Raw genomic sequence first — 46,140 nt, forward strand, 5'->3', positions numbered from 1 at the left:
GGCGGGCACCGGCTGGTGGTCGGCCTCCGGCTCCCAGGGAACGCGGGGGTCGGCGTCGATGAGGGCGGAGGTGTTGTAGAGGGCGGCGATCTGGGCCAGCAGGGCCTCCTGGCGGCCCTGGTCCACGGCCAGCCCGGTGTGCTCGACGGCCTGGTCCATGGCCTTGTCGAGCTTGCTCAGCGCGACGCGCATCTTCCGCTCGGACGCCCCTCCCTCGCGCAGCGCCTTGGCCCGCTTGGCGGCCAGCGCGACGCGGGTCAGCCTGCGGTGGGCGTCGACCTCGCTGGCCGTACGGTCGCTGACCTCGGCCAGGCCCATCCTGACCAGCAGCCGCTCGGGCGTCAGCCGCCAGTTGATGCGGCCGGTGCCGCGGATGCGATGGCGTTCGATGGCCATGCCGCGCTCCCACAACCAGGCAGCCACCAGCGGGGCGGCCAGCCTGAACAGCGCCTCGGGCATGCTGCGCGCGTCCATGCTGGACAGGACGGCGGTCAGGCAGGTCAGCGCCCACACGGCGATGCCGTCGATCCCGGCGGAGAAGTTCTCGCGCATGTTGCGGCGGGCGCGCACGGCAGAGGTGATGATCGCGACCTCGATGAACGCGAACAGCAGCAGCCGCAGCGGCCCGTCGAGCCCCAGCACGTCGCCGGAGAAGCGCCACATGCCCTGCGCCGACACACCTGTGGCGATGGACGCGGCCACGATGGTCAGCACGTCCTCGACGGGACGCGGGGCCACGTATCGGGCGAACAACCAGGCGACCGTGCGCCAGACGACCCTGATGACCAGGAACGCCAGCGCGAGCCCGGCCAGGCTGAGCAGCGCGATGACAGCGGTGGCGAGCGGCTTCTCTGTGACGAAGGCTGTTATTTCCTCGAATGTCGGCATCAGTCACTATCCGTGGGGGCTCTGGCTCCGGCTCTATGCGACGAGATCATCGCAGAATGTCGCCATCTTGTACGCCAAACGGCATCTGCCGCCCCATTTTGCCCAGCTTTCACCCCAGTCCCGACGCTTGATCGACTCAGGAAGACCGGCCGGAGGCGGCCGGCGCCACCCCTCGGCAGGCTCTCCCTGCCATCGTCCGGACGATCCGTCCAGCCCACAATCGGGTGACCCCGCGGTTACATAAGGTGAGCGCCGGGAGCAGCGGGCCCGTCCGCGGGCGGAACCGTAGGGTGGGGACGACCTCCGCCGGGCCGAGAATAAATTCCTCCTTTCGGAGGGCAACAGCCGCCCTTCCGGATGGGACCATCTATGGAGGGGTTTATCCCGACATGGTGTGATGTATCCCAGCAGGACGGATATCGATGGCAGACAACGAGTTCCCTCTCGTCCAGTTCATGCGTGACGGGTTCGATCCCGTGGGAGAGCTCGGCCGCATCCGCGCCGAGCACCCCGTCTTCCCGATGGAGATCCCCGGCGGTCAGACCGTCTACCTGGTCACCCGCTGGGATGACGTGCGCAGCGTCCTCGGCGACCACGAACGCTTCAGCAACGACTTCGCCGGCGTGATCGGGCTCGGCTCCAACCAGGAGGACCCGGGCGGCCTGGGCTTCCGCGACCCGCCCGAGCACACCCGGCTGCGCAAGTTCCTGACCCCCGAGTTCACCGTGCGGCGGCTGCGCAGGCTGGAGCCGCGGATCGAGGCCATGGTCGAGGAGTCCCTCGACCGCATCGAGGCCAAGGGCGCCGAGAGCATGCCGGTCGACCTGGTCGAGGAGTTCGCGCTGCCGGTCCCGTCCCTCGTCGTGTGCGAGCTGCTCGGCGTCCCGTACGACGAGCGCGCCGACTTCGTGAAGCTCAGCAAGGACCGCTTCGACTTCACCGCCGGCCCCGAGGCGTCCCTGCAGGCGATCAACGACGCGATGGCGTACCTCACGGACCTCGTGGCCAGGGAGCGCCAGGACCCGGGCGAGGGGCTGCTCGGGCAGCTGCTGCGCGACCACGGCGACGAGCTCGACGACCGCACTCTCGCCAGCATGGCCGACGGCCTGCTGACCGGCGGCCACGACACCAGCACGAGCATGCTCGCGCTCGGCACCCTCTGGCTGCTGCGCAACCCCGAGCAGGCCGCCAAGGTGCGCGAGGTCGACGGCTACATCAATGACGTCGTCGAGGAGCTGCTGCGCTACATGACGGTCGTGCAGGTCGCCTTCCCGCGTTTCGCCCGCGACGACATGGAGTTGCACGGGGTGCCGATCAAGAAGGGCGAGATGGTGCTCTGCTCGCTGACCGGCGCCAACCGCGACCCCGGCCTGGGCGACGACATGGACGCCGTCCGTCCCGGCCGCGACATCGCGGGCTCGCACATGGCGTTCGGCCACGGCATCCACCGCTGCATCGGCGCGCCGCTGGCGCAGATGGAGATGCGCATCGCCTTCCCCGCGCTGCTGCGCCGCTTCCCCGGCCTGCGCGTGGCGGGCGAGGTGCCGTTCAGGGAACTCGCCATCGTCTACGGCGTGAAAGAACTACCCGTCGCCTGGTAGAGGGGTTACGTTCGCATTGTGAACGAGCGCAGCGCGAACGAGCCCGTCATCGACCTGGGCGTGATCAGCGCCGTCGTGTTCGACACCGACGGCGTGGTGACCGACACCGCCCAGGGGCACGCGGCCGCCTGGAAACACGTCTTCGACGCCTTCCTGCGCGGCCGCTCCACGCCGTTCGACATCCGCGACGACTACCTCCGCCACGTCGACGGGCGTCCGCGGCTCGACGGCATCCGCACCTTCCTGGCCGCGCGCGGCATCACGGTGCCCGAGGGCGCGCCCGACGACGAGCCCGGCGCGCCGACCGTACACGGGCTCGGCCTGGCCAAGGACCAGGTCTTCATGGCGCAGGTGGACAAATACGGCGTGGCCGCCTTCCCGTCCACGGTCGCGCTGCTGCACGAGCTGCGGCAGCGGGGAGCGCGTACGGCGGCCGTGTCGGCCAGCCTGCACGGCCGCAGGCTGGTGACCGCGGCGGGCGTCACGCACCTGTTCGACCTGCTGGTCGACGGCAACGACGCGGCCCTGATGAACCTGCCGGGCAAGCCCGACCCCGCCCTGTCCCTTGAGGCCGTGCGCCGCCTCGACCTGCCAGCCGCCAAGGCCGCGGTGGTCGAGTCCGCGCTGCCCGGCATCGAGGCGGGCAGGAAGGGCGGATTCGGGCTGGTGATCGCGGTCGCCAGGGACGGCGGCGGCGCGGCCGCGCTGCACGTGCACGGCGCCGAGATCGTGCTGCCCGACCTGGGCGAGCTGGCCGTGCGCGGCAGAGTCCTGCCCATCAGGCGCTGACCCGCCAGACCTGACCTGGCCGGCCCGCAGTGGCCCACTGCGGGGCACTGCGGCCCACTGCGGCGCACTGCGGGGCACTGCGGGGCATGCGGCGCGGGCCTCGCCGTCCTCGGCGGCGCCGGCCCGGCCGGAGGACTGGCCGCGGCGTCCTTCTATTCTTGAGGGTCGTGACCGTCCTCATCGACCCTCCCAACTGGCCGGGACCGCGCGGCCTCATGTGGTCGCACCTGGTCAGCGACAGCTCGCCGCGGGAGCTGCACGACTTCGCGCTGCGGCTCGGGGTGCCGGAGCGGGCGTTCGACCGTGATCACTACGACGTGCCGGAGACCGTGCACGCCCGCGCGGTGTCGCTGGGCGCCCAGGCGGTCAGCTCCCGCGAGCTGTTACAGCGGCTCGTCGCCGCCGGCCTGCGCCGCCGCGAGCGCCGATAGCTCGGCGGCCAGGTTGGCGCGGGCGGCCTCCTCCCACCACCCGCGCGCCCGTGCCGTGCGGTAGAGGGACGGCCCGGCCAGCAGTCGGCGCAGCACCTCGGAGCGCCCCTTGGCGTACAGGTCATCGGGCACATGGGCGTACTCCTCGCGGACGGCCGCGGCGTAGCCGGCGTAATCCGGGCCGCCGAGGACGGCGAGGTCGGCGTCGCACAGGACGGCGCCGTCGCGGTCGCCGTCGGCCAGCGTGTCGTGGGCGGCCGTCAGGCGCACCAGCCTGGCCACCTCGGCGACGCGGCCGGCGGGCGCGCCGCACCTGGGCAGCCTCGACTGCGCGAGCTGGGCGCTGCGCTCCTCGTCCCAGCCCGGCCTGCCGTCGTAGACGGCGTCGTGGAACCATGCGGCCAGCAGCACCGCCGCGGGATCGTCCGCGCCGCCGGCCAGCCGGCCGGCGGCCGCGAGCACGGCCGCCAGGTGGCCGAGGGTGTGGTAGCGGCGGTGCGGCTCCGACCAGCGGGCGACCAGCTCCGCCCCGGTGGCGAGGCTCGCGGGCGAGCCGCCCGCGAGCGCGGTCCAGTGGTCGATCACCATCCCACCGTACGCGGTTCGTCCTGGATAGTTTGGTAACGTCCTGCTCATCGACACCACACCGAAGCAGCCGCGGCGCCTGCCCCGCTGGCGGGAGCTGCGCGCCGTCATGCCCGGGCGGCCCCGCTGGTCCGCGGCCCAGCGCATCGCGGGCGCCGCCGACGTGGCCGACCTGCGGCTGCTGGCCAGGCGGCGGGCTCCGCGGATGGTGTTCGACTACGTCGACGGCGCGGCCGAGGGCGAGCGGTCCATGGCCAGGGCGGTGGAGGCATTCGAGCGGGTGGAGTTCAGCCCTCGCGTGCTGCGCGACGTCGCCGAGGCCCCGACCGCGGTCGAGATCCTGGGGCGGCGGATCGCGATGCCGGTCGTGCTCGGCCCCACCGGTTTCACCCGCATGATGCACCGCGAGGGCGAGCCGGCGGTGGCGCGGGCCGCCGAACGCGCAGGCGTCCCGTACACGCTGTCCACGATGGGCACCACCGCCGCCGGCGACGTGGCCGCCGCGGCTCCCGGCGGGTGGAACTGGTTCCAGCTGTACGTCGTCCGCGACCGCGCCCGCAACCTGGACGTCCTGTCCCTGGCGCGCGAAGCAGGCATGGACGTGCTGGTGGTGACCGTGGACGTGCCCGTGGCGGGGGCCCGGCTGCGCGACGTGCGGCATGGCCTGACCGTCCCGCCGTCCCTGCGCTGGCGGAGCGTGCTCCAGGCGGTGCGGCACCCGGCGTGGTGGTTCGACTTCCTGACCAGCGAGCCGCTCAGGTTCGCCACCGTGGACGGCGCGCCCGACGACCTGGCGGGGATCACGAACATGATGTTCGACCCCTCGGTGACGATCAGGGACCTCGGCTGGATCCGGTCGGCGTGGCGGGGCAAGCTGCTGGTCAAGGGTGTGCAGCGGGTCGATGACGCCAAGGAGCTGGCCGCGGTGGGGGTGGACGGCCTCGTCGTGTCCAACCACGGCGGGCGGCAGCTCGACCGCGCCCCCACGCCGCTGGAACTGCTGCCCGAGGTGGTGGCCGCCGTCGGCGACCGCACCGAGGTCTTCCTCGACGGAGGTGTGCGCACGGGCGCCGACGTGGCCGCCGCGGTCGGGCTGGGCGCGAAGGCCTGCTTCATCGGCCGCGCCTACCTCTACGGGCTGATGGCGGGCGGCGAACCGGGCGTGCGCCGGGTGCTCGACCTGCTGCACGCCGAGCTCGTACGCACCCTGCAACTGCTGGGCGTCGGCGACGTCACCGAGCTGGGCCCCGACGCGATCCGGCTGCGCTAGGCGCACGGCCAGAAGTCCGTCATTCGTCACCAGAAGGGTGCGTATTTCCCCGCCACCGCCATCGCTCTGCACCTTCGCACGGGGCACCGCCCCGCGGAGAGGAGAACGACATGGCGAGCGGGGAATTCCACGTGATGAAGGTGCCGGCCGAGCAGCTGACCGGGACTCTGCACGGTCAGGTGGTCGATCCGGGTGCTCAACCCACGAAGGTCGTGCGGCGGGGTGAGGGCTGGACCGTGGACGTGAGCTGGGAGGTCACCGGTGAGCTCGTCGACTGGCTGACGGGGTGCTGGAAGTTGGAGATCATCACCGACCGCCCGGGAGGTGTCGAGTCACGGCATCCCTCTCCTCCCATGGAGTTGACCTTCACCCCTGGCTCGGGCCGGTACACCGCTTCCGTCCCGATGCGCGGCCGGCTCAGCCCTGGAACCTATGACCTCGTGGTCAACCTCACCACGGCGACCGCCGCCGGCACCGCGGGGGCGCTCGGCGGGTACGTGGTGCTCAGCAAGATCGTGGTGCTGGACTGAGGGCGCCGCTCCGGGAGTGCCGCCCGGGGCGGCGGATCGACGATTCGTCTGCAAGCCCGTCGCAAGCGGGGGCTCCTACGCTCCTGGCTGGCGGCCACGGGGCAGAGCCGGCCGCCGACCGTATCTGACGCCGCTGGAGCCGCTCTCCTCACGAGGCACTCCTCGAGGCGACGGGACCAGCAACACGGGAGACCCCATGTCCGACACTCCGATGACCGCGGACGACGTGCTGCGCATCGCGGCCTACAAGGACCGGAGCCCGGCGCTCGAAGCGATGGTCATCGCCTACAGCTACCACCGCGTCGCCGGTGACCTGGCCGCGCACCTCGGCAAGGACGCCACCAACTGGTACTGCTACGCCACCTGGACGTCCAAGGCGGTCGGGGAGAGCCTCGACCTCAGCCCTGACTCGCCGTTCATCGAGGACGTCGGCCGCCGGCTCGGAGTGCCGCAGCGGTTCATGCGGGTGTTCAGGGCCGCGCTGCTCACCCTGCTCGGCCCCAGCTACCAGCTCGGGCTGGCGCTGGCCAACCGGGCCATCTTCCTGGAGACGGCCAGCCTCGCGGTCAACCTGTGGAACGAGACGCCCGACCGCTACCTCAAGGTGAGCCCCGGGTCCGGCCTGACGCCGACGCCGCCGCGGTTCCTGACCGACCTGCTGGCCGACGCCGACGAGCGTTACCTGAAGGACGCCGCGCAGTTGCTGGCCGAGGCCCGGGAGGCCACCGACCCGGCGGCCCGAGCGGAGCTGATGCTGGGCGCCAACATCGCGCTGTCCGCCTACGAGCAGGCACGCGCGCAGAAGGCCCTGGAGCTCGTGCTCTACCGGCCCGTCAGGTGGCTGACCCGGGTGTCGTGGCGGTCGTTGCGCTCGCTGGTGACCCGGCGACCCTTCCCCAGGTTCCGGCTCTACAGCGCGCGGCACGAGGACCAGCCGTGGCTGACGCGCCTGCTGGAGTCGGCGTGGTCCTCCCTCTACACGCGCCACATGTTCGCGGTGCGCACGCCGCTCAGCGACGTCAGGGTCGGCAGGCCGCTCACCGCGCCCGCCGGCGTCGACCTGGCCGAGGTGTGGGCGCCGATCCAGAACGAGAAGGTGCGCAAGCTGGCCGAGGAGTTCATCACCGAGGACCAGGAGGCGTCCATGGCGGGCGTCACCGACTGGGTGTCCTACCCCGACCGCATGCGCTTCATCGTCAGCTATTTCCGCGTCTACCAGAACGTCTCCGCACTCTACGACGCCCCGTTCGCCAAGGAGGTCGCCAAGGGCCTGGCGGAGGAGATGAAGCGCGGCCTGCTCCCCCAGGCGATCAGCGACATGTTCGCCGGCAACCCGGGGCTCGGCCGTCCGCACAAGGTCTACCGCTATCCGTCGGAGACCGATCCCGACGCGTACGAGATGGAGCACTTCGACTTCGAGCCGTTCCTGGAGGCGATCCCGCTCGGCCCGGAAGAGAAGTGAGTCAGTCAAGGAAGTCGCGAGTGATCTCCCGGGCCTGGAGAAGCCCGCGCAGCTTCGCGAAACAGCGGGCTCGGGTGGGCCCGATGCTCCCGACCGGCCTGCCCAGCCTGCGCGCCACGTCCACGTAGTGGGGCTCGGAGGTTTCCGTGAGCGCTCTGAACAGGACCCGCTGCGCCGCCGGCAGCTCCTCGACCAGCTCGGCCAGCGTGCCCGCCAGCCAGATCCTGGCCAGTTCCCTGTCGACGTCGTCCGTGCTGCCCAGCGAATCGAGGTCGGGCGTGCAGATCTCCTTCGTCCGCCTGGTGAGCTTGAGGCACTCGCGGAAGGCGATGGTGGCCAGCCAGCCCGCCATCCGCTGGCCGTCGGTCACGCTCTTCAAATTCTGCCAGGCCAGCAGCCAGGTGGTCTGGAGCACGTCCTGGGCGTCCTCGTGGCTGAGCCTGAACCTGCGGATGCGCGCCCTCAGCATGGGGCTGAACTCCTCGATCAGCCGCTCCCACGCCGCCGCGTCGCCGTCCTGCGCGGCCGACACCAGCGCGGCCGTGGCCGTGCCGGGACGCTCGATGGTCTCCACCTGCATGTCTCTCTTCTCCCTGCCGGTCCGGGTACTCGGGGGGCCACTCCCGTCCGGCAGGTCCACCGTGCGTCGAGCGATCTGTCCGGTCTGTTCCGGACGGCACACTACGGCTGTGTTCCTCGTCACATTCCAGGGAACGGCGGCGGCTCCCTGTCCACGCGCGGAATGCGGCCTAAAGTTCTTGCATGAACGGGCATCTCCCTCACGACGTCGGGGCGATCGCCGCCGTGTTGTCGGGGATCCCCTTGTTCCGCGTGCTCGGGGAGAGCGGCATCCGGAGCACGGCCCAGGCCGGGCTGGCGCGGAGATACCGCTCGGGGCAGATCATCTTCCACCAGGGAGACCCGGGAGAGTCCCTCTACGTCCTGCTGGACGGCCTGGTGAAGGTGGTGTTCACCACCGAGCACGGCGACGAGATCGTGCTCAACATGCTGGGCAGGGGCGACACCTTCGGCGAGATGGCGCTGCTGGACGGGTCGCCGCGCTCGGCGTCGATCGTGACGGCGCGGGCGGCGTGGGTGTTCGCGCTGCCCAGGGCGCGGCTGCTGGAGCTCATGCGGGAGCACCCGGGGCTGGCCGACGAGTTCCTGCGCATGCTCGGCCACATGGTGCGCAGGCTCACCGACCAGGCGGCCGACCTGGCCTTCCTCGATCTCGGCGGGCGGCTGGCGAAGCTGCTGCTGCAACTGGCCGACAAGCACGGCCACGCCGACGGCGTGGTGGAGATGCCGGGGCTGACCCAGTCCGACCTGGCAGCGCTGATCGGCGCGTCGCGGCCGGCGGTCAACCGGGCGCTGCAGTCGCTCGTGTCGCGGAATCTCATCGCCGTCAAAGGCCGGACCATCACGCTGCTGGATGTCGCCGCCCTGCGCAAACGGGGCGGCCTCTGACCGAATCTGGAGTACGGGGCATATGACGGAGCACGACGAGCGCTGGCCGGAGGAACGGTTCCGGCAGCTGAGGCAGCAGGCGGATCCCGACATCGACAAGGTGGTCGCCGACTATCTCGAGGCCCAGCCCGAGGGGAGCGGCCCGCTGGAGCTGCTCAAGGCCGTGGTCGCCGAGCTGGGACAGGCCAAGCGGGAGGCGAGAGCGCCCTCGGGCGAGCCGCCCGCCTCCGAGATCTTCGACGCCATCGACTTCGCCAAGGACCTGCCCGGCTGGGGTGACGACGCCGAACTGCTGGCCAGGGGGCAGGCCGTGTTCGCCGACTACGGGCTCTACCAGTCGGCCGCGCTCTTCTGCAAGTGCCTGCCGATGGCGTACGTGGAGGTGTCCAGCGCCAAGGTGCTGGCCGGCGTCTCCAACCTGGCCACGCACAGCCTCACCCGGCGGGTGGCGGAGACGGGGCAGATGCTGATCGACGTCATGGGGCTGAGAGCCACCGGCAGCCTGCGTCCTGGCGGTCCCGGGCACACCACGGCGATCGGGCTGCGCATCCTGCACTCGTTCGTGCGCGCCGTGGTCAACGAGCGCTACGCCGATCGCTGGGACACCGCGAACTACGGGCCCCCGGTCAACCAGGAACTGCTGCTGGCCACCATCTTCGACTTCTCCGTGGTGACGTGGGAGGCTCTGGAGCGCATGGGCGTCGTGCTGACCGAGGAGGAGCGCGCCGCCCACCTCTACACGTGGAGCGTCTTCGGCCATCTCATGGGCGTCGACGCCTGCCGTGAAAGGCCTCTCACGCTCGCCGACGTCGAGCCGGTCAGCGAGCGTCTCGGCCGCCTCTACGCATCCAGCGAGGAGGGCCGCCGGCTGATGGCCACGCTGCTGGCGGAGATGGAGGAGTTCATGCCCCTGGGGTGGCGCAAGCTGCCGCGCAGCCTGGTGCACTGGGTCTTCCGCGACGCCGCCCACCGCGCCGACCAGGTGCCCGAGCTGCTGCAGGTGCCGAAGCCCGCATGGTGGTTCACCGCCCTGTTCGCGGCCGCGCGATCGGCGCACCGGCACTCCTGGCTGGCCGGGCCCGTCGACGGTGTGGCGCGCCGCCTGACGCGCAAGGCCGGGCGGCACATCGTGATCGCCCTGATCGACCGCCACTCCGCCGGGCCGGCGGCGTTCCGGATCCCCGAAGAGCTGGCCCGCGCCTGGCGGATCGGGCAGTCACGCCCCGCGGTGGCGACCCGCGCGGTCCGCCGTGACATCCGCGGCAGGCTACGCGCGCCCGTGCGGGCCCTGAACGAGCGGGCCCAGGAAAAGCGGGCCCAGGAAAAGCGGGCGCTGAAAGAGGAGACCCTGAAAGAGGGAACGCTGCAAAGGCCGCGCACGTGACTCCCCCGCACGAGCCGGGCGCGCTCACCACCGCGACCATCCTGTTCACCGACGTGGTGAGCTCCACCGCCCTGCGTGTCAGGCTGGGCGAGGAGCGGGCCAACGTCGTCTTCCGCCGGCTCTACCAGTTGCTGCAGTCCGTCGTGACCGCGAACGGCTCGACGTTCACCAAGAGCCTGGGCGACGGGCTGATGGCGGTGTTCGACTCGGCCACGGCCGGGCTCGACGCGATCATCGCGGTCGAGCAGGCGGTCGCCGACGAGAACGAGCGCGCCCCGGAGAAGATCTCCATCCGGGCCGCGCTCGCCGCCGGCGACGTGTGCTGGGGGCGCGACGACGTCAGCGGGCTGCCCACGGTGGAGGCGGCACGCCTGGTCGCGGTGGCCGAGGGCGGCCAGGTGCTCTGCACCGACCTGGTGCGCAGGCTGGCGCAGGGGCGGGGCAGGCACGAGTTCAAGGACCTGGGCCGGCTGCCCGGCAAGGGGCTGCGGGAGCCGCTGCACACGTACGAGCTGCACTGGCAGAGCGCCGAGCACCACCAGGGCGGCGGGCTGGCTCCGTGGCTGGACGAGAGCCACGTGCTGCCCTTCGTCGGCAGGGGCGCGGAGCTGCGGGCGCTGGACGGCGAACTGGCGGCGGCCGAGTTCGGCAGCGGGCTGGTGATTCTGCAGGGCGAGCCGGGGGTGGGCAAGACCCGGCTGGCGTCCGAGGTCGCCAGGCGGGCGCTCAAACGGCAGTTCACGGTGCTCGCGGGGCGGTGCACGGATCCGGCGCGGCAGGCGTACGAACCGATCGCGGGCGCGGTCGAACGGCTGGCCCGCACCTCACCCGCGCTGCTGCTGCGGGCCGGGATCGACCAGCAGTGCGGTCAGCTCGTCCGGCTCGCGCCCTCGCTGGCCGCGCCGCCGCTGTCGCTGGAGGTGCCGCCCGCCACCGAGCCCGTGTCGGAGCGCTATCACCTGATGGCCGCGGCCCGCACGCTGATCGAACGCCTGGCCACCGTACGGCCGGTGCTGCTGGTGATCGACGATCTGCAGTGGGCGACGCTGGAGTCGCTGCAGATGCTCAACGCCCTCATGTGGGACGCCGACGCCCCGCCCATGCTCATCCTCGCCATGTCGCGGCCGTTGCCGGTCGAGTCGGCCATGCCGGAGCTGCACAAGCTGACCGCGCAAAGCCGCGTCATCCCGGTGCCCGCCTTCGGTCTCGACGAGGTCGGCCACGCGCTGGCGCAGCTGCGCACCCGCGGCGACGCCGAGCGGCTGCACCGGATCACGGGCGGCAACGCGTTCCTGGTCAGCGAGGTGGTGAGAGAGCTGGCCACGGGCAAGGACCTCGACGCGCTGGCCGTGCCCGACTCGGTGTCCAGGATGGTCGTGGCGCGCATGGCGCAGCTCCCTCCCGACGCGCGTGACCTGGTCAACCTGCTGGCCGTCGGCGAGCGTATGGAGCCGGCCGAGCTGCGGGCCGGGCTAGACCTCGACGAGGCGCGGTTCGTGGCCGCCGTCGAGGAGGCGATGGGCGCGGGCCTGGTGAGCATGTCCGAGGGCGGCTCCTGCCACTTCTCGCACGAGCTGACCAGGAACGCCCTCTACGGCAACCTGTCCGCGCCGCGCGCCGGGCTGCTGCACGGCCGGGTGGCCGACGCGCTGTCGCGAACCGACCCGAACGCCATGGAGTCCCGGCCGTACGTCGTGGCCGCCCATCTGCTGGCCGCCGCCGAGCACGGCCGCGATCCCGCCCGGATGCGCGCGGCGGCGGAGGCGGCGGTGCGCGCGGCGCAGCACGCGCTGGCCGGGCTGGCCCACCGCGAGGCCGTCACCTGGTACCAGCGGGTGCTCGACCTGCTCGGCGACTTCCCCGGCACCACGCAAGAGCGGCGCGCTGAGCTGCTCATGGAATGTGGCAGGGCGATGTGGCTGGCGGGCCATCCGGAGGCCAGGCAGACCCTGGTGCGGGCGGCCGACCTGGCCAGGGAGTGCGAGCGCCACGACCTGATCGTCATGGCCGCGCTCGGCGGCGACCGCGGCTTCTCCACCATCTCGGCGGCGCCCGACACGCAGCGCATCGCCCTGCTGACCGAGGCGCGGCGGCTGGTCGACTCCACCGACATCAGCACCAGGGCGCTCCTGGCCGCCCAGCTCGCCTCGGAGCTGATCTGGGCGCCCGACGGGGAGCGGCGCTTCGCGCTGAGCGACGAGGCGGTGGCGCTGGCCCGCAAGTCCGGTGACCCGCGCACGCTGGCCGGCGTGCTGGGGCTGCGCAGCCTGACGATCATCCCCGCCGACCCGCTGCACCAGCGGCACCGTGACGGCGACGAGATGCTGGAGGCCGCCCGCAGGACGGGCGACGACCTCGCGCTGTTCCACGCGTACGTGCAGCGCACGCCCCCGGTGCTCGACAGCGGCGACGCGGCCAGGGCGGCGACGCTGCTCGACCAGGCCGACGAGCTGGCGCGCCGGCTGGCGCAACCCCAGCTCAACTGGATCATCGGCTACTCCAGGGCCGGGCTGACCCTCATGCAGGGCGACCTGGCGCAGGCCGAGGCCGAGGCGGAGTCCGCCATGCGGCTCGGCTCGGAGATCGGCCGCCGCCTGGAGGCCGTGGCCATCTACGCCGAGCAGATCGGCGAGATCCGGCGGCTGCAGGGGCGGCTGTGGGAGCTGGGCGACCGGCTGCGGCGAGCCGCCCAGGCGCCGCGCGTCGACCCGGTGCACGCGGTGCTGCGCTTCCTGTGCGAGCTGGGCGACGAGGAGGCCGCTCCCCTGCTCGACCGCATCCTGGCCGGCCTGGGGCCCGAGCCGCCACGGAACATGGCCTACCGGCCCGCTCTCGACAACCTGGCGGTGGCCGCGTCCCGGCTGGAGCGGGCCGAGCTGGCCGGGCGGCTGTACGACGCGCTGGCGGCCGACGGCGAGACGTTCGGGCACGGTACGGTGGCGCACCACTGCGGGCACCACTACCTGGCGCACCTGCGCGTCACCATGGGGGATCCGCGGCGGGCCTCCGAGCATTTCGAGGCGGCGGCCGAGGTGCACGAGCGGCGTGGGGTGCCGCTCATGCTGGCCGAGTCCCTGCTCGACTGGGCCGACCTGCTGGGCGAGGGCGAGGTGCGCGGGCCCAACCCGGCGGATCTGCGCGAGTGGTGCGGCTCGCTGCTGGCGGACCGGGGAGCGCTCCTGCTGGAACGCCGGCTCACGTGACCGTGGTCGCCGGCTCAGGCGGGCGGGCCTGGTTCGAGGGTCTGGCCCGCTTCGATGGCGTCACGGACGCTCCTGGTCAGGGTCTCCTGCACTGTGTCCCCCTGGGCTTCGAGCTCGCGCAGCCCGTCGGTGTCATCGGTGTGGGCCAGCAGCGCCCGGTACTTGTGGTTGTTGCCCAGGGCGTCTATGGCCCGCAGGGCGGCGTCGGCCTCCTGGACCCGCCCGGCGTAGCGCTCCAGGCTCTCCACCCTGGCCGTCACCGACGCGACGGAGCGGCGCAGTGCCTCCTGCTGGGGTTCGAGCACGGCCAGCAGTTCGGGGGTGACGCGTCCCTGGCGGGCCTGGTCCTGCTCCTCCTGCAGGTGCGTCTGCACCCGCAGGAGCATGGCGATCTCCCAGAGCTGCCTCGGTAACAGCGTCTCGTTGGCCAGATCGTCCAGCAGCCGCCGCTGCATGACCTGGGAGGTGTAGACGGACATGACGGCTGCTCTGGCGCGTTCCAGGAGGGCGCGTGACGGCGGGGACAGGTCGTCCACCGCCACGAACCTGTCACGGTACGGCGACCGCGCCGGGTTCCGTCCCAGCCTGGGGATGAAGCAGTCGATCACGGCCAGGCGCTCGACCTCGGTGAGGGAGGGGTCGGTGACGAGGTCGACGGTACGCCGGACCCGGTCACGCTCACGGGCGAGCCGCAGCCGCTCGTTGGCGTTGACGGCCCGGTGGTTCATGACGTCGTGCGCGACGACCAGTCCGCACAGGCCGATGGGTGCCATCAGCAGGGCGAGGAGCAGGACGCCTGATCCGAGGTTGACGTAGAGAACGAAGCCGAGCACGAAAAGCGTCGCGCATCCCGCGACGGATGTCAGCGCGTACAAGCACCCCTTGGCCACACCGTCCCCTTCGAAGCGAGTTTCCGAAGTGTCCCGAGAAATTCACAATAACCGCCTGATTCACGGAGATCATGAAATTTGGGGTGGCTTGTCAGCGAAGGTATGAGGCGCCGTTCACATCGAGCACCGTGCCACTGGCCCACTCGGCCGACGGCGACGCCAGGTACAACACGGCCCCCGCGATCTCCTCCGGCCGCGCCACCCGTCCGAACGGGCTCTGCGACCTGATCGCGTCGCCGCGCGGCGCCTTGAGGTGCTCGTTCGTCATGTCCGTCTCGACGAACCCGGGCGCCACCGAGGCCACCGCGATGCCCCGCGGGGCGAGCGCGATGGCCAGTGACTGGCCGAAGGCGTTCAGCCCCGCCTTGCTCGCGCCGTAGGCGGGGCTGTCGGGCTCGCCGCGGAAGGCGCCGCGCGAGGAGACGTTGACGATCCGGCCTCCGGCGGGCATGTGCTGGATCGCGCACCAGGTGGCGTTGGCCGCGCCCGTCAGGTTGACGTCGAGCGTCCGCCGCCAGGCGTCCTGCCACTGCTCGTAGGTCATCTCGGCGATGGGGTGGTGGAGGAAGAGCCCGGCGTTGTTGACCAGGACGTCGATGCCGCCCAGAGCCCGCGCCGCCTCGTCGACCATGCGCCGCACGCCGTCGGGGTCGGCCAGGTCGGCCTGGACGACCACATGATCCTGGCCCGGCAGCTCGCCGAGCAGGCTCTGGGCCTCCTTCGCGGAGTCGCGGTGGTGAATCGCGACCCGATCTCCCTGGGCGGCGAAGGCCGCCGCGATCGCGCGTCCGATGCCTCGCGACGCGCCGGTGACAAGAACTCCACGTCCGCTCATCCGCCGCACCCTACACCGGGTCCGACCGGCTGCGGCCGTGGGGGTTCTCCCCCGCCCGCTCGATCCGTGCCGCTGGCCCCCACCAGGATCGACGCCCTCCTCACCGCCCTCTGATCCCGCCGAGCGGCCTCACGAGGGCCACCACGGGCTGCGCTCCCGTACGGCGGCCTGCGCGCGAGAGACCACGCCCGAGTAGCTCTTGCCCGGGTACCACGGCATCGTCGCCACCTGGTCGAACCCCGGGATCGTCTCCATGTGCCGCACCATACGCTCGCGCATGGCGGCGTCGGGGAGCGGGCCGCGCATGGCGGCGACGTTCTCGGCGACGTGAGCGGGGTCGGAGGTGGCGGGAAGGGCGCAGGTGACCGCCGGGTTGGCGATCACCCATTTCAGGAAATATTGCGACCAGGTGCTGATCCCGAGCTCCTTGGCGAAGTCGGGCAGGGGCCGCCCCTGGACGATGTGGTGCAGCCGCGCCTTCTCCAGCGGCATGTTCACCAGCACGGCGGTGCCGTTGTCGGCCGCCGCCGGGATGAGCCGTTCCTCCGCCACTCGGGTGTGGATCGAGTAGTGCACCTGGACGACGTCCAGCCGGGCGCGCTCAACCCAGCTCTGCACCAGGGGGTAGTAGGCGGGGTCGTGGTGGGTCACGCCGAGGTGCCTGATACGGCCTTCCTTCTTCCAGGCGTGCAGCAGGGGGACGATCACGTCGACATTGACGAGGCTGTGACACTGCATGAGGTCGACCGGCCGGTCGAGCGACATACGCCTCACCGTCTGCCGCAGGCCGGCGGCGGCGTGGCCGTCGTCCCAGAGGTGGTCGCCGGTCGACCAGACCTTGCCCGCCAGGAACATCCGGTCGTTGATCCGCAGGTCCTCGGCGACGTCGCCGAGGGTGACCTCCGATCTGCCGTACAGCGGCGAGCAGTCGAACACCCTGCCGCCCGCCCGCCAGTGCCGCCTGGCCACCTCCCGGATCCGCTCTCGCCGCCGTTCAGAAAGGGTGTCGAAGGTCATGAACGTGCCGAGGCCGATGGCGGGCAGCCGCTCGCTCGTTCCTGGCACCGTACGCCTGATCAGATCGTCCGGCGCCGCGGCGGCGCCGGACGTGGTGGCGGCGGCCGCTCCCAGGGGGAGGACGCCGAGCCCGCCGGTCATCATCAGCTGGCGCCGCGTGGGCGCCCACGACTTCTCGCTCATACAGGGATGCTCGCGTGGATACGTGGCGTAAGGCCAAGTCCGGTCTGGACCGGCGAGATACCTTTCAGGTATGCCGGTTGATCTGCGCATGATGCGCTACGTGATTGCGGTCGCGGAGGCGGGCAGCTTCGAGGGCGCCGCGGAACGGCTGCACATGACCCAGCCGCCGCTCAGCAGACAGGTTCGCGAGCTGGAACGGAAGCTGGGCGTCACGCTCTTCCACCGGCGGCCGACCCGGCTCACCGAGGCGGGCCACGTGTTCGTCGAGTCGGCCCGCCAGGTGCTGGCCGGTGCCGAGGAGGCCGTCGAGCGCACCCGCAGGGCCGCCGGAATCGATCACGGCGCGGTGCGGGTCGGCTACGCGGTGACGACAGCGTTCGACGAGATGCCGAAATTGTTCGCCGCGATGCGCGCCCGCCACCCCGGCATCCGGGTCGAGGCCCGCGAGGCGTGGGACGCCGAGCTGGCGGCGGCCGTCGCCGGCGGGGAGCTGGACGTGCTGCTGGGCAGGCACCTGCCGGCGCCGGCGACGTGGTCGTCGCTGGTGCTGCGGTCGGAGGACTTCCTCGCGGTCGTGGGGGCCGGTCACCGGCTGGCCGGCCGGGCGGAGGTGAGCCTGCGCGACCTGCGCGGCGAGACGCTGCGCTTCTTCCCCCGGCGCTTCGCCCCCCGCTACCACGACGCGGTCCTGGCGGCGCTCGGCGGCACGGGCGAGGAGTTCGACGTCTGGGAGAACCCGCTGCCCAGCCTGCGCAACCTCAACGTCAGCCTGAGCGACAACGGCTTCATGCTGCTGCCCCGGTCCCTGGGTCGCCAGCTGCCCGGCGGGATCGCCTGCCTGCCGCTCACCGACGACCTGGCGCCGATCGAGCTACGGCTCTCCTGGGAGCGCGACCCGTCGCCCGCGGTGACCGCCCTGATCAGGACGGCGCGCAGACTGGCGAGGAGGGAGGGCTGGGCGTCCTCAGCGCCCGCCCAGGATCAGCCGTGACCACCGGCGCGGGCGCTTGCGGCAGACCGCCGCCGGCTCGTTGACCTGCGGGTACGGCACCTCGGGCACCGGCACGCCGAGGGACACAGTGGTTCCTGTCCGCGTAGACCACCAGGCGCCCGGCCCGGGATCGTCTTCTCGACCTCGGCGATGGTTCGAAGACCCCGATGACGTGGTCGCGGCCGTCGATGACGCGCTGTCGTACCAGCGGGCGGGGTCGCCGACGTCGAGCCACTGCCCGACCTGGTACGGCTCCGCGATGACCGCCGGCATGTGGTAGCCGGGGCCGTACCCCAGCAGTTCGAGCGCCGCCTTCAGGGACCTCGTCCCCGTACGGCCGAAACGCCGGCCGAAGGCGTGCGCGATCACCTACCGCGCGCTCAACGCGCACTGGGCCTGGCAGCCGCGCGTGTGGTCGCCCCTGGCGAGGGCCTTCGCCAGGGGCTTCGCGCGCTACCTGCTGTCCGGCACGCTGGCGAGCCTGGTGGTGATGGAGTTCCTGGCGCCGTGCCTGCTGGGCGGCGGCACCGCGGTGATCCCGGAGGACGACGGGCGGCCGCTGTTCCCGTACGCGATCGAGCGCGCTATCTCGAGGACTTCGCCCATGCGTGCGGGCTGCGGATCGCCTACGACTCCCGGGTGGTCCGCGTCGGCCGCCAGGACGGCGGCTTCCGGGTGAGCGACGCGTCGGGCCGCACGTACGCGGCCAGGCGAGTGATCGTCGCGACCGGCGTGTCCCTGCCCAACATCCCGCCCGTTCCGGGCATCGAGGCGGCCGAGACGTACGGCGCCGCCCCCACCGACCCGTCCGGCTACCTGAACCAGCGGGTGCTCATCATCGGCAAGGGCAACTCGGCGTTCGAGACGGCCGACAACCTGATGGAGACGGCCGCGGTGATCCACGTCGCGGGGCCGCATCCCGTACGCATGGCCTGGCGCACCCACTTCGTCGGCCGCCTGCGCGCGGTCAACAACAACTTCCTCGACACCTACCAGCTCAAGTCCCAGAACGCCGTGCTCGACGGCGACGTCAAGCGGATCGAGCGGCAGGCGGACGGCACCTACCTGGTGACCGTGTCCTTCGCCCGGGTCAACGAGGTCACCAAGGACATCCCGTACGACCGGGTGATCGTCTGCACCGGGTTCCGCTTCGACGCCTCGATCTTCGCCGACGAGTGCCGCCCCCAACTGGTGATCGACGACAGGTTCCCGGCGCTGACGCCCGCGTACGAGTCGGTCAACGTGCCGGGCCTGTACGTCGCCGGCACGCTGTCCCAGTCGCGCGACTTCAAGCGGGGCACCAGCGGCTTCATCCACGGCTTCCGGTACGGCGTGCGCGCGCTGCACCGCGTCATGGAGTCTCGTCACCACGCCGTGCCGTGGCCCGCCAGGGAACTGCCCGCCGACCCGGCGGCGCTCGCGGCGGCGGTGATCGAGCGGGTCAACCGCACGTCGGCGCTGTGGCAGCAGTTCGCGACGCTGGCCGACGTCATCGTGCTCGACGGCGACGGTATCCGCTCCAGTGGCGCCCGCTACCTGGAGGAGGTGCCGTACGACCTGCAGGGCCCGCCGATCGGCGACCGCGGCCACTTCTCGATCACCCTCGAGTACGGCCCCGACCACGACAGGATCGACCCCTTCGACATCGAGGTCGGCCGCATCGGCCAGAACGACTCGGCCCGCGCCCACGAGGGCCACTACCTGCACCCCGTCGTGCGGCACCACGTTCCCGGGGAGCCGCCCGTCGCCCATCACATCACGGAGAACCTGGAGAACGAGTGGACCTCGCCGGAGGTCCACGTCGAGCCGCTCCGGGCCTTCTTCGCCCGCCGGACCGCCTCTCCGGTCACCGCCTGATAAAGGGCCGGTCCCTGCGCGACATCGAGGCCGCGGCCCGCGAGCGCCTCGAACCCGCGCACTACGACTATTTCGCCGGCGGCGCCGGTGACGAGGTCACCGTGCGGGCCAACGAGGCGGCGTTCGGGCGGCTCTCCCTGCTGCCGAAAGTACTGCGCGGCGCGGGGAAGCTGGAGACGGGCGTGACCCTGCTGGGCAGCCGCGCGGCCGTGCCCGTCCTGGTGGCGCCGACCGCGTTCCACCGGCTCGCCGACCCCGAGGGCGAGCGGGCCACCGCGCGGGCGGCGGCCGCCGCCGAGACGATCATGATCGTCAGCATGGCGGCCGCCGTCGCCGTCGAGGACGTCGCGGCGGCGGCGCCAGGGGCGGAGCCCTGGTTCCAGCTCTACATCCAGCCTGACCTGGCCTTCACCGAGACGCTCGTGCGCCGCGCGGAGGCGGCCGGATGCACGGCGCTGGTCGTCACCGTGGACTCGCCCGCGCTCGGGCTGCGCGAGCGGGAGCTGCGTCACGGTTTCCACGACCTGCCCGGGCACCTGCGCTGCGAGAACCTGCGCGTCGGCGACCGGGTGCGGCCGATCGTCATGTGGCCGGAGCTGTCGTGGGAGCACCTCGGCCGACTCAGGGAGATGACCTCGCTGCCGATCGTGCTCAAGGGCGTCACGCACCCCGCCGACGCCCGGCTCGCCGTCCGGCTGGCGGGAGTCGTACGCGGTGGGGGCGCTCATGAACGCCCGCGGCCTGATGATCCTCATCTTCATCAACATCGGCCTGGCGCAGGGCATGATCACGCCGCCCGCGAGCCCGCGTGAGCGCTGCGGCGCGGTCAGGAGCCGTTCTCCTCTATGTCAGACCAGGTGCGCGTCCACGCCCAGGACCGGCGCGTCCACAGGAATGGTGCCCGGATACTGCAGGCCGGCACCGGTGTTCAGCACCACGGCCTGCTCGTCCCGGCCGAACCACCCGGACGCGCGCAGCTTGCGGGCCGCGGCGAAGGCCGCCGCACTCTCAGGACAGACGAACGCCCCCTCCAGGGCCGTCCCAGCGCCGGCTCTCCCTCGCGCCCGCTCGAACGCGCGTACGATCGGCGCGCAGCCCTCGGCCTGGACGGCGACCAGCCGAGGCGGCGGGCCCTCGATCCAGCCCATCGTTCAGCGCCTTGTGGATGCCGATCAGGCCCACCTTGCCGCCGGTCGGGTAGCGGATCACGTCGGGTGTGCGCCAGCCGAGCTGCTCGGCGATCTCGATGCCCATCGTCTTCTTGCCCTCAATGCGGTACGGCTCCTTGAGGGTCGAGGTGTCGAAGACCCGGCCGCCCGAGGCCGCGGCCCATTCACCGACCATCCGCCCCGCGTCGCTGATCAGGCCGTCCACCAGGTGCAGGTCCGTGCCCGACGCCACGCACTCGCGCCGGGTGATCTCCGGCGCGTCCACCGGCATGACGACCGTGGCGGCCAGCCCTGCACGGGCGCCGTACAGCGCCCCGGCGGCGCCGGCGTTGCCGTTGGTCGGCATCGCCAGCCGCTCGATGCCAGCTCGGCCGCCCGGGAGACGCCGACCGCGGTCCCGCACGGGCCGTTCCGTGGCGGTGCTCATCGGTCACCGCCGGGCGCCGCTGCGGGCTGCGTGCCGATCGGGCCGGCGCTGCTGCCCGCCGGACGCGGCCTTCTGGCCCCTGCCGCGCGTTCGCGTGGTGTCCGCACGTGCCGGCCGCAGGGGCGACGGGCCTACGCGCCCTGCCGATCGCCCCTGCGGCCGGGTCACCTCATCTGGCCGTGATCAGCCCGCGCTGGTAGGCGCGGACGAGACGGCGCGGGACGAGCAGCTCCCGCCCGTTGCCGGTGATCGGGACGAGGTCCGGGACGGCGGCCTTCCACTGGCTGCGGCGGTGCCGGGTGTTGCTGCGCGAGGTCTTGCGCTTGGGCACGGCCATGGCTACCAGCTCGCCTTCGTGATGCCGGGCAGTTCGCCGCGGTGCGCCATCTCGCGGAATCGCACGCGGGAAAGCCCGAACTTGGTCAGATGCCCGCGGGGGCGGCCGTCGACGGAGTCGCGGTTGCGCACCCGGGTGGCGCTGGCGTCGCGCGGCTGGCGGGCCAGCTCCCGCACGGCGTCGGCCCGCTCCTGCGGGGTGCCGGTGCGGATGGTCTCCTTCAGCTCGGCACGCCGTTCGGCGTAACGGGCGACGACGGCCTTGCGCCGCTCGTTGGCGGCGATCTTGCTCTTCCTGGCCATCAGACCCTCTCTCCCCTGGCGCGGATCCGCACGACGGCCGCCTCGACGCCGATCTTGTCGATGGTCTTGATCGCGCGGGTGCTGACCGTGAGCTTGACGAAGCGGTCCTCGCTCGGCAGCCAGTAGCGGCGCTGCTGGATGTTGGGGTTCCAGCGGCGCCGGGTGCGGCGGTGCGAATGCGAGACGTAGTTGCCGAAGACCGGCTTGACGCCGGTGAGCTGGCAGTGCGCGGACATCAGGTCCTTCCGTAGCGCTGGTTGAACCGCTCGACGCGGCCGGCGGTGTCCAGGACGCGGTTGCGGCCGGTGTAGAACGGGTGGCTCGCCGAGGACACGTCGACGTCCACCACCGGGTACGTCTTGCCGTCGGTCCACTCGATGGTCTTGTCGCTGCCGATCGTCGAGCGGGTGAGGAACGCGAAGTCCGCACCCGGGTCGCGGAAGACGACCGGGCGGTAGTCGGGGTGGATGCCCTTCTTCATCGTTCCTCCCTGAACAGCACGTGCCGGCGGATGGCGGGGTCGTACTTGCGGAGGGCGAGCCGGTCGGGGGTGTTCCGCCGATTCTTCCTGGTCACGTAGGTGTAGCCGGTGCCGGCCGTGGACCTGAGTTTGATCACGGGTCGCACCTCGTTTCTAGTCAAAGGGGTTCCTTTCTACTTGCTGAGCTGTGCCATGATAACGAAAACGATTATCATCGCAGCAACCGGAGGTTCGTTGGCCGCCCCCGTCGTCCTCGTCGCGAGCCCGCACGCCACGGCCCGCACCCTCGAACACGCGAGAACCCTCCCTCGTTCGTCAGACTGGCGCCCGTCGCGACGCCGCTGGTCGTGAACCGGTGGGACGTCGTCAAGCCACGATCGGCCGCCGAGGCCACCGACTGCGACGAGATCCTGCGGCTCACCGCCGTGCTCGACTCGTGCCTGCTCACCGAGGAGGAGGAAGCGGTCGGCCCGGACACCTGGGCCTGCTATGACGACCCCTTCGACCCCATCCTCACCATCAAGGAGACCGCGTGAAGACCCGCCGCGCCCCGCGCAAGAAGCCCACCCCGCTGCTGAACGTCGACCGCATCGACTACAAGGACACCGCGCTGCTGCGCAAGTTCATCTCCGACCGCGGCAAGATCCGCAGCCGCCGCGTCACCGGAGTCACCGTGCAGCAGCAGCGTCAGATCGCCAGGGCCATCAAGACCGCCCGCGAGATGGCCCTGCTCCCCTACGCCTCCCGCCCCAGCGCATGACCGTGCCGGCAGCCTCACCGCCATCGCCGCCGCCTTTATCGTCGGCCCCTGCTGGGCACCGCCCGGGAACCCCCGCACAACCGCAGCCTCGTAGGCCGTCAGCATGTTTCCGGTCCTCGGCAGATTGGCGCCCTCGGCATTACCGGGGTGGACCCTTGCTCCAGCCCACGGCTCACGGAAGCGTGGAGGTACGGGCGGCCGCCGTCGGTCCACACCAACATCTGGAGGCCGAAGCTGGCGGTGACCTCGTCCCGGCCGCGCATGTAGGTGACGAGCGCCAAGCCGCCGCCGGGGGCGATGAGCATACGCAGCCGGCGGTAGAGGTCGCGGTTCACCACCGCGTCGAACATGTTGGTGACGGCCGCGCACAACACGAGGTCGAAGGGGCCGGGCGGCAACGTGGTCCGCAGGTCGCCGGCGAAGAGCTCGACGCCGGCCGCCTTCAACCGGCCGCGTTCCTCGGCGATCCCGATCAGTTCGGGGAGGTCCTGCATGGTCGCCCGCAGGCCGCGGCGCGCGAACTCACGTGCGTGCTCCCCGTGCCCGCCGCCGAGGTCGAGCACCCTCCGGGCCTCGGGGAAGTGCCGCAGGCAGACGTCGACCATCGGCGCGGTGAGCCGGCGGGCGTTGATGGCGAGCAGGTCCGGTTCGGCACGGGACGGCGGTGCCGGCCGGGCAGGCAGTCCCTCCGGCAGGGCGGTCCGGTCACGCAGGCGCGGGCCGAGCAGCAGCGCCCAGCGCCTGATGGTGGCCGCGTGCCGCAGGAGCACGGCGTCCCCGGGTGGGACGGGGAAGCGCGGGCCGGGGCGGTACGTACCGTCCGCGTCCTCGGCGAGCACCTCCCAGACAGTGAGCTTCCCGAGCACGGCACGCAGCGCGGCGGGGTCGAGCTCGCATCGCCCGGCAAGCACCTCGGCCCGGCCGGGTATGCCGCCAGGACCCCGGCCTCGGCGGCGGCCTCGTAGGCCAGCACCGGCCGCCAGTCGGCGAGTTCGTCCGGTGCCGCGAGGAAGGACAGGTCGCCGTCGGGCAGCGGCGGGCGGGATTCACGAGATTCCATCAGTTGGCGTCTCCGGTCTTCCTTCCGGTGATGAAGACGTGCTCGTCGGTGACGCCGTGCCCGCCGCGGGCCAGAGCTCGATCACGGAGTGCGCCTCATTTCTAGCCAAATCTGTTCCTTTCCGTGGGTGGTCGTATGTCATGATAACGACAACGATTTTCATTCCAGCATCTGGAGGCTTCGTGCCAACCCCAGTCGTCCTCGTCGGGGGCCTGCACGCCGCGGCCCGTACCGTTGCCGTCGAACGGCTGCTCGCCGGCCATCGCGGCTCGGTCGCCGTTCACCACGACCTGACGGAGATCGGACACGACCGCGTCCGCCGGAGCGTCCGCAACGCGACGGGCCTGCTCGAAACGGCCGAGGTGCGGCTCGCGCACGGCTGCGTCACCTGCACCGTGCGCGAGGACCTGCTCCCCCAGCTCGTCAGGCTCGCGCCAGGCGCTGCGCCGCTGATCGTGGATCTGTGGGACTCGGTGGAGCCCCGTTCGGTGGCCGAGGCCCTCAACTGCGACGAGGCCAGTGACGTGCTGCGGCTCACCGGCGTCCTGACCGCGCTCGACGCCGCGGCCCTGCCCGATGACATCACCTGCGGCGAGCGCCTCAGCACGGTCGGCAAGCGCGCGGCCGCCGGCGACCAGCGCTACTTGGCCGAGGTCTTGGCCCGGCAACTCGAATACGCGACCGCCCTGGTGCTGCACGGCGGCGACGAGGACGACCACGAGCTGTCGCGGCGCGTGCTCGCCCACCTCGCCCCCTTCACTCCGGTTCACCGGATCGACGCCCTGCCCCCGGTCACCGGCGCTCGGGTGTGCGCCGGCGACCTGGCCGACCGCGTGGACCCGGCCACCGCCCAGCTACCCGGCGACGGCCGGACCGAGGAGATCGTCACGACCGTCTGGCAGAGCCGCCGCCCGCTGCATCCGGCCCGCCTCTTCGAGGCCGTGGACGAGCTGGTCACTGAGTCCGTACGCTCCCGCGGCCGCTTCTGGTTGGCCACCTGCCCCGACCGCCTGCTGGCCTGGGACGCCGTCGCCGGCATCGTCTCGGTCGAGGACACCGGCCCCTGGCTGGCCGCGCTGCCCGAGGCCGCCTGGGAGCTGGTCTCCCCCGCCCGCCGCGCGGCCGCGGCCCTCGACTGGGACGGCGAGCGTGGCGACCGCGCCCAGCACCTGGTCTTCACCGGCCCCGACCTCGATCCGGCCCGCTTCCACGCCCTGCTCGACTCCTGCCTGCTCACCTCCGAGGAGGAAGCAGCCGGTCCGGGCGCCCACCTCGACGACCCGTTCGCACCCATCCTCACCCTCAAGGAGACCGCGTGAAGACCCGCCGCGCCCCGCGCAAGCAGCCCGGCCCGCTCCCGGACGTCGACCGGACCGGCTACCAGGACACCGCCCCGCCGCTCTGCGCCTCCCGGCCCGGCGCATGAACCTCGCCCTGGTCGCGGGCCTCTACAGCGACGCCAGGACCGCCGCGGTCGATCAGCTCCTGCACCGCCGTCCGGGCGCGGTCGCGATCCATCACGCCTTCGCCGCGGGCCGGGTGGAGCGCGTGGTCCGTGACGCCTCCGGCATCCTGGACCGTACCGAGGTGAAGCTTCTGCACGGCTGCGCCACCTGCACCATCCGCGACGACGTTCTCCGCCACACCCCCGGCGCACCGCTGCTGATCATCGACCTCTGGGACTCGATCGAGCCACGCCCGCTGGCAGAGACCCTGGCCCGTATCAGCCGGTTCCAGCTGACCTGTGTGCACACGGCGCTGGACGCCGAGCACCTGCCGGTGGACCTTTGCCGCGGCGACCGGCTGGCTGACACGCCCCAGGCCGCGCTGCCCGGCGACCAGCGCCACCTGGCCGAGGTGCTGGCCCGCCAGATCGAGTACGCCGCCAGCTTGTCCCTGCACGGCGGCGACGCCGAGGACGCCGAGCTGGCGGCAGCCGTCCTCGGCCACCTGAGCCCGCACACGCCCGTCGTCGCCACTCCCGACGTCGCCGGTCCCGCGCTGGACGTATACGAGCTGGCCGAACGCCTCGACCCGGCCACCGCCCAGCTGCCGGGCGATGCTCAGACCGGCGAGGTCACCACCGTCGTCTGGCGCCGGCTGCGCCCGCTGCACCCCGGCCGCCTGTTCGCCGCCATGGACGAGCTCGTCAGCACCACAGTCCGCTCCCGTGGCCGGTTCTGGCTGGCCAGCCGGCACGAACGCATGCTGGCCTGGGACGCCGTGGCCGGAGCCGCCTCGGTGGAGGACGCCGGGCCGTGGCTGGCGGCGCTGCCGGAGGCCGCCTGGGAGCTGGTCTCCCCGGCCCGCCGGACCGCAGCCGCCCTGGACTGGAATCCGATCATCGGTGACCGTGTCCAGCACCTGGTCTTCACCGGACCCGACATCGACCGCGACCGCCTCTGCGCCCTGCTCGACTCCTGCCTCATCGACCAGGGCGACGTCCTGCCGGGCGCCGCGGCATGGGCCCGCTACGACGATCCGTTCGCCCCCGTAGTGAATCTGGAGGAGAGATGAAGGACCCGTACGAGCGCTCCGCCGCCGAGCACGCCTGGTGGGCCGTCGGCCAGGACAGGCTCATGTCCGAGCTTTCCGGCCACGGCCTGCGCGCCGGTGCCACCGGCCCAGCCGGTCCCGGGCTGTGGTGCGTCACCGAAGCGCCCGTCTGAGACGAGCCCGTCCGCCGGGGAGTAGAGGAGCATGGCCGACACGGAGCGATGGGAGCCGATACTGGCGGCGGTGGGCATCCGGGCGACCAACCAGCGGCTGCTCGTGCTCGATGCCCTGGCCGCACATCGGCTGCCCGTCTCCGCGCAGCGTGTCCACGCCGAGTTGCAGGACCGCGGTGAGAGGACTGGGCTCACCACCGTTTATCGCGCTCTCGCCTCGATGACGGAGGCGGGGCTGGTCCACGCCTTCACCCACGCGGGAGAGGCCGTGTACCGGCTGTGCGGCTCCGCCGAGCACCACCATCTCGTCTGCCGCGTCTGCGGGCTGGTGGCGGAACGGGAGGAGAAGGACCTCGTGGACGGCTTCAGGGCCGAAGAGGTCTACGGGATCTGCGCCGCCTGCGCGGAGCGCTAGCACTTTCCGCCGGCCGCACCGGCCTTGACAGGACGACCCGGTGATGGAGGCTGCCGGCCGAGGCAGGGGCCGGCCCGGCCAGGGCGAGCGTGAGCGCGGTGAGCGCGACGCCGATGCGTAACTGCATGGCTGTGCCTCTCTCAGAGGAGATGCGAAACGATAGCCATTGTCATTGTCGTGATCGATGTCCGTGGTCGTCCTGCCACTGCCTGGTCAGCCGGATCACGGTCGCCGCCGACAGCCCGGCCGCCGAACCGGGGAACTGCTCCAGCGCGGGCACGAAGTCCCCCGATGACAGGCCGTGCAGGTAGAGCAGCGGCAGCACCTCGGACACCTTGGGCGACTTGCGACACCACGGCGGCAGTGAGTGCTTACCGTGGTGCTGGAGCGGACGGCCAGCACATAGACCAGGTCCAGGGCGCGGATGCGGGTGCGCAGCTTGTGTCCGCCATGGACCTCGTCCCCAGCGACGAAAGCGGCGGCACTCCGGCCGCGGGCGCGCGTTCCAGCAAGTAGCCGGCGACCTGCGACTGGGTGGCGAACATGTTCGAGGCCGACCTGCTCGAGATGCGCTCCCGTGAGGGCATGGCCATCGCCCGCTCCCGCGGCAAACTCGAAGGATGATCAGCCAAGCCCACCACACGCCGGCAAGCTGAACTCGTACGGATGCACGCCACCGGCGACCACACCATCGCCGAACTGATGGAGGTGTTCTCCAGCGGCCGGGTCGCCGTCTGCCGAGTCTCGACCGCGCTGTCGCCGCCCAGCCCAGCAGAGGTCCGCCCGAACCGGCAATGAGTAGGTCTTGAGCGGTTCTCTGTGGGGTGGTCAGAAGGAGACGGCGGCGAGGGCGACGGCGGAGCCTGCGAAGACGATCGTGTTGGGCCGCCCTCGTTTCTGCCGAACGACATCGAGGCGGCGTCGGAGGTGGCCGAGAACCGGTACGTCTACATCGTGCAGGATCCCGCACGGGCGGGGAACGCCCTGGTGCTGTCGTTCGTCGACGATCTTGACGAACGGGTCGCCCAGGTCGCTCGGCGAGGCATCGGGCCCGCGAAGCGCGAGACGTACGACGGTGGCGTGACCAAGGTGACGTACAGGGACACGCGCGGCAATGAGGTCAGCCTCGGCGGCGGCCCAGGCTGACGCCACATCCGCCGACCCAGCGGAAATCGACAACTCACCCTGAACACCGACAGCCTTCCGGAGCAAGTTGGCGACTGGGGACCTGCTGACTCGCACTCCGACATGTTGATGCGGACGGGCCCAGGCGGAATCGTTCAGGTCTTGTTGTCGGTGAACCCACGATGAGGGCGCGGGCCCATGCGCATCTAGGCCGAGCCAGTCAGGTGGTCGGCCTCCTCACCTGACCGTTACCAGGACACCGGGCCTCCCGCGCTGAAGAACCCGCCCGCTCGCTCCGTCAGCGCCGAGCGTGGCCAGGCGCACCACGACCATGGGAGGCGATCAGCGAGGACCATCGTGCCCGGCCTGGCTGCGCGATTCTGTCCTTTTGGCCGCTCCTTGGAAGGGCGCGTGGATGGCTGAGGAGATGCATCCAGCGCGGCACGAGCCGCTCCAGCGGTGTCCGCCGGCAGATCCCGGCCGGTCCCCGGGCCGAAGGACCCAGGACCGGCCGCGGTCAGTGGGTGTCTGGTCTGGGGGTATGGATGCCCGCGGCGCGGAGTTTGGCCTCGATGAGCGCGACCCCCCGGGCAGTGGCCGATCCCTGCTTTTCGCCGTGGTGGGCGATCAGGTGGTACCGGGCCGCGGCGTCGGTGCGGGCTTGCAGGCCGGTCACGATCTTCAGGTGTGCGGGGTTGGCGAGGAAGTGGTCGGCGATGGCGGTGGCGAGGTCGGCGATGCGCGGGTCGTCCGGCTCCCAGGTCGTGGCTTCGGTGGCGCGCTTGATCAACGCGACGAAGCGGGGGTCGTCGAGGGCGTGCTCGACATGGGTGAGGTAGTCGTCGAAGCCCTCCGGGACCAGGGTTCTGGCCAGCACCCAGCCCTCCCTGGTGGCCGCCACCTCGTCCGCGGGGAAGCCGAAGCCGGACAGCCGCTGCAGCAGCGCCACGGCGCGGTCGGGCAGCAGGGCCCGGTCTCCGTCGGCGAGCCGGTGCAGCATGTCACGGCGCGCGATCAGCTCCTCGATCCGTTCGGTGAGCTGCCGCTCGACGCCGGTGAGCGCGGCGGCGAACAGCGCGGGGTCGGCGTCGAGCAGGGGCCCGACTTCGGCCAGCGGCACCCCGGCGGCGGCCAGCGTCCGGACCTGCACCAGCCGCAACAGCTCGGCCGATCCGTACCTGCGGTAGCCGGAGCTGTCGCGTTCCGGCTCCTTCACCAGGCCGAGCTTGTGGTAGTGCCGCACCGTCTTCACGGTGACGCCGACGAAGGCCGCCGCCTGCCCGATCGTGACTCCGTTCATCGGCACAATCCTGCCTTGTGCGCGAGCTCGGCGACCGGGCAGACCACAGCCGAGCAGGTGGCCCCGGTTCGCGTTCTCCTTGATGCACGACCGGCAGGGGTCGCCTTTCGAGGCGTACGGGTCACAGGGTTCAGTCCGCCGGCTGAGCCGGATCGGCCTGCTCGCCGCCGAACACCTCGTTGACGAGCCTTCGCTGGGCGTTCTGGAACGCTGACGCCACGGACAGGTCGACGTCGTCCACCCAGTTCAGTACGGCGGTCAGGGTCTTGCCGCCGCCGGGCGTGCTGCACATCATCCCCGCGGAGCCGGCCAGGCCGCCGTTGTGGGTGATGACGGTGCCGCCGCAGTCGGTTTTCTGGACGAACACTCCCAGCCCGTAGTCCATGTTCGGGATGCCCGTGGGGTGCGGGGTGCACATCTCGGCCAGCAGTGGGGCCGGCAGGAGCCTGCCGCCTAGCAGCGCGGAGATGAACGTGGCCAGGTCCTGGCTGGTCGAGATCATGTCACCGCCGGTGGAGACCCAGGAGGGGTTGTGGCGGGTGATGTCGATCGTCTTCTGCTCGCCGTCTTCCTCGTAGCGGTGGTAGAAGTGTGCGTGCGGCTCGGGGATCTCCGGCGAGGCGTCCGGCACCACCGTGCCCGACAGCCCGAGCGGCCCCAGGATCCGCTCCTGCATCTCCTCGGCCAGCGAGCGGCCGGTGACCTTCTCGATCAGCAGCCGGGCCAGCACGTAGTTGGTGTTGGAATAGCTCCAGCCCGTCCCCGGCGCGAACCGGGCCGGCTTGGACAGCGCCAGCCGTACCAGCTCCTCGGGCCGGTAGGTGCGGAACCGGTTGTCCACCCACTCTTTGGCCGTGGTGCCGTAGGGCACGGGGATCCCCGGCACCATCGTCCCGTCGCCGCCGTCGTCGCCGGTGAAGTTGAACAGCCCGCTGGTGTGCTGCAACAGCATCCGCACCGTGATCCGCTCGTTCAGCCCGAACTCGGGCAGGTAGCCGGCCGCCGGGGTGTCCAGCTCGATCTTGCCCTCGGCCACCAGTTGCAGCACCAGGGTCGCGGTGAAGGTCTTGGTGTTGCTGCCGATCCGGGCATGCCCGTTGACCGGCGGCTTCGCGGTCCCGCCCAGCTCGGCCACCCCGGCGCCGCCGGCCCACTCGCCCCGCTCATCGCGCACGCGCAGCGACATCCCGAGGAAACCGGAATCGACGATCTCCTCGATCGCCTTCCGCAGCTCCGGGCGATCCTGCCCGGCCGCGGCTGCCGGCACGACCCCGCTGTCCGCGACGGCCACCCTGGCGACGTCGAGGGCTTGGGTGATCTTGAGGGCCATCTCGGCCGTGACGGGGCTCGGCCGGCCCTGGTGCGTCTGGGCGGTCTCGACAGCGACGAGGACGGTGCTGCGGAAGTTGTCGGCCTCGGCCGGATCCTGCTGCTCCAGGAGGTTCATGGCCGCGGTCAGGGCCGGCAGCACGCGGTCGGCGATCTCGGCCACGGACGTGCCGGTCAGGTCCTTGCCCTCGGTGTAGTCGGCGAGCACATGCCCGATCAGGCCGGTGGCCGACCCCAGCGCGATGCTGCCGGAGGTGGCGATCTTGTGAGGCTTGCCGGCGGCGCCGGCGGCGGCCACCAGCGACACGGCGCCGTACGCGGCAATCCGCAGGATGCTCTTGTCCTGGTCGGAAAGGGTGATCGTCATGGTGGTCTGCCCTTCGAAGGTGTTGGGTCCGGGTCGGCGTCGCGCCGCTGCGCCGAGCTTCCACCCTGACCCGAGGTCAACCTCAACCGTGATCTAGCTCACAGCTGCATTGGGGTCTGAGACAACCTCGGGAGCAGGACGCCGTCCCCCGCCGGGCCTCTCGCTCGGGAGGTCCGGTGGTGTTCCGTAAGGCGAACGCTCACCGAGACGGTCCCCGTGCTGCGCTGGCGAAGGGCCGACCTGCGGCGATGCCGTCTCATATCGGTGGTCTCCGGTGCAGCTGGTGGATGTCGATCTCGACACGGGAGGCGGCGCAGTAGCTCTGCCAGCAGTGGTGAGCGGCGTCATAGGACAGCGGTCCGCCGCGGCCGTTGATGCTGGCCCGGAACAGCGGCCCGGCAGTGAGACCGGCGCGGAATTCCAGCCCCGCACCATCGGGATCATGCAGTGGCCGGCGTGTGGTGTGCGGGGTTGTTGCGGCGTTCTTGGAGGTGGGCCCATCCCATGAGGCCGAACAGGACGGTGAGCAGGACAGCGGAGGAGCCGACGGTTCCGAGGTCGAGGCCGCCTTTGGCGGTCGGCTTGGTGAGGAGGTCACCGGCGGTGGCGCCGAAGGGTCGGGTTAGGACGAAGGCGAGCCAGAACAGCAGCACGTTGGGCACGGCGGGGACGTATTTGAGGGCGAGGAGCAGCGCGAGCAGGGCGGTGATGAGTACCACGCCTCCGCCGTAGCCGAGGCCTGAGCTGTCGGAGAGGAAGTCGCCCAGGGAGGTGCCGAGCGTGTTGGAGACGAGGATCGCCGACCAGAAGAGGGCTTCGCCGCGGAAGGTGTCGATGTCGCGGATCGCGAAGGTCAGCCCGGCTCGACGACTTGGGCTACATGTTATGCAAGCGGAACATGTGTCCCAGTGTTCTGTGCCTCAGTGATTGGCTGGCGAGCCAGCTGCCCTGCGCCAGAAGCTTCGGTGGACCCAACCCATCTGCAGGTCGGGTCCACCGTGCGCCGATACTCACAAGTTCGTCAGTGATCCGTTGCGCGGACCACTGCTCGCGGCGCCAGGACTCGATCTGCTCGATGACCCATGCTGGAGTCGCGTTCGGACTCCGGTGCGGACTCGACGGCCGGTCTTGCAATCCCGCATCACCCTGTAGCCGCCAGCGATTTACCCACTTGCTGGCGCATGCGCGAGAGATTGGCTTCGACGCCGACAATCGGCCCCATCGAATTGGCCATCGCTGGCGCCGACAGACGTTCGATGACGGTCTGCGGTGGCCCCAGGTCAGGGTCGTACGCGCAGGCGAGCGGGCGTGGGGCCGCTTCGAGACGTCACGCGCCGCCCTTCAACTGAGTGGGGCCGTGGCCAATATTGAGGGGCCGCTGAACGACCTCAGGGCCAAGAAATGCCCATCTCAGCGGCGACGTGGGCGATGGGACGTGTCTGGCACCGCTTCACGAGCCGCCTACGGCCCTCGACGCTCAGGGGCGCATTCGCGCGGGGCACTCGTCGTCCTCTCGAAGTCAGACGACGGCAGGCGCGACACCTATCGTGCGCGCCTGCCGCATTGCGGCCTTTCAGCCCCGCGGTGCGACGCGGATACGGTTCCCGTCAGGATCGGCTGCGAGGAAGGTCAGCCCGAACCCCGCATCATGAGGCTCGCGCAGGATCGTGACCCCCTTGGAATTCCACTGCTCAAAGATCGCGTTGAGCTCGTCGGGTCCACCGCCGATGGCCAGGCACACCTCACTGGTGCGCGGGACGTCCGGTGACAGATCCTCGAACTGGCCAGACCACACAGCGAGGTCAGCGCCCGGCCCGAGGTCGAAGGTGATGTATCCCGGAGTCTCGAACGAGGGGCTCATGCCGAGGAGGTCGCCGTAGAAACGAGCTGCGGCGGGAGCGTCGTTCACGTAGACGATGGACACGACGGATGTGGTCATGGTTGTTCCTTCTCCCAGGTCGTAGGTACGCATCCACCAGCCTGACCGGGATATGCGCCGCATCGTGTCGCAATTCCTGAAAAAATCGGTGTGTGACCCCAGACCGCTTCTTCACCCTGATGCTGCTCCTCGAATCGAGGGATGCCGTGACCACACAGGAACTCGCCTCAGCGCTCGGGGTGTCCCTTCGAACCATCAACCGGGACCTGAACTGGCTCCGCGACGCCGGTCTGCCGGTGACCGCACACCGGGGCCGCCTCGGAGGCGTGACCATGCTGCCCGGGTCCGGGCTCGACCTCACGCGACTCACACTGGGCGAGCGGGATCATCTGTCGCTCACCGGGCTGGACGAGAAGCAACGTGCGGAGCTCAACGCATCGGTCGAAAGCCGGCGCGCGCTCGCCAAGATCGCCGCTGCACAGCCACGCCGAGTTCATGAGCTCCTGCCGCTCACCGACGTGGTGCACGTGGACAGCCGTCCCTGGCGTCAGACACGAGTTTCCGGCACGACTCCGGCTTCGCTGATCGGCGCAGTGCGGCGAGGTCGCCGGCTACGGATCGAGTACGACAGCCCACGCGAGTCATGCCCGCGCGACCTGGTCGTGGATCCCTACGGGCTGTTCGCCAAGGCTGGCATCTGGTACCTCGTCGCCGACTGTGCCCGAGGGCCACGGATGTACCGACTCGAACGGATCACGACGTGGAAAGAAGTCGACCAGCCACGACGGATCCGCGAGAGCCAGACCCTGGCCACCGTCGCTGCAGCGCTCATTGATCAGTGGGAGCACAACCACGCGATAGAGGTCAGCGCCACCATCGACCAGACCCAGATCGAGCGAGCGCAACGGATCTTTGGCCTACGACTCGTCCCGGACGACCATGAAGAATCCGCCACCGGCCGCAAGGTGACGATCCGCTTCCTGCATCTGGAGGACGTGCGAGCACTACTGCCGTTCGGGAGCGCCATCACTGTGCACGGCCCCACCGAAGCCAGGGCTCACCTCCGCGACCTCGCCACCAATCTTGCCCACCACTATGCGCCGTCACCAACGTCCTGACCCGCAACACCTAGCTGTCGGTGCACGAGGGCCAGTGGTCTACCGCCCACTCCGACCAGCCCGGCCAGCCCGCCGGCGGGCTGGGAATCTCGCCGCCATCGAGTTCGGCGCCGTCAGGCACCTGGAACTGCTCCCGCCATTGGTCTACGTCGGCCTCGCTCATCGGAAACGTCTGATGCGGTGTCGTCGCCTGACGATGCGCGATGCGGGCGAGCTGGACGTCCTTGTCCACGGGCACGTAGACCACCTGGCATGCTGCCCCGGCCGACCGTGCCAGCCAGCGCAGTGCCGACCGTTCATCGCGGCCCCACAGCCCATAGTCGAGCACGACGCTGGTCCCCAGCCGCAGCGCCTGCAGAGCGACCGAGATGAGCCGCCCTTCGAGCACCCAACGCTTGCCGTCGGCCATCGAATCGCCAAACAGCGGGATCATCCAGTGATCTGGGGTCAGCCGCAGCGCCCGGTGCGTTGCGGCGAGCTCTTTGGCCCGGGTGGTTTTCCCGGCTCCGGGGAGCCCGACCATCAGGAACAGGGTGGCGACACGCGGGTCCTGCGTGACGAGGGGCCCGGCTGCATTCGGGCATGGGAATGGGTTTTCGTACTGTGAATGGAAACGCTGCGGCTGAGACATGACTCCCCTGATCAGGCAGGATGGCCCGGCAGCACAGAAATAAGCGAGTGGCTGCCGGCAGGACACTGATCCGGCGGTACGTCTTGGCACTGGCCCCGGCAGGGGGCAGCAATGAGGCCGCGGTTACAGCAACCTCGGGTACCGCCGCTAAGCGGCGGTCCGGGTAGTCATGGGGCAGCACATGCCTTCACCGTAGCCGACAGCGTCGGCGGAGTCGGCAGCCGACCCTGCCAGGGACGGATATCCGTTCTGTGCGAGGCTGTCAGCACCGGAACCAGCGTTCGTACTGTTCAGCGGGCATAACGGACTCCGTCACTGGTCGGCTGGCGGTGCTGCCCGCTGTACACAAAAACGATCTTGGACACCCTCGTTCTCGTCTCCGCAGGCACCCCTTGCACCACCAGGAGGAACCAGTGTCATACCCGCAACTGCTCACCCCCGAGGAGAAGCTCGCCGACGCGAAGAAGCTGTTGAGCCTCCCGCGTATCGTCGTGATCTGCGGCTCCACCCGCTTCATGACCGAGATGACCGAGGCCGATCTGCGGGAGACCAAAGCCGGAAAGGTTGTCGTCAAACCGGGCTGTGACATGAAGTCGCCGCACGAACTTTGGTCCGATCCTGTCGAGGCCGAGGCGCTGAAGGTTCGACTCGACGATCTGCACCGGGCGAAGATCCGGCTCGCTGATGAGGTGCTCGTAGTCGGCGACTACATCGGAGACAGCACCCGAGCCGAAATCGCCTACGCCCGGTCGCTGGGCAAGCCCGTGCGGTTCACGCACCCCGAAGTCCACCCTGACGCCTGACCGCCCGCTGCCACCTCGACAACCAGGGCCGGCAGCCCGCCGCCTGACCGTCTCGCGGTGGCTTCGGCCGCCGCCCACCCCACACCCTCCGCAGGCATCCCTGGAATTGATCATCCAGAGCGGCGAATGCGGGCGAGTTATCGCAGCGGGCTGACGTTGCCCGGAGTGCCAGCGATGTGCGCTCGAAGTGCTTCCGAGTCGGCCTCCAGTTCGACGTTGCGAAGAGCGAGGACCTGGATCTGGTTGGCGTAGGTGGCCACCATGTCCTTCAGCTCGCGCACCTCTTCAGCCTTCTCGCGGCGCAACTCGCGCATCTCCTTCCTGAGCGTGGTGACCTCGGCCTTGAGGTCGTCGACCTCTGGGCGCTTGAGATCCGGGGCCTCCAGGATCTCCTTGATGGCCGCCGCGACCGGGGAGCGGTAGTAGGAGGCCCGGGACACCCCGGCCTCGGCGGCGATGTTCACCACTTTCAGCGAGCCGTCGGTGATCTCGGGGCGGCCGTCCAGCAGCCGTTCGAAGGCCCTCATGATCTCCCGGTCGATGTCGGCCAGGTCCCGGTCGCGGGTGAGTTGGGCGAATACGGTCTGAGCCGTCCTGGGTGTGCTGGTCACCGGGCAGCTCCCGTCTCGGCGAGCTCGTCGATCAGCGTGTCGAGGGTGCTGACGAACTCGCTGATCGCCGTCGCCTGGTGCGGCGGCAGGCCGGTGGTGTCGCCGAACTCCTGAAGGGCTTGCTCGCGGGTCTGGTGGAGTCTGGGCAGATGGACGGACGAACGGCGAGAGTTCGGGCAGGTCAGGCACATGTTCAGCATGGGCAGAGGACGGCCCAAGCCGGGTGAGCGCTTTTCGCAGACTGCAGTCTCGGCATGGTGGAAGCAATCGTTGAGGACACCAGGGTGCAGAGTGCGGGTCAGATGCCGAAGCATCGTCCGGACCCGCTCGGGACTGGCCACCGTCCCCGGCAGGTCGCCCAACTCGGCTCGGATGCGGTCGAATTCCGCCTCGATGCGGTTGGCAGCCCCTCCGCTGGACCGCCCCCGTCGTTCCAGTCGTGGTAGAGATCTTCAACGTAGTCGAGCATGGCCACGGCCTTGTTAGCGGCGACCTCGTCGGCGAATCCCGATGCCGAGGTACCGGCATAGCCCTCGAATACCGCGAAGCTGGCGTGCTTGTACTGCCTGGTGCCGGCGACCATCCCAAAGGGCTGGAAGGCGATATGCCAGGCCCGGGTGCGGCGGAACTGCCTTGTGTCGAACGCCCAGGCCATCGGCGTGGCATCTGCCGCGTCTCTGGCTTCGCTTGCCTGGTCGGTGTCCTCGTCCAGGTCCTCGGTGCCGGGGACGGCGTCGGCGGCTGGAAGCGGAATGTAGGGGCCCTGGTCCGTGCTGAAGAGCTCGTTGAGATGGTCGCGGAAGCTGTTGAGCCGCTGGGGGATCGCGCGCATCAGGCCGAGGTCGCCGTCCCTGGCGGTGAAGCCGAACAGGTGGGTGGAGTCGTCGTTGATCTCCAGCAGCATGTCGACGGCCCGGTGCACGATTTCCAGGACAACCCATTCCTCCTCATCGCCGGAGAGCCGGCGGTCCTTGTAGACCCGGCCGTGGATCTTGTAGCGGAGGCGGCCCTCCGCAGCGGTCTCGACGACTGCGCAGTCCCGGCTCAGTTCCCGTACTTCGATGTCGCGCATGCCGGACAGGTAGGCGATGATGATCCAGCAGGCGGTCCGCAGGAAACCCATCTCAAGCCCGAGGGTGTGGCGGCTCATCTCCGGCCGCCACGGACGTCCCGAGGCCGGCCAGAGGGCCCGGGTGGTCGGAACGCCACCCACTTCGAAGCCGATGCTGCGTCCGACCTTCACGACCATCTCCGTGTAGCGGTTCGTCGAGCGGACACCGGCCAGGAGGCCGATCAGTTGCATGTTCGGCCACTGCACGATGCCGTCGACCACCGGAGCGCCTGGCCTGCCCTTGTTCTGCTGGATTGGTAGGGCGGGAATGCCTCGGCCTTCGGCCCGGCGCCGGGCGATGAACTCCTGGATCTTGGATTCGCTGCCGCCGCGGCCCTCCTTCGGGCCAGCGGCGATCTGAGCCTCCAGGCGTTTGATCTCGCGCGCGGCAGCCAGGATGTCCGGGCCTGCTTTCTCCAGGTAGGACACCGCTCCGGCCAGGAACGGGCCCATGATCTCTTCGGGGATGCGCGGGGTGCCGTTCTCGCGCCGTGGGGTCAGCCCGGCGATCTGTTGGGTGCTTCGATAGGGCCACGGCACCAGCGAGAGCCGGTCCGCACTGAGGTGCTCGCCCACGGCCGAGAGGGACTTGAGAGTGTTCACCATGATGTGGACCGCACTGGGACCTGAGGGCCTGCTTCTCTTCAAGAAGGCATCCAAGTGGTGGCGCTGGACGTCCTGAAGTCGCGGGGCACGCGATCTTGGTTGAGCAAGTCGAGGCAGGTCAGCTGCTAGTTCGAGGGGCGAGCAGGTTGGTGATCTCGGCGGTGGCGTCCGGTGAGGGCTTGAAGTAGCGCCGCAGGTTCTCCGGTTTCTTGTGCCGGGATTTGGCCATCAGCATCAGCAGGCTGGTGCCCGCCTCGCCCAGGTGGGTCAGCGCCGAGTGGCGGAATTCGTGCAGGTCCCAACCCCGTGCCGGGGCCGTTGAGCGCGGTGTGCTCGTCCAGCAGGGCGCGGGCTTGGCCGTAGGACAGGCGGGCCAGGCCGGTGTCGGGGCAGATGTCGCGGGGGCTGACGACCTTGCCGGGGCCGGGACGCCGGTGGGTGACGAAGACCGGGCCGCAGGTGCGGCCTTTGAGCAGGCGAGGGAGCAGGCGGGCGGCGCCGGCGTCCCAGTAGACGGTTTCCAGGACGAAGTCCTCGCGGGCCTGGCCGCGGCGGCGGGTCTTGGCGCGGGCGCCCTTGGCCTTGACCCGCGCCTGGCGGGCGGTCAGGTCCAGGTCCTCGATGTTGAGGGTGAGGATTTCCTCGGCGCGGGCGGCGGTCTCGTACAGGAGCCGGTAGAGGTTTTCTCCCGGATGCCGACGTCGCGGCGGGCGATCAGCCGGTCGATCGCGGTCTTGGAGCGGGCGGGGGTCTGGCTGTCAGGTGCGGCCAGCCGCTTGGCCCAGGCGGGCACGGCTGGTGCGGTGTGGCCGCGCTCGCGGCACCAGGCCAGCCAGGACAAGATCGCGGCGCGGCGGGCGTTCCAGGTGTTGACCGCCGCGCTTCCCCACAGCGCTTCCAGGGCCTCGCCGATCTCGTCGTCGGCCACCGCCGCGAGCGGGCGATACTCGCCGAACCGGAGCGCGATCTTGCCGACGCCCGCAGCGTAGGCGCGCACGGTGTTGAGGTTGGGCAGGGTGTCGAGGAAGGCGTCGGCCGCGGCGCGGACCGTCAGGCGCTGGGCGGCCGACAGCGGCGTCACGGCGGGCACGGCGTCCTCCTTGCCACAGATAACAGGGCCGCTTCACGCTGCGGCCCGCATCCGTTACCGCAGGTCGCGATCAGCGATCCCACAGATAATGGGCCGCTATCTGCGATAAGCAATGCCACTTGTCACGATGGATGGGCGGGCGGACCTCGGCGAAGCAGCCAGCCATCGTACCATGGTGTTCCGCCCCGGTCACATCCAGGCGAGCATGGGGGACCGGTGCGGGAGGCAGGCGGTCAGCTGATGCTGGCCCGCCTGAGCAGGGCCCTTGATTGCTCGGTCTGAACGAACAGCGCTTGTAGGTGAGTTCTGGCAGCGGTTGGAGATCAGCACGGCGCGAAATGTTGGTGAGAAATGACAGCGCCTGCTCCGCCGTTGTTCTCTGACGTCCAACCTTGAGCCTGTGCCATCGAAGGGTGAGTGGCTCACGGCGCCGATGTGTTCGCGCATCGGAAACTCGACAAATGTCCAGAAACGCGACCAAAGATCGCTAGGCTGCGCCGATGGAACGCGTAACCAACGTGCCCGAGAGCTTCGCCCAGTCCGCAGATCGGGACCAGGTGAATAACTACGACAGCTTCGCCGAGGCGTACTCGGCGGAGAACGAGAACAGCCTCGCGAACGCGTACTACGAGCGGCCCGCGATGTTGGCCCTCGCCAGAGACGTGGCTGGCCGTCGGATCCTGGACGCCGGCTGCGGCTCGGGCCCCTTGTCGGCTGCACTACGCGACCGCGGAGCGGTCGTCACCGGCATCGACTCCAGCGCCGCGATGCTGGCGTTGGCCAGGCGGAGGCTGGGTGACGACGCGGACCTGCAAGTGGTCGACCTGAGCGACCCCCTGCCTTTCGCCGACGGTGCGTTCGACGACGTGGTCGCGTCGCTGGTGCTGCACTACCTGGAGGACTGGGGACCGACGCTGGCCGAGTTGCGGCGAGTGCTCAGGCCCGGCGGCCGGCTGATCGCGTCCGTGGACCACCCGTTCGTGGCCTACACGTTCCAGGATCCTCGGCCCGACTACTTTGCGACCACCAGCTATACCTTCGATTGGAGGCTCAACGGGCAGTCCACCCCGATGAGGCTCTGGCGCAAGCCGTTGCACGCGATGACCGATGCCTTCACCACCGCAGGTTTCCGCCTTGCCATCGTCAGCGAGCCGCAGCCCGACCCGGCCGCCCGTGAGCTGTTCCCCGACGGCTTCCATAACCTTTCGAGCAACCCCACCTTCCTGTTCTTCGTCCTCGAAGTACCACTGTCAGATGCCGGCCTTGGCTAGGAGGCGCTCGTGCCGGGCGACTTCCTCCCGGCCGTCATAGACGACCAGTTCCGAGGCGTGCAGCATGACGCGAACCTGACGGCCGATCAGCCGAGCCGGCACCGAGTAGCGGTTGGTGCCCACCGTGATCTGGCTGTAGCGGTCCACTTCTCCCCGCCCTGCGTCAGGCGGTCAGCCGCCTGCTTTCGGGTGATGCCGCCTCGCTCGGCGAGGACGTCCACCAGAGCATCCTGCCGGGCGCGGCGCGCGGCGTCGATGAGCTGAGTGAGTTCCTCAAAGGTGGGCTCGGGGAACCGCCCCCGCAGCTCGCGGCCTTCCTGAGTCCAGTCGTGCAGGTCGCGGTCGGGATGCCGGGGCCCCCACGCCTCCGCCCACTCGTACGGGGACCCCCATATGGGCCAGGAAGGGATCGGGTTCAGCGCTGACGCCTGAGCTGGCTGATTGCCGCGATCACAGGGGCTGCCGCAGCGGTGACCGCCGCACCCAACGGAGTGTCGGTGGCCAGAATCCAGCGGACAGTCCGCATAGCCAAAATGAGAATCTCGCTGCCACGCACCCGCATGCCCGCCTCGAACTGGCTGACGGCCACGGGGAGGGTGCAGGAGCCGTCGATGACCTCACGCAGGTGCGTCAGCAGGCTGGCGGCATCGCGGATGGCAGCGCCCGCTCCCATGCCAGCGGTCGGCGGGGTGGCATGCACGGCATCACCCAAAGCGGTGATGCGACCGGCGGGCCAGGGAGCGAGGTCCCTCACGCGTGAGGAGGCGGCGTTGAAGCGGAACGCGGCGATGCTGCCGGGATCGGCCTTGACGATGACCTCGAGGGGGCGTTCTCCCCATCCTTGGCGGCGGAATCTGGCCAGTAACGCATCCCGCAACTCCTCCCCGCGAAGTCCGCGTACCGAGTCGGTCTCGGCGGACTCGGGAAACATGGCGCCCCAGATGTAGGTGGGGCCGCTCGTGATCGCGGTACGTTGGTCGGGGGCATCGAGTACGGCATTGCCCACGGGGTCGAGGAAGCCGACGTAGAGTGCCGCGCCCCGAGGAGCGATGACCATTCCCGATCGCGTTCCGAGCCGCTGCTGCTCCGGCGGGCTCAGGTTCTCGGCCGCCGTCCTGCCGGAAAAGCCGACGATCCCGGCGGGTGCGCTCGTCGGGCCGCCAGCGAGGTGCCGGGCGACCAGCGAGTGGGTACCGTCCGCCCCCACCAGCAGGTCACACTGTCGGATCGCCCCGTCGGTGAGAACGACCTGCGGTGTGCCGTCGTCGGCGTACCCGAGGCCGGTGACCGTCTGCCCTAGGTGGAGATCCTCGCCGACCGCGTCCGCAAGGAGGGTCCGCAACGTGATGCGGTCGATGTCCACGCTCGGGCTGTCGGCCAGCTGCGGCCCGTAGCCCAGGAGACGGCCGTGCCGGTCCCAGAGCGCGTCCGGGTCGCGTAGCCGGAGCGCCGATGAGGAGGCCAGCAGCTGTTCGACGATCTTCGGTGGGACGAGCTGGCGCAGGGCTTCTTGGGCCCGCCCGTCGAGGGTGATGTGGTAGCCCCCGGTTGCCGTGACATCGGTGTCCCGCTCGAGCACCGCCACGTTGAAACCATGCCGGCGCAGCCCCGCGGCCAGCGCCAAACCGCCGATTCCGCCCCCAACGACGATGGTACGCATTCTGAGCACGACTTCCCTTTTAGCTCGCTGACAAGGTCTTACTGGACACAGTGCCACTAGTAGTGGACACCGGATGGCCCTCATCAGATGCATGATGGGCACGTGGCCGACACTTCACGACGCGCACTGCGCTTGCTGTCGTTGCTCGCGACCCCCCAATGCTGGTCGCTGAGCGAGCTCGCCTTGCGGCTGGAAGTCAGCGAGCGCACCGTCCGCCGCGATATCGAGACTCTGCGGGCCCTCGACTACCCCGTCGTCACCATCCACGGCCCAGCCGGCGGGTACCGGCTGGGCGCCGGGCGCACCCTGCCACCCCTGCTGTTCGACGACGAGCAGGCGCTCGCGATCACGGTGGCCCTGCAGACCGCGCCCAGCAGCATCTTCGGACTCGGCGAGGACGCGAGACGCGCTCTGAACACCATCGAACGCGTCATGCCGGCCAGGCTACGGACGGCCATGGAGTCGCTGCACGTGACCAGCCTGCAGAACTATTGGGAGTTCCCCGCGCCCCCCATCGGTTCCGAGAGACTCAAAGCCGCCGGAAGCGCGGTGCGCCACCGCCACCTCCTGATCGTCGACACGGTGAGAGCCGACGGCACCCGCCCTGCTCCGGGCGATGACGACTTCGCCCCCGCTCGCCGGATCGAACCTCATCACCTGGTGATCTGGGCTGGACGGTGGTACCTCGTCTCCTGGGACGTCGCCGACGGCAACTGGCGGGTACGCCGCCTCGACCGCCTCCACCTGCACCCGCCCACCGGCCTCCCCTTCACGCCCAGAGACCTGCCCGGCGGTGACGTCGCACGCTTCGTCATGACCAGCCACGACCGCGGCGATACCCCCGCCACCTGGCAGTGCACCGGTACGGCACGCCTGAATCTGCCCGCTGAAACCGTCGCACGCTGGGCACCCGGCGGATCGGTTGTCGAGCACCTCGGTCCCGATCACTGCCGCCTCACGATCGGGGCGTGGTCCTGGGCGGGTGTCGCCGGGCTTCTCGCCACCTTCGACGCCGATCTGGATCATGTGACACCCGTCGAGCTGAGACGAGCCTGCCGCCGGCTCGTGCGCAGGTGGCGAGCAGTAGCGACTGGCTCCGTCGAGAACGCGTGACGGCCTGACGGTCTGAAACTCCAACGGGTATGGGCCGATGCCTTCGGTGTCCGGGGAGCTCTGGCCGAGTCGCCGGGGATGCTGGCGCTGGTGACGGTGTTGCAGTTCGCCGAGGACCTGACCGATCGGCAGGCCGCCGACGCGGTCCGGGGACGGATCGACTGGAAGTACGGCTTGGGCCTGGCGTTGGACGATCCCGGCTTCGACTTCACGGTGTTGTCGAAGTTTCGTGCCCAGGTGGCCGCTCATGGGCGGGAGGAGCGGGCACTGGAGGTGCTGCTGGCCCGGTTGGGCGAGTTAGGCTTGGTCAAGCCAGGTGGCAAGCAGCGCGCCGGTTCCACCCACGTGCTGGGTGCGGTGCGGAACTGAACCGGCTGGAGCTTGCGGGCGAGTGCGTGCGCGCCGCGTTGGAAGCAATCTCGTCCGCCGCGCCGGGCTGGGTGGAGCAGGTGCTGGAGGCGCCCGGCTGTCAACGGTCACTGGGTTCTGGCTCTGGCACAAAGATCGTGATGTGGTCACGGTGAGTGAGCTATGCCAGCAGAATCCGTTTGCGGAGTAGGTCGAGGTTCGCGCGGCCGAACATCTGACGCTTGAGGGCCTTACAAGTTACGTGGAATCAGACCGTGAGGGTGATCATGTCCTCTTCGGTTCTCGTCACGTACTTGAGGGGCAGTGTTGGGCACGTTGGTGTTGGAGGAGAAGTGGCCCGTCCTGGGGAGGTACGACAAGGCGGCCGAGTGGCTGGGCATCTGGGTTGATCTGGGTCGGGCGCCTCGGACGATTGATGCCTACGCGCGTGGGATCACGGAGTACCTGGAGGTGTGCGAGCGGGACGGCGTCGACCCGGTCACCGCGAACAAGGCGAACGTCGCGGTGTTCGTGCGGGAGCTGGCGACCCGGCCGAACCGGCACGGCGCGAACGTGGTGTCCCTGGACTCCGGGACCGGGCTGTCGAACGCGACGATCCAGCAGCGGCTGGTGCCGGTCAGGCTGTTCTACGACTTCCTGATCGAGGAAGGCCTGCGGGAGAGCAACCCGGTCGGGCGCGGGAAGTACACGCCCGGCCGACGCTTCGGCGGTCAGCAGCGCGGGTTGGTACCGCGATTGTCGAAGTTGCCGTGGATCCCGGACGAGCAGCAGTGGATGCGGGTTCTGCAGGTGGCTCGTGGCGAGGGCATCCGGAACCGGCTGATGCTGGCGCTGGCCTATGACGCGGCGCTGCGCCGGGAGGAGCTGTGCTCGCTGCGGACCGATGATCTGGATCCGGCGCATCGGACGTTGCGGGTCCGGGCCGAGACGACGAAGAACCGGCTGGAACGGGTGGTGCCGTACTCGACGGCGACCGGGGCGCTCATGACCTCCTACCCGGCGCACCGGGCCACGATCAGCCGGGCACGCGGTCCGTTGTTCTTGTCGGAGTCGCGTCGCAATTACGCCCAGCCGCTGAGCTTGTGGACCTGGTCGAAGGTCGTTCGCGGGCTCGCTCTGGAGGCCGGAGTGCCGCAGTTTTCCACGCATACGACACGGCACCTGTGCTTGACGGACCTGGCGCGTATGGGCTGGGAGCTGCACGCGATCGCGACGTTCGCTGGCCACAGGTCGACCGAGTCGACCTTGGCTTACATCCATCTGTCGGGTCGTGACCTGGCGCAGAAGCTGGCCAGCGGGATGGACCACATCCACGCCTGGAGGGTCCAGATGCTCACCGGCACCACCGCGCAGGCGGCGCGGTGACGGCGGCACTGACCACGGCCGCCAGCGAACTCGCTGAAGGGCGCTGGTCCTGGCCGATCCCCGCGGATCTCCACGACGCCGACGTTGTCCTCCGCGAGGCCGAGGTCACCGCGATCAGCGAACTCGGCCTGGAGAACCTGCGGCGGTTGAAGCGACACGATCCTCATGCCTCGGGCTGGGCGGCGATCAGACGGCTGCTGCGCCCCTTGGAGCTGGCTGACGGGAGCCTGGACTCTCCGCCGACCAGCCACCGCCGCCGAGCCATGGCCGATGCGACAGCGCTACTCCTGTTGCGCTGCGTGCAGACCAGACGGGCTTTTTGGGGCTGGACGGCCGCCGAATGGGTGGACGTACTCGGCGCCGACCAGACCGGATTCCGGCAGTCGGCACCCGCCTGGGCAGACGATGCGGTCCGCTCCCACGTGGCCAACCACGCCTACCTGCTCGGCGGGTTCAACGAGTTCCATCGACTGGGCAGCTTCCAACGTCTCCCGCTGGCCTGGCGGATCTTCGGACGCACCCGCGTGGACGAAGAGATCAAGAGGGTCAGGGCTGTGCTGGCCGGATGGGGCTACCGGCTCGGTCAGGACGACGACAAGCTCCTACCGATGGTGATCTGCCAGCTGTTCCTGCTCAACCGCAGCCCGCACCTCGAAGATCTGGCCACCGATCTGTTCGACCGCGTCCGGACCGAACGGCTCTTCGGCAACGGAGCACGTCTCAACACCCTGCACGCCGTTCAACGCGCGGTCACCGACCTCGGATTCTGCCGGCCGCCCGTCCTGACCACCGGCGGCGCCACCGCGAAGGCCGGCGGAGCACCGCAGGTCTGGACGCAGTGGGTCGAACGCTGGCACGCCACCTCGACGTTGACCCCCAACACCAGGAACGGAACCCGCTCGATCCTGCTCAAGATCGGCAGGTGGGCTGCTGCGGAGCAGCCCCAGGCCACCGATCCAGCCGCCTGGACCCGGCAGACCTGCGCGGCACTGGCCGCCGCCCTGGATCGGATGAACGTCGGGGACTTCGCCGAACGCACCGTCGGCCTCAAGGAACGGATGGGCAAACCGCTGGAGGCCTCGAGCAAGGCCAGCCAGCTCGCCGCGGTCAGGACGTTCTTCCGGGACTGCCAGGAGTGGGAATGGCTGCCCCGCCGGTTCGACCCGCAACGGGCTCTGGCCACCCCACGCAGCATCGCCGCGCTGCTCGGCCCCAACCCGCGCGTGATCGCCAGCCCGCTTGACAGATCAGATTCCACATAATGACGCGGCAGACATTGCCCTCGACGGCGCCGCTGCTGTGGGGCAGGGTCAGCCCGTTGGTGACGGCGTCTTGGTCACGGCGGACGCCGCGGGTGAAAGTGTGCAGGGCGGGGAGGTCGTCGGTCTC

General features: G+C 70.3%; 52 protein-coding genes and 4 pseudogenes. 28 read left to right on the forward strand and 28 right to left on the reverse strand.

Going from position 1 to position 46,140, the window contains the following annotated elements:
- A partial coding sequence (locus E1294_RS24260) for a hypothetical protein (protein ID WP_132511814.1) occupies positions 1 to 888 on the reverse strand: 888 nt, incomplete at its 3' end.
- 422 nt (positions 889 to 1,310) lie between these two features.
- Here E1294_RS24260 and E1294_RS24265 point away from each other — a divergent pair.
- The 3 genes from E1294_RS24265 to E1294_RS24275 all read left to right on the forward strand — a co-directional run bounded on the left by E1294_RS24265 (position 1,311) and on the right by E1294_RS24275 (position 3,709).
- Entirely contained in the window at positions 1,311 to 2,489 is a 1,179-nt protein-coding gene (locus tag E1294_RS24265) for a cytochrome P450 (RefSeq protein ID WP_132511816.1), read from the forward strand.
- A 15-nt stretch (positions 2,490 to 2,504) separates the two neighbouring features.
- Complete coding sequence (locus tag E1294_RS24270) at positions 2,505 to 3,278, forward strand: HAD family hydrolase (protein WP_425465221.1); 774 nt, start codon at positions 2,505 to 2,507, stop codon at positions 3,276 to 3,278.
- A 167-nt stretch (positions 3,279 to 3,445) separates the two neighbouring features.
- On the forward strand, positions 3,446 to 3,709 hold the full coding sequence (locus E1294_RS24275) for a DUF4031 domain-containing protein (protein ID WP_132511820.1): 264 nt from the start codon (positions 3,446 to 3,448) through the stop codon (positions 3,707 to 3,709).
- Here E1294_RS24275 and E1294_RS24280 read toward each other — a convergent pair.
- The gene (locus E1294_RS24280) at positions 3,662 to 4,294 is read right to left on the reverse strand and encodes an HD domain-containing protein (protein WP_246083235.1); all 633 of its coding nucleotides are present in this window, start codon (positions 4,292 to 4,294) and stop codon (positions 3,662 to 3,664) included. The two genes, E1294_RS24275 and E1294_RS24280, sit on opposite strands and share 48 nt — an antisense overlap.
- 109 nt (positions 4,295 to 4,403) lie before the next feature.
- Here E1294_RS24280 and E1294_RS24285 point away from each other — a divergent pair, with 109 nt between their 5' ends.
- From E1294_RS24285 to E1294_RS24295, 3 genes are all read left to right on the forward strand, one after another.
- A complete protein-coding gene (locus tag E1294_RS24285; RefSeq protein ID WP_132511824.1) occupies positions 4,404 to 5,564 on the forward strand; it encodes an alpha-hydroxy acid oxidase in 1,161 nt (386 codons plus the stop codon).
- Between the two features lie 110 nt (positions 5,565 to 5,674).
- Positions 5,675 to 6,094, forward strand: coding sequence for a hypothetical protein (locus tag E1294_RS24290; protein WP_132511826.1), 420 nt, complete (start codon positions 5,675 to 5,677; stop codon positions 6,092 to 6,094).
- A gap of 196 nt (positions 6,095 to 6,290) precedes the next feature.
- Positions 6,291 to 7,556, forward strand: a complete 1,266-nt coding sequence (locus tag E1294_RS24295) for a hypothetical protein (protein ID WP_132511828.1) — start codon at positions 6,291 to 6,293, stop codon at positions 7,554 to 7,556.
- A gap of 1 nt (position 7,557) precedes the next feature.
- On the opposite strand, the gene E1294_RS24300 is transcribed toward E1294_RS24295, so the two are convergent.
- The gene (locus E1294_RS24300) at positions 7,558 to 8,136 is read right to left on the reverse strand and encodes an RNA polymerase sigma factor (protein WP_132511830.1); all 579 of its coding nucleotides are present in this window, start codon (positions 8,134 to 8,136) and stop codon (positions 7,558 to 7,560) included.
- A gap of 182 nt (positions 8,137 to 8,318) precedes the next feature.
- On the opposite strand from E1294_RS24300, the gene E1294_RS24305 reads away from it, so the two are divergent.
- Genes E1294_RS24305 through E1294_RS24315 form a run of 3 tightly spaced genes read left to right on the forward strand, consistent with a single transcriptional unit; the run spans position 8,319 to position 13,610 of the window.
- Positions 8,319 to 9,023 carry a Crp/Fnr family transcriptional regulator gene (locus E1294_RS24305; RefSeq protein WP_132511832.1) on the forward strand — a complete coding sequence of 235 codons (705 nt, stop codon included), beginning with the start codon at positions 8,319 to 8,321 and terminating at the stop codon, positions 9,021 to 9,023.
- Between the two features lie 22 nt (positions 9,024 to 9,045).
- Positions 9,046 to 10,407, forward strand: a complete 1,362-nt coding sequence (locus E1294_RS24310) for an oxygenase MpaB family protein (protein ID WP_165977451.1) — start codon at positions 9,046 to 9,048, stop codon at positions 10,405 to 10,407.
- Positions 10,404 to 13,610: an ATP-binding protein gene (locus tag E1294_RS24315; RefSeq protein WP_132511836.1), complete on the forward strand. Its 3,207-nt coding sequence runs from the start codon at positions 10,404 to 10,406 to the stop codon at positions 13,608 to 13,610. Before E1294_RS24310 ends, E1294_RS24315 begins: the two co-directional genes overlap by 4 nt.
- Positions 13,611 to 13,624: 14 nt before the next feature.
- On the opposite strand, the gene E1294_RS24320 is transcribed toward E1294_RS24315, so the two are convergent.
- The 3 genes from E1294_RS24320 to E1294_RS24330 form a co-directional block, all read right to left on the reverse strand.
- A complete protein-coding gene (locus E1294_RS24320; protein WP_132511838.1) occupies positions 13,625 to 14,500 on the reverse strand; it encodes a hypothetical protein in 876 nt (291 codons plus the stop codon).
- A gap of 91 nt (positions 14,501 to 14,591) precedes the next feature.
- Complete coding sequence (locus tag E1294_RS24325) at positions 14,592 to 15,335, reverse strand: SDR family NAD(P)-dependent oxidoreductase (RefSeq protein ID WP_132511840.1); 744 nt, start codon at positions 15,333 to 15,335, stop codon at positions 14,592 to 14,594.
- A 129-nt stretch (positions 15,336 to 15,464) separates the two neighbouring features.
- A complete protein-coding gene (locus E1294_RS24330; protein WP_165977452.1) occupies positions 15,465 to 16,535 on the reverse strand; it encodes an aldo/keto reductase in 1,071 nt (356 codons plus the stop codon).
- A gap of 70 nt (positions 16,536 to 16,605) precedes the next feature.
- Between E1294_RS24330 and E1294_RS24335 the strand changes: the two genes are divergently transcribed.
- Positions 16,606 to 17,526, forward strand: a complete 921-nt coding sequence (locus E1294_RS24335) for a LysR family transcriptional regulator (RefSeq protein ID WP_132511844.1) — start codon at positions 16,606 to 16,608, stop codon at positions 17,524 to 17,526.
- Here E1294_RS24335 and E1294_RS52890 read toward each other — a convergent pair.
- Positions 17,500 to 17,895 (reverse strand): sulfotransferase, encoded by a 396-nt coding sequence (locus E1294_RS52890; RefSeq protein ID WP_246083236.1) that lies wholly within the window; start codon positions 17,893 to 17,895, stop codon positions 17,500 to 17,502. The two genes, E1294_RS24335 and E1294_RS52890, sit on opposite strands and share 27 nt — an antisense overlap.
- A 40-nt stretch (positions 17,896 to 17,935) precedes the next feature.
- Between E1294_RS52890 and E1294_RS56000 the strand changes: the two genes are divergently transcribed.
- Genes E1294_RS56000 through E1294_RS24350 form a run of 3 tightly spaced genes read left to right on the forward strand, consistent with a single transcriptional unit; the run spans position 17,936 to position 20,195 of the window.
- Positions 17,936 to 18,205 (forward strand): hypothetical protein, encoded by a 270-nt coding sequence (locus E1294_RS56000; protein ID WP_246083243.1) that lies wholly within the window; start codon positions 17,936 to 17,938, stop codon positions 18,203 to 18,205.
- The gene (locus tag E1294_RS24345) at positions 18,148 to 19,383 is read left to right on the forward strand and encodes an NAD(P)-binding domain-containing protein (protein WP_246083242.1); all 1,236 of its coding nucleotides are present in this window, start codon (positions 18,148 to 18,150) and stop codon (positions 19,381 to 19,383) included. The genes E1294_RS56000 and E1294_RS24345 overlap by 58 nt, the downstream gene beginning before the upstream one ends.
- Positions 19,305 to 20,195, forward strand: coding sequence for an alpha-hydroxy acid oxidase (locus E1294_RS24350; RefSeq protein ID WP_220447911.1), 891 nt, complete (start codon positions 19,305 to 19,307; stop codon positions 20,193 to 20,195). The genes E1294_RS24345 and E1294_RS24350 overlap by 79 nt, the downstream gene beginning before the upstream one ends.
- Positions 20,196 to 20,391: 196 nt before the next feature.
- On the opposite strand, the gene E1294_RS24355 is transcribed toward E1294_RS24350, so the two are convergent.
- The 6 genes from E1294_RS24355 to rpmG all read right to left on the reverse strand — a co-directional run bounded on the left by E1294_RS24355 (position 20,392) and on the right by rpmG (position 22,260).
- The gene (locus E1294_RS24355) at positions 20,392 to 20,979 is read right to left on the reverse strand and encodes a pyridoxal-phosphate dependent enzyme (RefSeq protein ID WP_220447912.1); all 588 of its coding nucleotides are present in this window, start codon (positions 20,977 to 20,979) and stop codon (positions 20,392 to 20,394) included.
- Positions 20,980 to 21,148: 169 nt separating this feature from the next.
- The gene (gene rpmF / locus E1294_RS24360) at positions 21,149 to 21,316 is read right to left on the reverse strand and encodes a 50S ribosomal protein L32 (RefSeq protein WP_132511848.1); all 168 of its coding nucleotides are present in this window, start codon (positions 21,314 to 21,316) and stop codon (positions 21,149 to 21,151) included.
- 2 nt (positions 21,317 to 21,318) lie between these two features.
- Positions 21,319 to 21,618 carry a 30S ribosomal protein S14 gene (gene rpsN / locus E1294_RS24365; RefSeq protein WP_132511850.1) on the reverse strand — a complete coding sequence of 100 codons (300 nt, stop codon included), beginning with the start codon at positions 21,616 to 21,618 and terminating at the stop codon, positions 21,319 to 21,321.
- Entirely contained in the window at positions 21,618 to 21,854 is a 237-nt protein-coding gene (gene rpmB, locus E1294_RS24370) for a 50S ribosomal protein L28 (protein WP_132511852.1), read from the reverse strand. Before rpmB ends, rpsN begins: the two co-directional genes overlap by 1 nt.
- Positions 21,854 to 22,099, reverse strand: a complete 246-nt coding sequence (locus tag E1294_RS24375) for a type B 50S ribosomal protein L31 (RefSeq protein WP_132511854.1) — start codon at positions 22,097 to 22,099, stop codon at positions 21,854 to 21,856. Before E1294_RS24375 ends, rpmB begins: the two co-directional genes overlap by 1 nt.
- A complete protein-coding gene (gene rpmG / locus E1294_RS24380) occupies positions 22,096 to 22,260 on the reverse strand; it encodes a 50S ribosomal protein L33 (protein ID WP_132511856.1) in 165 nt (54 codons plus the stop codon). The genes E1294_RS24375 and rpmG overlap by 4 nt, the downstream gene beginning before the upstream one ends.
- A 186-nt stretch (positions 22,261 to 22,446) precedes the next feature.
- Between rpmG and E1294_RS24385 the strand changes: the two genes are divergently transcribed.
- Positions 22,447 to 22,635 carry a hypothetical protein gene (locus E1294_RS24385; RefSeq protein WP_132511858.1) on the forward strand — a complete coding sequence of 63 codons (189 nt, stop codon included), beginning with the start codon at positions 22,447 to 22,449 and terminating at the stop codon, positions 22,633 to 22,635.
- Entirely contained in the window at positions 22,632 to 22,859 is a 228-nt protein-coding gene (rpsR, locus tag E1294_RS24390) for a 30S ribosomal protein S18 (RefSeq protein ID WP_132511860.1), read from the forward strand. The genes E1294_RS24385 and rpsR overlap by 4 nt, the downstream gene beginning before the upstream one ends.
- A 98-nt stretch (positions 22,860 to 22,957) precedes the next feature.
- Here the strand turns inward: rpsR and E1294_RS24395 are convergent, their stop codons facing one another.
- A complete protein-coding gene (locus E1294_RS24395; protein ID WP_132511862.1) occupies positions 22,958 to 23,770 on the reverse strand; it encodes a class I SAM-dependent methyltransferase in 813 nt (270 codons plus the stop codon).
- Between the two features lie 331 nt (positions 23,771 to 24,101).
- On the opposite strand from E1294_RS24395, the gene E1294_RS24400 reads away from it, so the two are divergent.
- The 4 genes from E1294_RS24400 to E1294_RS24410 all read left to right on the forward strand — a co-directional run bounded on the left by E1294_RS24400 (position 24,102) and on the right by E1294_RS24410 (position 27,003).
- Positions 24,102 to 25,238, forward strand: a complete 1,137-nt coding sequence (locus tag E1294_RS24400; RefSeq protein ID WP_246083237.1) for a CobW family GTP-binding protein — start codon at positions 24,102 to 24,104, stop codon at positions 25,236 to 25,238.
- A 103-nt stretch (positions 25,239 to 25,341) separates the two neighbouring features.
- Positions 25,342 to 26,436: a GTP-binding protein gene (locus tag E1294_RS24405; RefSeq protein WP_132511864.1), complete on the forward strand. Its 1,095-nt coding sequence runs from the start codon at positions 25,342 to 25,344 to the stop codon at positions 26,434 to 26,436.
- A complete protein-coding gene (locus tag E1294_RS52895; RefSeq protein ID WP_165977453.1) occupies positions 26,433 to 26,588 on the forward strand; it encodes a hypothetical protein in 156 nt (51 codons plus the stop codon). Before E1294_RS24405 ends, E1294_RS52895 begins: the two co-directional genes overlap by 4 nt.
- A gap of 31 nt (positions 26,589 to 26,619) precedes the next feature.
- Complete coding sequence (locus E1294_RS24410; protein ID WP_132511866.1) at positions 26,620 to 27,003, forward strand: Fur family transcriptional regulator; 384 nt, start codon at positions 26,620 to 26,622, stop codon at positions 27,001 to 27,003.
- 193 nt (positions 27,004 to 27,196) lie between these two features.
- Here the strand turns inward: E1294_RS24410 and E1294_RS24415 are convergent.
- Positions 27,197 to 27,367, reverse strand: a pseudogene (locus tag E1294_RS24415) (IS256 family transposase); the annotation flags it as partial.
- Positions 27,368 to 27,669: 302 nt separating this feature from the next.
- Between E1294_RS24415 and E1294_RS57290 the strand changes: the two are divergent.
- On the forward strand, positions 27,670 to 27,801 hold the full coding sequence (locus E1294_RS57290; protein ID WP_281284490.1) for a hypothetical protein: 132 nt from the start codon (positions 27,670 to 27,672) through the stop codon (positions 27,799 to 27,801).
- Between the two features lie 129 nt (positions 27,802 to 27,930).
- Complete coding sequence (locus tag E1294_RS24420; protein ID WP_165977454.1) at positions 27,931 to 28,149, forward strand: hypothetical protein; 219 nt, start codon at positions 27,931 to 27,933, stop codon at positions 28,147 to 28,149.
- 496 nt (positions 28,150 to 28,645) lie between these two features.
- Here the strand turns inward: E1294_RS24420 and E1294_RS24425 are convergent, their stop codons facing one another.
- The 6 genes and pseudogenes from E1294_RS24425 to E1294_RS24455 form a co-directional block, all read right to left on the reverse strand.
- The gene (locus E1294_RS24425) at positions 28,646 to 29,428 is read right to left on the reverse strand and encodes a MerR family transcriptional regulator (protein ID WP_132511871.1); all 783 of its coding nucleotides are present in this window, start codon (positions 29,426 to 29,428) and stop codon (positions 28,646 to 28,648) included.
- A 130-nt stretch (positions 29,429 to 29,558) separates the two neighbouring features.
- Positions 29,559 to 31,124, reverse strand: coding sequence for a serine hydrolase domain-containing protein (locus E1294_RS24430; RefSeq protein WP_246083238.1), 1,566 nt, complete (start codon positions 31,122 to 31,124; stop codon positions 29,559 to 29,561).
- 440 nt (positions 31,125 to 31,564) lie between these two features.
- A complete protein-coding gene (locus E1294_RS54715; protein WP_132511900.1) occupies positions 31,565 to 32,011 on the reverse strand; it encodes a COG4705 family protein in 447 nt (148 codons plus the stop codon).
- Between the two features lie 115 nt (positions 32,012 to 32,126).
- Positions 32,127 to 32,408: pseudogene (locus E1294_RS56005) on the reverse strand (helix-turn-helix domain-containing protein); the annotation flags it as partial.
- Positions 32,409 to 32,521: 113 nt separating this feature from the next.
- A pseudogene (locus E1294_RS24450) lies at positions 32,522 to 32,626 on the reverse strand (IS481 family transposase); the annotation flags it as partial.
- Between the two features lie 71 nt (positions 32,627 to 32,697).
- Positions 32,698 to 33,096: a VOC family protein gene (locus tag E1294_RS24455; protein ID WP_246083239.1), complete on the reverse strand. Its 399-nt coding sequence runs from the start codon at positions 33,094 to 33,096 to the stop codon at positions 32,698 to 32,700.
- Positions 33,097 to 33,155: 59 nt separating this feature from the next.
- Between E1294_RS24455 and E1294_RS24460 the strand changes: the two genes are divergently transcribed.
- Entirely contained in the window at positions 33,156 to 34,121 is a 966-nt protein-coding gene (locus tag E1294_RS24460) for a helix-turn-helix transcriptional regulator (protein WP_132511875.1), read from the forward strand.
- Positions 34,122 to 34,131: 10 nt separating this feature from the next.
- Here E1294_RS24460 and E1294_RS24465 read toward each other — a convergent pair whose 3' ends face one another.
- Positions 34,132 to 34,644 carry a P-loop nucleotide/nucleoside kinase family protein gene (locus E1294_RS24465; RefSeq protein ID WP_246083240.1) on the reverse strand — a complete coding sequence of 171 codons (513 nt, stop codon included), beginning with the start codon at positions 34,642 to 34,644 and terminating at the stop codon, positions 34,132 to 34,134.
- 500 nt (positions 34,645 to 35,144) lie between these two features.
- Here E1294_RS24465 and E1294_RS24470 point away from each other — a divergent pair, with 500 nt between their 5' ends.
- Positions 35,145 to 35,555: a TIR domain-containing protein gene (locus E1294_RS24470; protein WP_132511879.1), complete on the forward strand. Its 411-nt coding sequence runs from the start codon at positions 35,145 to 35,147 to the stop codon at positions 35,553 to 35,555.
- A gap of 137 nt (positions 35,556 to 35,692) precedes the next feature.
- Here the strand turns inward: E1294_RS24470 and E1294_RS24475 are convergent, their stop codons facing one another.
- The 4 genes from E1294_RS24475 to E1294_RS56010 form a co-directional block, all read right to left on the reverse strand.
- Positions 35,693 to 36,166, reverse strand: a complete 474-nt coding sequence (locus tag E1294_RS24475) for a hypothetical protein (protein WP_132511881.1) — start codon at positions 36,164 to 36,166, stop codon at positions 35,693 to 35,695.
- On the reverse strand, positions 36,163 to 36,366 hold the full coding sequence (locus E1294_RS24480; protein ID WP_132511883.1) for a hypothetical protein: 204 nt from the start codon (positions 36,364 to 36,366) through the stop codon (positions 36,163 to 36,165). Before E1294_RS24480 ends, E1294_RS24475 begins: the two co-directional genes overlap by 4 nt.
- A gap of 98 nt (positions 36,367 to 36,464) precedes the next feature.
- Positions 36,465 to 37,883: a hypothetical protein gene (locus E1294_RS24485; RefSeq protein ID WP_132511885.1), complete on the reverse strand. Its 1,419-nt coding sequence runs from the start codon at positions 37,881 to 37,883 to the stop codon at positions 36,465 to 36,467.
- Positions 37,884 to 38,487: 604 nt separating this feature from the next.
- Positions 38,488 to 38,973 (reverse strand): hypothetical protein, encoded by a 486-nt coding sequence (locus E1294_RS56010; protein WP_246083241.1) that lies wholly within the window; start codon positions 38,971 to 38,973, stop codon positions 38,488 to 38,490.
- Between the two features lie 500 nt (positions 38,974 to 39,473).
- On the opposite strand from E1294_RS56010, the gene E1294_RS24495 reads away from it, so the two are divergent.
- Complete coding sequence (locus tag E1294_RS24495; protein WP_132511887.1) at positions 39,474 to 40,244, forward strand: class I SAM-dependent methyltransferase; 771 nt, start codon at positions 39,474 to 39,476, stop codon at positions 40,242 to 40,244.
- Here the strand turns inward: E1294_RS24495 and E1294_RS24500 are convergent.
- Positions 40,230 to 40,391, reverse strand: a pseudogene (locus E1294_RS24500) (Mu transposase domain-containing protein); the annotation flags it as partial. The gene E1294_RS24495 and the pseudogene E1294_RS24500 overlap by 15 nt on opposite strands.
- Before the next feature lie 268 nt (positions 40,392 to 40,659).
- On the reverse strand, positions 40,660 to 41,904 hold the full coding sequence (locus E1294_RS24505; RefSeq protein ID WP_132511889.1) for an FAD-dependent oxidoreductase: 1,245 nt from the start codon (positions 41,902 to 41,904) through the stop codon (positions 40,660 to 40,662).
- 102 nt (positions 41,905 to 42,006) lie between these two features.
- On the opposite strand from E1294_RS24505, the gene E1294_RS24510 reads away from it, so the two are divergent.
- From E1294_RS24510 to E1294_RS54145, 4 genes are all read left to right on the forward strand, one after another.
- Positions 42,007 to 43,017: a helix-turn-helix transcriptional regulator gene (locus E1294_RS24510; protein ID WP_132511891.1), complete on the forward strand. Its 1,011-nt coding sequence runs from the start codon at positions 42,007 to 42,009 to the stop codon at positions 43,015 to 43,017.
- A gap of 12 nt (positions 43,018 to 43,029) precedes the next feature.
- Entirely contained in the window at positions 43,030 to 43,386 is a 357-nt protein-coding gene (locus E1294_RS24515) for a transposase (protein WP_484213982.1), read from the forward strand.
- Positions 43,387 to 43,692: 306 nt separating this feature from the next.
- Positions 43,693 to 44,751: a tyrosine-type recombinase/integrase gene (locus tag E1294_RS24520; protein WP_132511894.1), complete on the forward strand. Its 1,059-nt coding sequence runs from the start codon at positions 43,693 to 43,695 to the stop codon at positions 44,749 to 44,751.
- The gene (locus E1294_RS54145; RefSeq protein ID WP_181958549.1) at positions 44,748 to 46,013 is read left to right on the forward strand and encodes a hypothetical protein; all 1,266 of its coding nucleotides are present in this window, start codon (positions 44,748 to 44,750) and stop codon (positions 46,011 to 46,013) included. Before E1294_RS24520 ends, E1294_RS54145 begins: the two co-directional genes overlap by 4 nt.
- The last annotated feature ends 127 nt before the right edge of the window (positions 46,014 to 46,140 follow it).

This window comes from Nonomuraea diastatica (assembly GCF_004349015.1).
Classification (GTDB): Bacteria; Actinomycetota; Actinomycetes; order Streptosporangiales; family Streptosporangiaceae; genus Nonomuraea; species Nonomuraea diastatica.

Coding starts and splice junctions, on each gene's coding strand:
- E1294_RS24265 (WP_132511816.1), top strand. CDS start 1,311: ATGGCAGACAACGAGTTCCCTCTCGTCCAGTTCATGCGTGACGGGTTC.
- E1294_RS24285 (WP_132511824.1), top strand. CDS start 4,404: ATGCCCGGGCGGCCCCGCTGGTCCGCGGCCCAGCGCATCGCGGGCGCC.
- E1294_RS24290 (WP_132511826.1), top strand. CDS start 5,675: ATGGCGAGCGGGGAATTCCACGTGATGAAGGTGCCGGCCGAGCAGCTG.
- E1294_RS24295 (WP_132511828.1), top strand. CDS start 6,291: ATGTCCGACACTCCGATGACCGCGGACGACGTGCTGCGCATCGCGGCC.
- E1294_RS24300 (WP_132511830.1), bottom strand. CDS start 8,136: ATGCAGGTGGAGACCATCGAGCGTCCCGGCACGGCCACGGCCGCGCTG.
- E1294_RS24305 (WP_132511832.1), top strand. CDS start 8,319: ATGAACGGGCATCTCCCTCACGACGTCGGGGCGATCGCCGCCGTGTTG.
- E1294_RS24310 (WP_165977451.1), top strand. CDS start 9,046: ATGACGGAGCACGACGAGCGCTGGCCGGAGGAACGGTTCCGGCAGCTG.
- E1294_RS24325 (WP_132511840.1), bottom strand. CDS start 15,335: ATGAGCGGACGTGGAGTTCTTGTCACCGGCGCGTCGCGAGGCATCGGA.
- E1294_RS24330 (WP_165977452.1), bottom strand. CDS start 16,535: ATGAGCGAGAAGTCGTGGGCGCCCACGCGGCGCCAGCTGATGATGACC.
- E1294_RS24335 (WP_132511844.1), top strand. CDS start 16,606: ATGCCGGTTGATCTGCGCATGATGCGCTACGTGATTGCGGTCGCGGAG.
- E1294_RS24355 (WP_220447912.1), bottom strand. CDS start 20,979: ATGAGCACCGCCACGGAACGGCCCGTGCGGGACCGCGGTCGGCGTCTC.
- rpmF (WP_132511848.1), bottom strand. CDS start 21,316: ATGGCCGTGCCCAAGCGCAAGACCTCGCGCAGCAACACCCGGCACCGC.
- rpsN (WP_132511850.1), bottom strand. CDS start 21,618: ATGGCCAGGAAGAGCAAGATCGCCGCCAACGAGCGGCGCAAGGCCGTC.
- rpmB (WP_132511852.1), bottom strand. CDS start 21,854: ATGTCCGCGCACTGCCAGCTCACCGGCGTCAAGCCGGTCTTCGGCAAC.
- E1294_RS24375 (WP_132511854.1), bottom strand. CDS start 22,099: ATGAAGAAGGGCATCCACCCCGACTACCGCCCGGTCGTCTTCCGCGAC.
- E1294_RS24405 (WP_132511864.1), top strand. CDS start 25,342: ATGAACCTCGCCCTGGTCGCGGGCCTCTACAGCGACGCCAGGACCGCC.
- E1294_RS52895 (WP_165977453.1), top strand. CDS start 26,433: ATGAAGGACCCGTACGAGCGCTCCGCCGCCGAGCACGCCTGGTGGGCC.
- E1294_RS24410 (WP_132511866.1), top strand. CDS start 26,620: ATGGCCGACACGGAGCGATGGGAGCCGATACTGGCGGCGGTGGGCATC.
- E1294_RS57290 (WP_281284490.1), top strand. CDS start 27,670: ATGCACGCCACCGGCGACCACACCATCGCCGAACTGATGGAGGTGTTC.
- E1294_RS24425 (WP_132511871.1), bottom strand. CDS start 29,428: ATGAACGGAGTCACGATCGGGCAGGCGGCGGCCTTCGTCGGCGTCACC.
- E1294_RS24430 (WP_246083238.1), bottom strand. CDS start 31,124: ATGACGATCACCCTTTCCGACCAGGACAAGAGCATCCTGCGGATTGCC.
- E1294_RS24455 (WP_246083239.1), bottom strand. CDS start 33,096: ATGCGTACCTACGACCTGGGAGAAGGAACAACCATGACCACATCCGTC.
- E1294_RS24465 (WP_246083240.1), bottom strand. CDS start 34,644: ATGGTCGGGCTCCCCGGAGCCGGGAAAACCACCCGGGCCAAAGAGCTC.
- E1294_RS24480 (WP_132511883.1), bottom strand. CDS start 36,366: ATGCTGAACATGTGCCTGACCTGCCCGAACTCTCGCCGTTCGTCCGTC.
- E1294_RS24485 (WP_132511885.1), bottom strand. CDS start 37,883: ATGGTGAACACTCTCAAGTCCCTCTCGGCCGTGGGCGAGCACCTCAGT.
- E1294_RS24495 (WP_132511887.1), top strand. CDS start 39,474: ATGGAACGCGTAACCAACGTGCCCGAGAGCTTCGCCCAGTCCGCAGAT.
- E1294_RS24505 (WP_132511889.1), bottom strand. CDS start 41,904: ATGCGTACCATCGTCGTTGGGGGCGGAATCGGCGGTTTGGCGCTGGCC.